We start from the raw sequence: 57,671 nt of genomic DNA, 5'->3' as shown, positions 1-57,671 counted from the left end.
GGTACGCAAAGCGTCTTTCAAGCTCAGCATTGTACTGACCGATAATGGCAAAGAGTTTACCGATAAATACTGCGCTACGGGTCAGCGAGAGCCAACAGGCCACCATCCATTTGACGTGGTATGCAACAAGCAGCAAATTGAACATCGGCTGATTAAGCGGGGCAAGCCGCAAACCAACGGGATGGTCGAGCGATTCAATGGGCGAATTGCCACGCTGCTGAAGGAAACTCGGTTCGAGTGCTCAGGAGATCTAGCGGCCACACTTGAGCGTTATCAGCGGCTGTATAATCAATTCATTGCACAGAAGGCATTGAATCATCTTACACCGCTGGATAAACTCAAAGAGTATTACCAAGCTTCACCGGAATTATTTCGGATAAGACCTACCAATCGCCCGGGACCTGACACCTAATCACATGTTGTACTTTATCGCCATAGTTGAACACTCTACCGGGTTCGCCATCGACTTTACCCGACTCCAGCATTTTGCTGGCTCGAATTGCGGGTACGAGTTCATAACTAAATTGATAACCCAGTTGCTCTAACGCATGGCTATAAATGAGTTCGGCCCATTTAAAGTAAAAGCTATGTTCAGGATCCTCATAAAACGCCATAGTAAATATGGGCTTATCCGTTACAGTTGTCCCTGTTGGTGACGGTGTGGTTTCACTCGCTTGGGCGCTTAAGCAAAAGACGATTCCAATTAATATATTGGATATACCCGCAAGGTTCCTAAACGGCATGCTCACTCCCTTTAATATTGACTATATAACCTGAACTCGGGGTAACGAGTGTCGAAAAATCTAAACTCAACAAACTAAATAAATGCTATAAATGATTATTTTGAAAAGAAAAATTTTTTCTGACTGAATGCGCAGATTTTTGCGCATATCAAGGCACTCTGTCGTACGCATAGTGAGCTCTGGTTATATAGAGTATAGCCATCCTAATTCACTGGCTTAGCTTTATTCTCCCTTGTTCTTCGAACGGTGAAAAACCTCAATATCGGCAACAAAATGTGATCTGATGGCGGACAAATTGTCCTTTTGTTGATAAAAATGTGCGACTCAGCACATAAATTTGACAGATAAATGTCGTTGGCGATTTTTCTCTCACTGGAGTTTGAGCTAGATCCGCTTTTGTGCTGTGAAGACAGTGTTAAATCCGCGTCATCAACTCGTTGACTCGGGAAACACTCAATGAAACTAAAACAACACGTTTTAAAAACACGGCCAGCTAAAGTCTATTTAACTGGCCTATGTTTATTGCCACTTAGCGGCTTATCGGCCACAGCTCTTGCTGATGATCTGGATAAAATCGAGCGTTTAGAAGTGCGTGGCAGGCAAATTAATACCTTAGGCCATAGTACTTCGGCGTCGGAAGGGATAGTGGGTGCGGCGGAGATCGAGAGTCGCCCGCTGCTGCGCACGGGGGAGATCCTTGAGTTTGTCCCCGGGATGATCGTCACTCAGCACAGTGGTTCGGGTAAGGCGAATCAGTATTTTCTGCGTGGCTTTAACTTAGACCATGGCACAGATTTTAATACTCGCGTCGAAGGTATGCCGGTCAATATGCGGACTCACGGGCATGGGCAAGGGTATACGGATCTTAACTTTTTAATCCCCGAGCTGTTAGGGGAAATACGTTATGCCAAAGGAGCTTATTATCCTGAAGTGGCAGACTTTTCTGGCGCGGGTGCGGCGCAAATTCTGCTCGCCGATGAACTCGCTTATCGCCAAGTTGGGGTGACCTTAGGGGAATACGGTTATCAACGGCTGGTGGCGACTCAGGATATGAAGACCGAGGTTGGCCGATTTATTTTAGGAACAGAATTACAGGCTTACGATGGTCCTTGGAGTGATATTAAGGAGGATGTCAGCAAGATCAATGTGGTAGGTCGCTATCTTACCAAGCTTAATGGCGGGGACTTTAGCCTCACTATGATGGCCTACGACAACAGCTGGAATTCGGCGGATCAAATTCCGGCGCGGGCGGTGGAGTCTGGGCTGATTGATTTTTACGGTTCACTCGATACCGATGTGGGCGGAGAGGCCAGTCGTTACAGTATTTCGGCGAATTATGACGCTGGCAACTGGCAGGCCAATGCCTATGCCATTCGCTCGACCATGGATCTGTTTTCAAACTTTACCTACTTCTTAAACGATCCCATCAATGGCGATGAATTTGAGCAGGTCGATGAGCGCACCATTTGGGGCGGCGATATTAAACGCGACTGGCAAATGAGTCTGGCGGGGACACAAATCAATTACAGTCTAGGTGCCGATGTGCGCTACGACGATATTGGTGCCGTGGGTTTATATAACACCAAAGCACGGGAACGCCTCAGCACTGTGAGACTCGATGAAGTGCAGGAACTCTCTACGGGATTGTTTGGCAAGCTGGAGTGGTTGCCTGCTGACCAATGGCGTTTGAATTTAGGCTTGAGATACGACTATTTCGATGTGCAGGTCGATAGTGATAATCCCCTCAACAGCGGCGATGCTTCCGATGGTATGTTGAGCTTAAAGGCGGGCGCTTCCTACCTAGTGAACGATAATCTGGAACTCTATATGAATGCGGGGCAGGGATTGCATTCTAACGATGCCCGCGGCGCAACCATTAAGGTCGACCCAGTCACGGGCGATCCGGTTGAAAAGGTCGATTTGTTAGTGCGATCCAATGGTGGCGAGTTTGGGGTCAAATACTATGATCGCGACTTTATTAACTTCTCTGCCGTGCTTTGGTATTTGGAACTCGACTCTGAACTACTCTTCGTTGGCGATGCGGGCAATACCGAACCAAGCCGCGCCTCTGAGCGTTACGGCGCTGAAATCACGGCCTATTATTGGCTTAACGATGATGTGAGCTTAGATATGGAACTGGCCTGGACTCGTGCCCGTTTTACCGAAAATGAACTCGATGAAGGCAAATATGTCGATGGTGCCGTGCCCTTTGTTGGCAGTGCGGGCATTACCTACCGTCCCGATGGCGATGGTTGGTATACCAGTGTCAGGCTGAGATATTTAGGTGAGCGGATCCTCGATAGTTTTGATGAGCATAAAGCCGATGACACGACTTTAGTTAACCTTGCCCTGGGTTATCAGTTATCGGGCTTCGATACTAAGCTGGAGCTATTGAATATATTTGATAGCAAAGACCACGATATCGATTATTTCTACGAGTCTCGTCTAGCGGGTGAGCCAGCTGAAGGTGTGGAAGACTTGCATTATCATCCCGTTGAGCCGCGTATGGTACGGGTGAGTGTCAGTTATCGTTTCTAACTTGAGTGACCATTGCTAGCGCCAGCCTTACGCTAAGTTTATTCTGCACCTAGGATAAACTTAGCGTTTCTATTCTGTTTAACATCATCATTTCGACATCTAGCTCAAATAAAATATTTTTAAAATCAAGATAGTTAGTCATGTTAGACATTGGGGTTGTAGGCGCTCTTTAAGGGAATACCCTCAAACACTCAATACTAAAATTGGTGATGAATATTAAACGGATCGCTGCCGTTATCTCCTGAAGTTTAATCATGGCATTAGCCACTTCCGTTACCGCTTCTTCTACCAACGAGGTGAATGGCAACGTTTAAGGCAAGCCACTTAACAGCCCAATACCAAGTGAACAATGCTAATAAGGGGCAACGCTGGCAGATGACACTACTAAGAGACGGACAAGATTCTATTATTTAAAGGGATAACACCACCTTTGAACAATAGGCTCCCAATGGCGAGTATTTGCATTATTTCTCCGTTGAAAGTGCTCTGTCACTTAGCGCAAGGGTGACTTTCGGGCGTTAAACATCAAGCACGATCGTGAGCTGTTATACCATGTGATCTCACTGGTATTGCCCGCTGATATAACTAACATTGACCTAAAACACTACTTTATTGAACTAACACAATTACTTTGCTTTGTGGTTTAAAGCGTTATCGAACACGGTCGCAGTGGCTTCTATAAATAGCGAAGGCCATGCCATTGAGGCACAAGACGGCCACGGCAGTCATTCGCACTCATCCGCCATTTGGCATTTTTTGGGAGGGCGCTGCAATAATTTACTATTCCGACCAAGAGCTCGGCGGCTAGAATGAGTAGTATCTAAAGTTGTGTTTGCCCTGTGAGATGAAGCTTGTCCTATGAGCCGTGTGACTCCCGTTGAAAATATCAATTACTGGCGCCATCCCAGTCTCTCGGGCATTGAACTGAGTCAGGCGGAATTTACCCATTTCAGTTTTGATAAACACGTGCATCTGGATTATCACTTAGGCGTGGTGACTCAAGGGGCACAGCAATTTATCAATAAGGGCTGCCATTATCAGCTAGGACGACATGGGCTATCGACCCTCAATCCCGATGAAACCCACGATGGACAAAGCCGCGACGCCGAAGGTTATCGGGTTAAGGTGATGTCGATCCCCGTGGAATATATGAATGGTATCAGCCTAGAGTTAGGGCTGAAGGCCCATTTCTTTAATGCACCTATGGTGGATGACCCCGCGTTATATCAGTACTTTATCCAGTTGCATGATTTGCTTATCCAAGGCCAATGTTCTGAGCTTGCGGCCGAGTCCCATCTGCTGAATTTTATGCAGCTGTTATTAACGCGCCATCCGGCAGGAGTGCTTAAACTTGAGCAGGATAGGGGGCTATCATGGCAGCAGTTAAATCGAATCAAACAGAAAATCCACGATGAACCTTGGCAAAACACTCAGCTTGAAGGTCTAGCCAATGAGGTCAACCTGAGTAAGTTTCAATTTTTAAGGCAGTTTAAACAGGCAACGGGGATGACGCCCCATGCCTACGTTAAGCGGGTGCGATTAGAGTTAGCGAAAAAGTCCTTAACCGATGGCGCACTGGTGGTAGATGTGGCACAGCAGTTAGGCTTTTTCGATCAGAGTCATCTAAATAAGGCGTTTAAGCAGGCTTTTTTACTCTCTCCCGCCCAATTCCAGCGGCGCATGCTTTAATTTGTCTCGGTAAATTAGCGGCGTGCAATTTATTACAATGCAAGCTCTGGCGATTTAGTCATACTGGACTTTCTGTTTTTCTTGTTTTGCGGAGCCGTATTGATGGATGTATCCCTGTTAGTCACTTTAGCTGTTATTCATTGTGTTGCCTTAGTGAGCCCCGGGCCGGATTTTGCCATTATGGTGAAGATTGCCACCTCACAGCCGCGAAACACCGCAATCGCCACGGCGGTCGGGATATCGGCGGCGATTTTAGCCCATACCATTTTGAGTTTAACCGGCGTTAGTTTAGTGATTAAAAGCTCCCATACCTTGTATCTCTTAGTGCAATTGCTGGGCGCTTCGTATTTGGCGTGGATGGGATTTGGCGCACTAAAGGCCGCGGTGGCTTTTTTCAGTAAACCCAAAACCGTATTGAACGGTGAGGGCGCCGATCCTTCTGGATTCACAACGACATCGGAAAACAGCGCTGATATGTCAATGGCGGGCGCGGTCGACGCTTTGTCAGCTAAACAGGGTTTTATGAGAGGGCTTTATACCAATTTATTGAATCCTAAAGCCTTAGTGTTTTTCATAACCTTATTCTCCGCACTGATCACTCCCAGCGTGACGCCCGTGACTAAAGTCGCCGCCGCGCTGTTGTTATTTGTGTTGTCACTGCTGTGGTTTGGCTTTTTGGCGCTGATGCTCTCTAAGGCCAAGGTGCAGCAAAAGCTGCAACGACTGACGCCTATCATCGATGGGGTGATTGGGGTGATCTTTATGTCGGTCGCAGTGGCGATAGTGTCTAGTTTGCTGTTGGCTTAATGAGAACTGAGCGAGGCTGTGATTCGGCTTTTAACACATAGTCTTGGATGGGATTGTTTATGTTTATCCCATCTTAGCTATGCTATCCTTGCCAAGTCTTAATTTGGATGTTTTTGACTTTAAAGGAATAAGCCATGCCTCATGCTCTGTCTTCTCGAACATATTCAGCTATTCTTCGACTTTCGCGCTTAGGGCTTTTTGCAGGCTTGCTGCTGGGGAGTCTAAGCCTTGCGCCACAGGCTTTGGCTGCACTAGAAGCGGAATATGTGCCGCAGGTGCAAGCCTTGATTGATGCGGCCAAGGCGGGTGATCGTCAGGCGATTGCCAAGCAGATTGCTTATCCTCTCAAGCGGGAATATCCGCTCCCCGATATACAAAATCCACAGCAAATGCTGACGAGATTCCAGCAAGTCTTTGATAGCAAGTTGCTGAGTCAAATTGCCAATTCGACCACAGAGAACAACTGGGAGACTATGGGCTGGCGCGGCATTATGCTCGATCACGGCAGTGTTTGGTTGGACTTTGATGGCAAAATCTCGAGCATTAATTATCAAAGCCCAGAGGAAGCCAAATTAAGAGACGAGCTAATCGCGCAGCAAAAATTGATGCTACACGAGAGTGTGCACGAATTTGCTAGCCCAGTACTCGCGTGGGAAACCGCGCGATTTACCATACGTGTCGATGCCATCGATAATAACCAATATCGTTATGCCGCTTGGGCAAAGGGTAAATCCCTGAGCGAGAAACCTGATTTAGTCCTCAAAAAGGGTCAATTGGTGCGCGAGGGTACTGGCGGTAATCATTCCTTCCAGTTTAAAAGTGGTCCCTATCGCTATGTTTGCGATGTGATAGTGCTCAGCGCCGAAGAGAGTCCAGTGGGTAGACTTTATGTTTACAAAAACGATCAATTGCTAGTGCAGGAGCCTGTGATTAAGGCGTTATAGCTTAATTGGTCATTCGCTTAAGGCAATTCCCTGATGCGAATGCCATCGAGGTTGCCTGTAGCTGTCTTTTATCAACACAGGATTTAGGTTTGTTGTGATGATTAATCCCGCCAAAATCGCCGTTTTCGGCACTGCCATAGTGCTGTTGTTTTTACTAACTGAATGTCGCCAAAAAGAGCAAATTCCACTGTGCGGCCATGTCGAAGGTACGCCAATCGATACTAGCTTTGATGGCGGCCTAGACAATAACGACCGCACTCTGGCATCAACCAACTGCTTAAAAATCAAAGCACTTTACGATAAAAGTGATCGCCAAACTAAATGGTTTAGCAGTTCGCCTTCTATCGCTGTGATGAACGCCTTGGGTTACTTAAAACAAGATGATGCCGACAACAGTGGCGATTCCTATGCGATGACATTTAATGTACAGGAGGAATTTGTGTTTGGCCCAAGCCGAGGAGAATATGTGCAGTTTCGTCAGGACGGTAAGGGCGTTATCTTACCCGGCACCGAAGCGGCCAAGGGCAATGAGGCCAAGGTTGGTGTTAACGGTCAGTTTGACCGCTGGTGCCAAAAATTGGCCTCAATCGAGTTTGCTGGTAAAGACAATTGGCGCAGGCCAACGGAGCAGGAGTTAAATACCCTCTATGGGGATGGCGAGAGTCGCGCAGCCTATCAACGTGCGCAGTGGAGCTCGACAATCCCTTCTTGGTCTCGCACAGTGTATGAGACCGAATTCGAGGTCGGCATTATCTCGGTCGCCCCCAGCGGTTATAGTTTTCGCAGTTATGCCAATAGTGCCAAATTTGCTGTTTGTGTCGCCGCGTTTTGACCCGCTAAAGAGAGCTTGAACAAGCTCTCTTCTCGTCTTATTTAATCAACCTTATTTAATCAACTTTATCAGCGCCTTAAATCTATCGCCTTGGGCTTCGTGTTGCAGTTCAAATAATAGTGACTCCACATTGGTCAGCGTGGCTCCCTTGGCGGTCATCATTTGAATGCCCAGTTGTTTATTGTCAACGCTGCGGGAAGAAACTGCATCGGCGACGACATGCACTGAGTAGTGCTGATCGAGCAGATCACGGCAAGTCTGGTATACGCAAACATGGGTTTCTATCCCTGCGAGCAACACCTGTTTCCGCCGAGTTTGGGTTAACGCATTAGCAAATTCATCACAATACCAACCACTAAAGTGTTGCTTGGCAATGGGTGAGCCGGTTTTTTCGAGTAAGGTTTTTAACTCTTCAGTGGTCGAGCCTAGTTTGGCGGGTAATTGTTCGAGCCAAAGGATAGGAATTTCAAACAGCTGCGCGCCTTGGATGAGTGTACTCAACTGCTGATGAAGCTTGGCTGAGTTATCCATGATCTGAGCGAGCTTTCCCTGCACATCGACGATAACGAGTACACATTCTTCGGGTTTTAACATCGGGTATTCCTTCTGCGCGGGTGGAATAAAGGCATCGTTTAGCGTTTGCTCTGCTTATTTTGTGAATTGTGTGTTTTTTACACTGTTAGTAAACCCTAATTGAGCAGCCTCACCAATAGGGCAAAAGTCGAATATGCCGTGCACTTAAATTGCTCACTAAAAGAGTGCGCTGCCTCGACGCTTGCACAAGTCTGGTGCATTTTTAATCGGTTAATTCAAGTGTATTCTTTATTATTTCTTTTAAATCAATTAATTAAAATTATGGCCTAATGATTGAATTATCTTGGCTACAAGTTAATAACAATCGCGTTTTTTTGGAGGTCAGGATGAAACTAGTCAGCGCTATCATCAAGCCATTTAAATTGGATGATGTCCGTGAAGCTATCGCCGGAATTGGTATTGAGGGGATGACGGTGACCGAGGTTAAAGGTTTTGGCCGTCAAAAGGGGCACACAGAGTTGTACCGTGGCGCTGAGTATCAGGTGGATTTTTTGCCAAAAGTCAAACTAGAAATTGCCACTAAAGCAGAAAATCTCGACATGCTGATTGAGGCGATTACCACTGCGGCTCATACGGGAAAAATTGGTGACGGCAAGATTTTCGTTATCGACTTAGAACATGCCATCCGTATTCGTACGGGTGAACTCGACACTGAAGCGCTATAGGGGGCGGAAGATGGAAGAACTAACAAAATTAGGCGTGACAGTCTCTGAACTGCGCTTTGCACTCGACACCTTTTATTTTTTGATTTCTGGCGCCTTAGTTATGTGGATGGCAGCGGGTTTTGCCATGCTCGAAGCTGGCTTGGTACGCTCTAAAAATACCACCGAAATTTTAACTAAAAACGTGGTGTTATATGCGATTGCCTGTGTGATGTATCTATTGGTTGGCTACAACATTATGTATGTCGACAATGCTGAAGGTGGCTGGTTGCCTTCACTCGGTACGCTGATTGGCTCACAAGCTAGCGATGCAAACCATGCCTTAGAATCAGACTTCTTCTTCCAAGTGGTGTTTGTGGCAACGGCGATGTCGATTGTCTCTGGCGCCGTCGCTGAACGGATGAAGTTATGGGCTTTCCTGTTCTTCTCCGTGGTGATGACAGGCATTATCTACCCTGTAGAAGGCTACTGGACTTGGGGTAAAGGCTTTATCTCTAGCTTAGGCTTTGTGGACTTTGCGGGTAGCGGGATTGTGCACATGACAGGTGCTGCGGCGGCTATCGCTGGGGTGTTACTGCTCGGTGCTCGTAAGGGCAAATATGGCCCTAACGGCCAAGTCAACCCAATCCCAGGCTCTAACCTGCCAATGGCGACCTTAGGGATGTTTATTCTATGGATGGGCTGGTTTGGTTTCAACGGTGGCTCACAGTTGATGGTTTCAGATGCGGCTAACGCTAGCTCTGTCGCTAAAGTCTTTGTGAACACCAACACTGCGGCCGCTTTTGGTGCTATTTCTGCCCTCGTTGTGTGCAAAATGATTTGGGGTAAAGCTGATTTGACCATGATCCTCAACGGTATTCTGGCGGGCTTAGTGGCAATTACCGCCGATCCGCTGTCGCCTTCACTGCTGATGGCGGGTGTGATTGGCCTTGTTGCCGGTGGCTTAGTGGTGTTCTCTATCGTGGGTTTGGACAGAATTAAGATTGATGACCCAGTCGGCGCAATCTCTGTACACGGCGTAGCGGGTTTCCTCGGTTTAATGTGTGTGCCGTTATCAAATGCCGACGCTACTATCACGGCGCAATTAACGGGTGCAGCGATTATCTTCGCATGGGTATTTAGCGCGTCGTTTGCGGTGTGGTTTGTACTGAAGATGACCATGGGTATCCGTGTTTCTGAGGAAGAAGAATATAACGGTATGGATGCATCTGACTGTGGTATCGATGCTTACCCAGAGTTTGTAACTGTAAAAAGTGCGGGCTAACTCGCGCTGATACACTTGATGCCTCTAAGGGATAAGAGGATAGTAAAGCAGAGCCAAGTGCTCTGCTTTTTTTATGGGTCTTCGACTGTCATGCTGATACCACAAGGAGCGAATGATGCGCTTAATCTTTGATTCCACTGGACAACTCAGACGCACCTGTTTGTTTGGGGGTATTCTGAGTGCTCTCTTAGCCTTGCCCACTTTTGCGGGGCAAGTTGTGGTGACTCGCTCGGATAAGCCTTTCGATGCTTTTGCTGTTCGCGACCAAGTGCTGAAAGATAATGAATGGCAGGAGTCTTTGAGAAGACAGGAGCAAATTCAAATTCTGCAAGCCTTGCCCCTTGGGTGTATCGTGCAGATGCAGCCATACCGTTACTTTCGCTGTGGCCAAGATAACTATCGTCCTTACCGTTATCAGCAGCAGGATGTGTATATCAAGGTTGACCCTCCGGCGCAGCGTTAACTCTCAAACTGCCGCAATCCTATGCGACAGGTCGTTATTTTTTGTAACCATTTAATGACGTCTTTTTGGCCAAGTGTAATAAGCTCAAATAGGAGCCTTATGGTCTGGGGGACGTATCATGATACAACTGCGCACCATCTCTAGCGGTATATTCTACTCATTATTACTTTTACTATTATTGGGTTGCAGCTCGACAGCTCCCAAACCTAGTGATAATGAGATAGATGCCCTGTTTGCCGATTCGTTGTTTACACCGGTTAATAATATTCCTCGCGTCGAGGATATTTTTAGTCTTCCGCCCTCTGTGATAGCCGATGTCCGGCGTGCCTACGATCGCTATAGCTTCTCGACGAAAAATCCCGTCGCGGTGCACGAATGGTTAGCCAGTTATATCAATGCTAACCAAGATGGTGGCCACAGCGACTTTCACTATCAAGATAATCTGACTCAAACAGCCAGCGAAACCTTCGCCCAGCGTGCGGGAAATTGTATGTCGTTGGTGGTCATGACATCGGCGCTAGCGGATATTTTTAAGATTGGCACTGAGTTTCAGGATATTGCGATTGAACCCGTTTGGGATAAACAGGGAGAGTTTTATCTGATCAATGGCCATGTCAATCTACGCTTGCTACCCGCTTCAAGCGTGCATGCAGTTTATGTGTCGACCCATGCCATTTTGGTCGACTTTATGCCCGAGCGCGCCCTGCGAGGCTACAACAAAGTGCAAATCAATCGCCAGACCTTAACGACTATGTTTTACAACAATATGGCCGCCGAATCTTTAGTCGAAGGCGATTTAGACCGCGCCTATGCGCTGATTAAAGCGGGTTTAAAATCTGGACACTTTATCCCTGCACTCAACACTTTAGCCGTGATTTATCGCCACAAGGGCGATGAGCAACGTGCAGAGCAAGTTTATCGCTACGCCCTTAAGTTTGATGCTAGCGATATGACGACCCTCTATAACTTAGCGGTGATCTTAGGTGAACAGGGGCGTTTAGATGAGTGGGCACAGATCCATAAAGTGCTTGAATTAGCGCGCATTCGTAACCCTTATTACTACTATGATATGGGCGAGCAGGCCTACGATGAGCATCAATACCGTGAGGCGCTCGCTTGGTATCAAAGGGCGGTCGATAAGGCCGATTATCGCCATGAGTTTTTCTTTGGTCTGTCACGCACCTATTGGGCGCTGGGTGATGAAAAACGCGCTAAACAGAATATGGAAAAGGCGGTGGCATTGAGCCGCGAAGCCACAGATAAGCATCGTTATCAGGCCAAGTTACAGGCCATGCAGCAACACTAAATTCTTAACTCAACCTCCTTTGTTTGTGCTTAATACCTGATAAAGGAGGTTTTTTATTTCCGCTTTCATCACCGCTTGCTTCCAACCCCAACACTTGCTTGGCTTTAGTTTGCATATCACATTGAAATATTTGGATTTGTACTTTTTAAAAATATGTTAAAACAAGATGTTATAGCTGATTTTTTGAAATGGAGACAACTTGGTTGCATTAGCGGCTCAGACTGGATAAATTGAATTCAGTATTGCAGTCGAGATCCCTATTGCAGCGATAAAAATAGCCTAAACACGAGAGTTGGAGCAGTAAATTATGTATTACCAAAATGATGACGTTCGCATTAATGAAGTCAAAGAGTTACTTCCACCGATTGCGATTCTTGAACGATTTCCTGCTTCCGAAAACGCTGCTGCAACTGTGTTTAACGCCCGCCAAAGCATCCATAACATTCTTGCTCGTCAAGATGATCGTTTGTTAGTCGTTATTGGCCCTTGCTCTATTCATGATCCTAAAGCCGCATTGGAATATGGCCAGCGACTGGTTGCGCTAAGAGAACGTTATCAAGATCAGCTCGAAGTGGTGATGCGTGTGTATTTTGAAAAACCGCGTACCACAGTGGGTTGGAAGGGCCTCATTAACGATCCTTATATGGATAACAGCTTCAAACTGAACGATGGTTTGCGTACTGCGCGTAAACTTTTAGTCGATTTGAATGACTCTGGCATGCCGACCGCGGGTGAGTTTCTCGATATGATTACCCCGCAGTATGTGGCGGATATGATGTGTTGGGGCGCCATTGGTGCACGCACTACGGAATCACAAGTACATCGCGAGTTGGCCTCGGGGTTATCTTGTCCAGTAGGCTTTAAAAATGGTACCGACGGCACGATTAAGGTGGCGATTGATGCCATTGGCGCCGCGAATGCGCCGCACCACTTTTTATCAGTAACTAAATTTGGCCATTCGGCGATTGTGTCGACCAAAGGTAATCCTGATTGTCATATCATTTTGCGTGGCGGCCGTGAGCCAAATTATAGCGCAGGCCATGTGGCGCAAATCAGCGAGCAGTTGAAAAAGGCTAAGCTAGTCGACAACATCATGATCGACTTTAGCCACGCCAACAGCAGTAAACAATATCAACGTCAAATGCAGGTTGCGAACGAGGTTGCTGAGCAAATAGCGGCGGGTAATAAGGCAATTTTCGGTGTGATGGTTGAAAGTCACTTAGTCGAGGGACGCCAAGATCTGATCGAAGGTCAAGCCTTATGTTATGGTCAGAGTGTCACCGATGCTTGTATTGGCTGGGAAGATACGGAACGTTTGTTAGCGGTGTTAAATCAGAGTGTAATTGAGCGTCGTCAGCGCGATTAATACGCATAAAGATCAAAAACAAAGGCGCTATCCCAGCGCCTTTATTTTTATTATTTTTTGCTCATTTCGGCTAAATATTCGTTCGCTTTGGCTAAGCTACCAAAAGCGGCAATCAGGTTATTTCGGCCTTTGTCCTGAATTTCTGGATTCCCTGACTCGATCATCATCCACACCCAAGTTTGGATCAGTGGTAACGGCGGGTATTGAACTTTGGCTGAATCCAACATAAAGCATCCTTCGATCTTGATTTATTTGAGTTATCTTAGTGTTATCGCAAAACGAGTACAGAGCATATTGCTTCGCTCGCTGCTGCGGCCAGAGGTTTGCAAATCCTGCTGCTAGTGAACTTAAGTCCATGGGGCATTTTGGGTAAAACCGACAAAATAATCAACACTCCAATCCATGTTATCGCAGCCTATTTTAGCGTTCATTATTCGGATAAAACCTTGCAACTATGGCATTTCTTATCGTTAATAAGCCCTTAGTGATTTCTCCTAGGGTAAGTCGTTAGTGTGACATTTTTATATCGAGGCACTTCTATGCGGATATCTAATTAAAGACGTCTCATTACTTCAGTACTGGCAGCTGGTATAAGTGGTAATTGTGCCAAGTGATAAGTGGTTTGTCTGTCAGAAAAATCTGATTGATTTTATTAAAACTTTATCCTTTGATTCACTTTATTATTCGCCATGCTGTTACAATTGACCGACTTAGGCAAAGGTTTAGATATATGCGTCCAACACTGTACTTTGAAGGTCCCATCGATAAGCTCAATTGGCATGTGATTAAATTGCTCTGGCCCTATTTGCTTGAATATAAGGGGCGTGTGGCATTGGCGATGTCTTGCCTTATTGTTGCTAAGCTTGCTAGTGTCGGTTTGCCGTTTATTCTCAAAGATATAGTCGATACTTTAGATGTTAATAAAACAGCGCAGGCCTTGAGTGTGCCTATCGGCTTAGTATTGGCCTATGGCGCAGTACGACTGTTAACTGCCATTACGGGGGAAATCCGCGATACCTTATTTGGTCGAGTAACAGAGCGGGCTATTCGGCGTTTAGGCCTTGCGGTGTTTGATCACCTACATCGACTCGATTTGGATTTTCACCTAGAGCGACGCACGGGCGGTTTATCGCGAGACATTGAACGTGGCACCAGTGGTGTGAGCTTTTTGATGCGTTTTATGGTGTTTAACATAGTGCCGACGCTGTTAGAAATTGCCATGGTCATTGGCATTTTCTTTTTTAATTATGGACTTGCCTTTGCAGCTATCACTTTTACCTCCGTGATGGCCTACATTTGGTTTTCGGTCATTGCTACCGAGTGGCGTACCGAATATGTGCGCGATGCCGCCAAGGCCGACTCCCTCTCGAATACCCGCGCTATCGACAGTCTGCTGAATTATGAAACCGTGAAGTATTTTAATAACGAGAAATATGAATCGGATAGATACGATCAGGCCCTAGAACAATGGGAAGTCGCTAAGCGTAAGAATCGTTTATCGCTTTTTGCCCTCAACGGCGGGCAGGCGCTGATTATTGCCTTAGCGATGACGGCGATGATGGCGTTAGCGGCTTATAAAGTGACCAACAATGAAATGACCATAGGTGACTTTGTGCTGATCAATGCTTTTATGATGCAGCTCTTTATGCCGCTAAACTTCTTGGGATTTGTCTACCGTGAAATCCGTGGCGCTTTAGCCAATATCGAGCGGATGTTCAGTTTGCTGGATAAACACCCTAGTATTATAGATAAACCTGATGCATTAGATTTTCACCCTTCCCGTGGCGAGCTCAGTTTTGAGCAGGTCAGTTTTAACTATGATGACAGACCCATACTGCGTAATGTTAGTTTTAAAGTTGCAGCGGGTAAAAAGGTCGCTGTGGTTGGGGATAGCGGTGCGGGAAAATCCACATTAATCAAACTATTGTTCCGCTTTTACGATGTAGAGCAAGGACGTATTTTGATTGATGGACACGACATTCGCCAGTTAACACAAGATGCGCTTCGCAGAGCGATTGCGATAGTGCCACAAGATACAGTGTTATTTAATGATTCTTTAGTTGAGAACATTCGTTATGGTCGCCCTGATGCGAGTGATGACGAAGTGCGCGATGCTATTAAACTCGCTCATTTAGAAGATTTTATTGCTTCACTTTCACAGGGTTGGGATACCAAAGTGGGTGAGCGGGGATTAAAACTTTCAGGTGGCGAGAAACAACGAGTTGCGATTGCTCGCGCGATCTTAAAAGGATCGCCAGTGTTAGTATTTGATGAGGCGACTTCATCCCTCGATAGTCGCTCCGAGCAGGCTATTTTAACGGCCCTTCGCGAGGTGGCCAAAGGACACACCAGCTTAGTGGTTGCACATCGATTATCGACTATTGTTGATGCTGATCAGATTGTTGTTTTAAGCAAAGGCGAAATTGTTGAGCAGGGACATCATACAGCATTATTAGCCCAGGACGGCCTTTACGCTAAGTTGTGGCGGATACAAAATGAACAACAACAGCTCTTGGTGTAATTATCAAAAGCGTTTGCTGTAAGTCTAATAGCGTTGCGACAATTCAGTTTTTATTCAGCTAAGGCTCTCTATACTCGAATCCAAGCAAATAATCATAAGAGGTGCTTGGCATGGAAAATATGGCATTAAGAGTCAATATTGAAGGCAGAGAAGAGAAAGTCAGCACAGACTGGTTTGCGATTATGGCAACGCTTCAAAAGCGCGGTGTAGATTATGATTCGCTACAACGAATTCATGCTGAGCTCAATGCAGGTCTGAAAGTGACAACAAGACGGTTAACGCTGGCCAAACTGAATCTAGATATGGGACTGGCTGGGATTATTCGTGGAACGAATGAATATAACGCTGATATTCATGGTGTTTGTTAAGCAGAATAATAGGATATATAAAATTATATCCCCTTGGGTTTTCCAGCCTTCCAACCTTCACACAGCAGATTGAATTTATTGGTCGAGTCGTCAATTCGTTTCAGACGAATGACTTGACCTTCACGAAAACACAACAGCTCGCCTTCGATCTCTGTTAAGCGATTACAGCTCTTACAGCTTGTGCTGGCAGTTTTGCTGTCAGACATTTGGCTTACAAAGCTAGATTTCACAGTGTTTCCTTAACAATAAATATGAAATGGTTTAATTCAATGCGTGTATCACGGATTTTACTCCTTTTGTGATACACATTCAAATTAGTTATTGCTGAATTAACTTTAGATGAAAGTCGTATGTTATGCGCTGGAAATTTATTAATTATTGATTGATATGGGAATAATATTTATCCAGTGAAACCGACAAGCCACTTTCAAGTACAATCCGCACATGGGAAGGTTTGAGCTGCCTTGGTTCTGTTACCCCACATGCATGGGCTATTAGCGCCAAGTCGTGGTGTAGATTATGGTTATAATTGGCAACTCGGTTAGATTTATCTTTTGGATCAAGTCCTTGCTGAAGTTTTTTATTGTGTGTGGTAATTCCAGTGGGACAAGTGTCCTTGTTGCATTGCAATGCTTGAATACAGCCTAAGGCGAACATATTCCCACGGGCTGAGGCGATAAAGTCGGCGCCTAAGGCGAGTGCCCAAGCAACCCGTGAAGGGACGATGAGTTTACCAGAGGCGATCACTTTGATACGTTTACGCAGTCCACGTTGAATCAATATATTGACCAAAATAGGTAGACTTTCTTTTAGCGGTAGGCCAACACAATCCATTAAAGGTTGCGGCGCGGCACCTGTTCCACCATCGGCGCTATCTAAGGTGAAAAAGTCTGGAGCAGATGCTTCTCCACGACGTTCAATTTCATCGCAAAAATCTTCAAGCCATGTTATGTCGCCGAGTACGGCTTTTATTCCTGTGGGTTTACCCGTTACTTCGCGCACTCTGGCAATCATATCCAGAATATCGCCAACATTTTTAAACTCGATATGACCGTTGGGACTGATGGAATCTTGTCCCTGTGGAATACCGCGAATATGGGCGATTTCCTCTGTCACTTTTACGCCAGGTAGGATGCCACCTTTACCGGGTTTTGCACCTTGACTCATTTTGATTTCAAACATTTTGACTTGAGGGTGCGCTGCAATTGTTTTGAGTTTGTTATCGTCTAAATGGCCGTGCTCGTTACGAACGCCATATTTGGCGGTGCCGATTTGAAAGACTAAATCACAGCCGCCCTTTAAATGATAAGGGCTTAAACCGCCTTCACCTGTATTTAACCAACAACCTGCCTGCGCCGCACCATGGGATAAGGCGGTGATAGCGGGGCGGGACAGAGCGCCAAAGCTCATGGCAGAGATGTGGCAAATGGTATTTGTGGTGTAAGGTTCGCGGCAATCGGCGCCAATAGTTAGCGGATGAATGGGTGTAATGTCCTCATCTTGGGTCGGAAAGGCGGTATTCATAAACATAATCGTACCTGTCGTGTCCAAGGGCCGGGTCGAGCCAAATGCTATCGTTCTATCGACATTTTTAGCCGCTCTATATACCCAGCTTCGTTCTGCGCGGTTAAAGGGGAGTTCTTCCCTGTCCTGGGCAAAAAAGTATTGTCTGAAAAATTCACCTTGTTTCTCAAATAAATATCTAAAACGACCAATCACAGGATAGTTATGGCGTACTGCCTGTTTGGTTTGCAATTTGTCAGCAAAGTACATGTAGACAATGGCTAGAGCGCCAAAACCGATAATGATTAAAAACAGCCCAGATAAGAGATCTAGTCCCCACATAAACCAATTCAATTCGTGCATCTTGTTATCCTCTATTCATTGCCGTAGCGGGTGGAGATCAAGCTGGCAGCTTGTCCATCATTAATAGAAAGTAAAAACAACTGGCTGTAATCATCTTCACTGATGTTGGGAATGTCTGGTCCACCGAGAGCCTTGATGATAAGTGGCACGGTGTTGGAGTGCCCTGCAATTAAGCTGTTACCTTTAACCGCATGTACTTGTTCAACAATATGTTGGATATGGGTTTCGAGAGGTTTTTTTGCCTCGAGCACAGTAATCGGTAAATGCCGTTCCGTTGAAATCGGTAATAAGGTTTGCTGAGTTCTTTGATATTGAGTCGCAATCAGCTGTGAAATGGGGGTACGTTTTAAGGCGCTGATAAGCGCCTGAGCACGTATATTGCCACTGGCTGAAAGGGGAGGATCGCCTGCGGGCTCATCAGCTTTTTCTGCATGTCTTACGATAATGATTAATCGATTATCGGCAATAGCTTGATTGATCGGACTAAGTCCAATGCTGGCGAAGAATAGCAGACTTATCAGTAATGATTGTATTAGCGTTCCTGAATTGAAACCGATTCTTCGATTATGCCGCAAAAAACCATGTACATACTGGGCGATTGCCATGCCTTATATCCTTATTTTATGGGCGTGTGCAAGAGTGGGGTTAGGATGGTATTGAATAAACAAACCTATTCTCTATTTGTATCATCGCATTAAGTATGAATGGTACTGCAATTTATAAAATTGCTAAAGTTGCTCAAATTTTGGTCGATAATTAAGTCTCCCCCAAGTTGAGTGGACTAGCATCATGGAAATCAATAACCCTGCACAGGTACAGAGCACTTCTTCGACCCACAGTAAATATGCTGAAAACGCGGCAAATAGTGATAAGACGAAAAATGTGGATGCCACCTCTAAACAGACGGCGCAGCAAACTAGTAAGCAGTTAATGAATCAAGCAATTCTATCGGCGCAGGAAGATGTAAGCCTAAAGTCGGGTGATCAATCTATGACCTTGCTTTATCGCGCAGCAATCGAAGCGATAAACAAAGAGTTAGCTCCTTCTATGGGCGAGAACGCGATTCAAACCGCCTATGATAACGGTGTCGATACGTCCCCCGAGGCCACTGCCGATCGTATTGTGAGTTTCGCGACGCAATTTTTTAGTGTTCATCAGCAGCAAAATTCGAATATGAGTTTTGACGAACAGCTCGACAGCTTTATGACCATCATTGGTGGCGCTATCGATAATGGCTTTAAAGAGGCGAGGGATATTTTATCTGGTCTTAAAGTGTTGCAGGGCGATATTGCCGATGGTGTGGATAAAACCTATGGGCTCGTTCAAGAAGGATTACAGGCCTTTAGGGACAGTTTTAATAAAAAATCAAATGAGACTCAAGCGACTAACACTTAATTTAATCCTGCATATCTTAACTCTTAAGCCCCTTACAATAAGGGGTTTTTGTTGTGTGAATAACCGTCTATGCTAGGAGCCTATTTAACGTTTTGCTTGAGGGCGAGTTATGTGGACTAGGGGACGCGTTATTGAACGTATTGATTGGAACGACAAGTTATTTTCACTGCGGATAGCGGTCGAGTTAGCTCCCTTTATTCCCGGTCAATTTATTAAACTCAGTCAACTGCAAGATGATAAGCGTATCGCTAGAGCTTATTCCCTTGTTAATTCTCCCGATAAACCCTATGCCGAGATTTTGGCTGTTGCTGTAGAGGATGGCCAGTTATCCCCACAATTACAGAATCTTACCATCGGTGATGAAATAGAAATCACTCCAACGGCAACGGGTTTTATGACCTTAGATGAGATCCCAAAGGGAGAATTACAAGGTCGGCATTTATGGTTTTTAGCCACAGGTACGGCCATCGGGCCATTCTTATCCATGCTGGATACCGCCGAACCTTGGCAGCGTTTTGAGAAAATTGTGCTTGTCTATGGTGTGCGCGAAGCTAAAGATTTAGCCTACCTCGATAAACTAAAGGCTTATTCGATGCAATATCCAGATCAGTTTATCCTGTGTTTAACTGTGACCCGTGAAAAGCTTGATGACGCATTGCAATGTCGTATCCCCGATGGCTTAGTCTCGGGTGAAATCGAGCGGAAAGTCGGATTAACCTTAAGTGCTGCGGATTCCCAGGTGATGATTTGCGGTAATCCTGGGATGATTAGCGGCGCCCAAGCGGCATTGCTTGATAAGGGGCTCTCGAAAAATTTACGCCGTGCTCCTGGGCAAATTACCGTAGAAAAATATTGGTAATAATGAGAGTGTTTAGCATCCGTTACCAACGTATTCGTTGCTTTATAGTTGTCGTTTAGAAGGATTTTTTGATGAAGTTGCTCTGCTCCCTTGCGTCACCCTATGCTCGCTGTGTTCGTAGCTTAATCCGTTATTTAGGGATTAAAGATATTGAAGAAGTTCTCGTTAATCCAATGGAAAATACGGCACAGTTGCTTGATGTTAATCCGTTAGGTCAGATTCCTTGCCTGATCACGAATGATGGCGTGCCTATTTTCGATAGCGAAGTGATTATGCGTTATCTGGACGCAGAATTAGGTTCACAGGAAATGTTTGGCGGTCAACCTTATAACTGGGTATTGCAGTGCCAGTACTCGATGATCAAGGGATTAATTGATAGCGCGGTGAAGTTGCGCCAAGAGCAAATGCGTGAAGATGAGGGGGTGAGATCAGCTTTTTGGACATCACGTTTTGAGCAGGCTCTGCTGCGTGGGTTGATGCAGATGGAGCATCAGAGCGTGATTACTCAAGCAACCATACAAGCACCACAGTTAGCGTTAATCTGTTTGTTGGATTATATGGATTTCAGACACCCTGAACTCGATTGGCGTAAAGTTGCTCCAGCGACTGCGATCTGGTTTAGCGAAATGCGTGATTTACCTGCGTTTGTAGATACTCGCCCACAATAAATATTGTCAATGGTCGGTTAAGCGCCGGCCTTTAGGCTTATCTCGGCGATTATGTTCACCAAATGCGCCGAAGAGCTCTTTAGTCATGCCGTAGTCAACTCGGCGATCGTTACCAGCTTGGCGCCTATCGTCATAGTGTTTATAGTGGCACTGACATTGGCTTTGGGTGCAGCCTTTGATTGGAATTTCAGGCGCTTCTTTTGACAGGAAGCGTTTTCCTTTAATTGCATCGACCTGTTTGCAGCAATTTGCTTCATTTTCAATACTCACGCAGTGGAAGGCATTCAATATCGTCGTTCCGTGCTTTGCTCGTTTTGCCAAACTCGTGGTTTTGGCAAACGACTTGTGCTGCTTTTGACTATTTTGGTAGGTCATAAATATCACTAGTCCAAGAATAGTAATGAAGAGTAGTAGCATGCTAAACATAATACCTCCCAACTATTTTTAAAAATTAAGATTCAGTTTAGTTTGGTTTGAGATAATTTGCCTTTTTATATCTTAAATTCATTAAAAACAAAAAGTTATACTAACTATTGCTCTCCTCAAGTCGATCAATTACTCTTGCGAAACTGATAACTATTATCATTTTTAATCTAAGAACGACTCACGTTTGACGTCATCATTTTGAGGAGAAATCGCGAATGAAATGGGTAACTTGTGCCGCTTTAATTGGGTTAATATCGGTTGCACAGTCTGCACATGCGGATGAAAAATTAACGGTTTATTCCTATCGTCAAGCATTTTTGGTTGAGCCCATCTTGAAGCGCTTTACTGAAGAAACAGGCATTGGCGTGAATGTGGTGTTTGCCAAAGACGGGATTGCCGAACGTATCGCCCGTGAAGGTCGCTTATCGCCCGCCGATCTAGTGTTAACTTCAGATTTTTCTCGTTTGGTCGAATTAGTCGAAAAAGATCTGACTTCTCCCGTGAAAAGTGAGCAGCTCAATAGCAATATTCCTGCGCAATACCGCGATCCGGATGGGCAATGGTATGCCTTGACGATGCGTGTTCGTAACCTCTATACGGCAAAAGATCGCTTAGGCCCACAAGCGATTAGTTATGAAGAACTCGCCGATCCTAAATACAAAGGTAAGATTTGTACTCGCAGCGGTAAGCATCCTTACAACATCGCCTTGGTGGCTTCGATGATTGCTCATCACGGTGAGGCGGACACGAAAACGTGGCTACAGGGCGTGAAAACTAACTTAGCCCGCAAGCCTCAAGGTAACGATCGCGGACAGGTTCAAGCGGTAAAAGAAGGCCTATGTGATATCGCGATTGGTAACAGCTACTACTATGGCAATATGCTGCAAGATCCGGAGCAAAAGAGCTGGGCTGAAGCCGTGGTGATTAATTTCCCGAATCAGGCTGACCGCGGTGCCCATGTCAATGTTTCAGGTATGGTGCTTACTCGCCACGCGCCGAATAAAGACAATGCTATCAAGTTGATGGAATTCCTCTCTGGCGATGTGGCGCAAAAAGCCTATGCCGAAGTGAATATGGAATATCCAGTAAAAGCCGATGTTGCACCTTCAACCTTAGTGGCCTCTTGGGGCGAGTTTAAATCTGATAAGTTGCCGATTTTCAAGCTGGCCGAATATCACCAAGCAGCAGTGAAATTGTTAGATGAAGTGCAGTTTGACCTCTAGTTAGGCAGTTAAATCGATAAGTGCGCCATTAATTGGCGCACTTGTTTAAAGGAGCCACATGATTTTAGGATTAGCCAGAAGCTGGTCGCTTACTGGTTATGCCATAGCTGTGCTACTGGTGTTACCCCTCGTTGCGTTACTTCTTCAAGCGGCTCAGCCCGATGAGGCCGTTTTTGGTCATCTACTTTCTACTGTATTACCGACATACATCACTAATAGCTTATGGTTGATCCTGTGGGTGAGTACTGGCTCACTCTTGCTAGCGTTGCCCTGCGCTTGGTTAATGGCGCGCTGTGAATTTGTCGGTAGACGGTATTTGCAATGGGCTTTGTTATTGCCCTTGGCCATGCCAGCCTACATTGTTGCCTACGTGTATACGGATTTATTTGATTACGCCGGCCCAGTACAAAGGAGTTTGCGCGCGCTCTTTGGTTGGAGCTCACCGCAGGATTACTTTTTCCCTGATATTCGCACCTTAGGTGGTGCAGCGTGTGTGTTATCGCTGGTGTTATTTCCCTATATTTATCTGTTAGCGCGTACCGCGTTTATGGAGCAATCCTTAAGTTTGGCGCATGCATCAAGGATCATGGGCTGCTCGCCTTGGCAGAGTTTTTGGCGTTTATCTTTGCCAATGGCAAGGCCCGCCTTGGCCGTGGGTGTGGCATTAGTGGCGATGGAAACCGCAGCGGATTTTGCCACAGTTAACTACTTTGCCGTGCCAACCTTAACGACAGCCGTATATGACACTTGGTTGGGCTATGGCAATTTAACCGCCGCGGCAAAGCTCTCGGCCATTATCCTGCTGGTGGTGTTTAGCTTGATTGGCGTTGAGCGTTTTGCCCGCCGTAAGCAGCAGTTATTCCAAAAACAGTCCCGCATTCAAGCGAGCGATTTATATCGGCTCTCACCAATGCAAACCCTGTTTGCCCTCGGTTATTGCATCACCTTGTTACTGCTGGCCTTTGTGCTGCCAAGCGGAATTTTACTCTCCTACGCTATCGGTTATTTTGAGCAGAGCTGGGATTCGATTTTCTGGCAATTGAGCGTGAATAGCTTGAGCCTCGCGCTCATTACTAGCCTAGTGTGCTGCGCGATTGCATTGATATTGATGTTTATTCGCCGTGTGAGCCCAAGGACGAGTGATGCATTGCCATCGCGCTTGGCTTCAACTGGCTATGCTTTACCCGGAACGGTACTTGCCATTGGTGTATTGGTGCCATTAACCCTGCTCGATTTTGCGATTAACGACGTCGCCGATTGGTTGGGGATGGCAGGCCCTGGGCTCTTGCTCACTGGCAGTACGGCTGCGCTGGTTTTTGCTTTTTGTGTGCGCTTTGTGGCCATTGCGATTGGCAGTGTTGAGACTAGCTATAAACGCATCTCGCCCTCATTAGACATGGTGAGTCTAACACTTGGGCAAAGCCCTCGACGTTTGCTCCAAAGAGTGCATCTGCCGCTGCTCACTAAGGGATTATTTGCCGGGGCGCTGCTGGTGTTTATCGAAAGTATGAAAGAATTACCGGCGGCATTGTTGCTGCGTCCCATAGGTTTTGAGAATCTTGCGACCTATGTCTTCCAGTTTGTCTCAGACGAAAAGCTTGAATATGGCGCCTTGCCCGCCATTGTGATTGTGCTCGTGGGTTTAGTCCCGCTGATTTATTTAAACCGTTCTTTGGAGCAAGATAGCCGATGACCAGTACGCTCAATCTTCATCAAGTTCATAGCGATTATCAGGGCCAACAGGTACTCAAAGGCTTAGATTTAACCCTGGCACAAGGGGAAATCCTTGCGCTGCTCGGCCCAAGTGGCTGCGGCAAAACCACCTTGCTGAGGGCGGTGGCAGGATTGCAGGCGATTAGCCAAGGTGAGATCCAAATCAATGGCAAGACGGTCAGCGGCGCAGGGCAATTTGTGCCGAGTGAGCAACGGGGCATAGGGATGATTTTCCAAGACTATGCTTTGTTCCCCCATTTGACCGTCGCCGAGAATATTCTCTTTGGTGTGGCAAAATTAACGCCAGCGCAGCGCAAGGCGCGGTTAGATGACATGCTCGCCCTAGTAAAACTTGAAGGCTTAGCCAAGCGTTATCCCCATGAGTTGTCAGGTGGTCAGCAGCAGCGGGTGTCGATTGCCCGCGCATTAGCCTATGAGCCGCAATTACTGTTACTCGACGAGCCTTTTTCGAATATCGATGCACAGGTGCGCCACAGTATGATGGCGGAGATCCGCAGCATTCTAAAGCAGCGTAATGTTAGTGCGGTTTTTGTTACCCATAGCAAAGATGAGGCCTTTGTGTTTGCCGATACCTTGGCCATTTTTAATCAAGGTGTGATAGTACAACATGGCCGAGCGGAAGACTTATATGCCGCACCAAATAGCCGCTATGTGGCTGATTTTCTGGGAAGTGGCAACTATTTACCCGCCGAGGTCGTTGATGGCCACCGTGTTGTCACTCCTATTGGTGAGCTGCGAAGCCTCACGCCCTTGTCAAAGTCTAATGCATTTAATGGCCAAGTGTTTTTGCGGCCACAGCAATTGGCGCTCAGTGCCGATGATGCGGGCGTAGGGACAATTACCGAGCGGCGCTTCCTCGGCGCATTTTGCCATTATTGGGTAAAAGTCGAGGCGGCATCCCACGCCCATTATGTTGAAGTGCGTAGCCAAATTATGCAGTTCAATGTTGGTCAGCGAGTGGGCTTAAATACTGAGCCACATTCCCTAGTGCTATTTGAGTCTTAATGCCTAGGCCGAACTCGATATGCCAGTGTCTCAGCAGAAAGCATGACATTTTTGCTTACGTTTAACTTGGGTAAAAAACACCTAGATTGCTGATATTTTCAGCCTTCCTTGTTACCTTAATTCCTCCAGAGTGGGAGGAATTATGATAAAAACAATAAAATCAATTTGTACCTTAGTCACAGTGGCGACAGCAATGTCGTCATCGGGAGTGTTAGCCATGGATAGGATCACGGGTAAAGCCTTTGCGACGCGCTCAGAAGTGTATGCCACCCACGGAATGGCGGCGACCAGTCAACCGCTGGCGACACAGGTCGCGATTGATGTATTAAAACAGGGCGGCAGCGCTGTGGATGCAGCCATTGCAGCGAATGCCATGCTGGGCTTAGTCGAGCCGACTGGCTCGGGTGTTGGTGGTGATTTATTTGCCATCGTCTGGAGTGCTAAAGATAAAAAGCTCTATGGCCTTAATGCCTCTGGTCGCAGCCCCAAATCCTTAACGCTAGAGAAGCTAAAATCCCTCGGATTAGATTACTTGCCTCCTTTGGGGCCGCTACCCGTATCCGTTCCTGGTGCGGTGGATGGATGGTTCGAACTGCACGATAAGTTCGGCAAGTTACCAATGGCCGATAATTTAGCCCCAGCGATTCGTTATGCCCGCGAAGGTTTCCCTGTCTCCGAGTTGATTGCCTATTACCTTGAGGGCAGCGGTAAAAAGCTCGCTCAATTCCCCGGTTTTAAAGAAACCTATATGCCCAATGGCAAGATGCCTGCGGTGGGCGAAATCTTCAAAAATCCTGCACTGGCAAACACCTATGAGAAAATTGCTAAAGGCGGCCGCGATGCCTTTTACAAGGGGGACATTGCCAAAAGTATTGATAAGTACATCAAGGCTCAAGGGGGCTATTTAAGTTATGAAGACTTAGCCAGCCATACCAGTGACTGGATTGAACCCGTATCGGTCAATTACCGTGGTTACGATGTGTGGGAGCTACCGCCAAATGGTCAGGGGATTGCCGCGCTACAGATCTTAAAAACTATGGAACCCTTCGATGTCGCCGCCATGGGCTTTAATAGTCCCGAATATGTGCACTTATTTGTAGAGGCCAAAAAACTCGCCTTTGCCGATCGCGCGAAATTCTATGCCGATATGGCCTTTAACAAAGTGCCTGTAAAAGAGTTGATCTCGCAGCAATATAATTACGATCGCGCCAAGTTAATTGATTTAAACAAGGCGGCTAAGAGTGTCGATGCGGGCAATCCTGCGCTGCAACATGGGGATACTGTGTACCTCACTACCGCGGATAAAGACGGCAACATGGTGTCGCTGATCCAGAGTAACTACCGCGGCATGGGCTCAGGTATGACGCCGCCGGATCTCGGCTTTGTGCTGCAAGATCGCGGGCAGATGTTCGATCTCACCGAAGGTCGATTTAACACCTATGCGCCGGGTAAGCGGCCCTTCCATACCATTATTCCCGCCTTTGTGACCAAAGACGGTAAACCTTGGCTCAGTTTTGGGGTGATGGGCGGAGCGACGCAGCCGCAAATGCATGCGCAGATTATTATCAATCTGATTGATTTTAAAATGAACTTGCAAGAAGCGGGTGATGCCCCCAGAATTTTACACTCAGGTTCGACTGAGCCTACGGGGGAGATAATGAATGACGGTGGCTATGTGAGCCTTGAATCAGGCTTCCCCGTCGAAACTCGCCGTGAGCTGATGAAGAAAGGCCATGTGCTTCGCGATGTTCTCGGTGATTTCGGTGGCTATCAAGCCATTGGCTTTAATGCTGAAACTGGCGTTTACCGCGGTGCATCCGAAAGTCGAAAGGATGGTTATGCCGCAGGATATTAACGCATCACTCGTTTTGCTCTACTGAAGCGAATGCAGGATAGTCAACATTGACGAGGCGTAATGGCCTCGTCAATTTTTATATTTCAGCCTCAAAAGGCCTTTACATCACAAAGACGGACAAACTGTGCGTTACTTAATGTCATTTTCAGGTAAAGTTGCGGATAATATTGCCGAAAATGAATCGACAACAGGGTGATAACCAGATGGATATTCAAAATATGCCGCGTGAACAGTTAGGTGTGTGTGCAGAGGGAAACTTACATAGCGTCTATTTGATGTTTAATGCGAGCGACAACGATAACGTTGAATCGCAATTGCGTCCCTGTATTGCCAACGTTGCGCAGTATATTTATGAGTTGACGGATCAGTATTCCGACAGTGCATTCAATGGTTTTGTGGCCATAGGCGCCAACTATTGGGACAGTCTCTATCCCGATGCTCGCCCCGAAATGCTTAAGCCTTTCCCGGCGATGCAGGCGGGTAACCGCGAGGCGCCTGCGATCGAATACGATCTGTTTGTGCATCTTCGTTGCGATCGTTACGACATTTTGCATTTAGTCGCCAACGAAATCAGCCAAATGTTCGAAGACTTAGTCGAGCTAGTGGAAGAAGAGCGCGGCTTTAGATTTATGGATAGTCGCGACTTAACGGGCTTTGTCGATGGCACCGAAAACCCGAAAGGGCGTCATCGCCAAGAGGTTGCCTTGGTTGGGGATGAAGACCCTGAATTTAAGGGCGGCAGCTATATTCACGTACAAAAGTACGCCCACAACTTGAGTAAGTGGCATAGATTACCGCTTAAAAAGCAAGAAGATATTATCGGTCGTACCAAGCAAGACAACATCGAATACGAGTCGGAAGATAAGCCATTAACCAGCCATATCAAGCGGGTAAACCTCAAGGATGAAAACGGCAAGTCCATCGAGATTTTGCGCCAGAGCATGCCTTACGGCTCGCTCAAAGAACAAGGCTTGATGTTTATTTCAACCTGCCGCACGCCGGATCACTTCGAGAAGATGCTCCATAGCATGGTGTTTGGTGATGGTGCGGGTAATCATGATCACTTGATGCACTTCACCAGTGCGTTAACTGGCTCGTCGTTTTTCGCCCCAAGCTTAGATTTTTTGATGCAATTCGATAATTAACCCTTCGCAAATCGCGACTAAACGCACTGAGCCTTAAAGCCTCAGTGCGTTTTTGTTTGTGGGCTTAACTCGCCGCTGTCCACTTATTGATATCGAGTTGCCATTGCTGAGCGGTAAAATCGATAAAGGCGCGTACTAGCGCTTGTTGGTAACTGCGAGATAAGTACACGGCCCACAGGGTTTGCCCAGGCGCCGTGTATTCTGGGAGCACTTCTTGCAGTTGACCGCTGGCCAGATATTGATTAGCTAAGTCACAGGGCAAGTAGGCAATGCCATGCCCACGCAATGCGGCGCTGACCAGCACTCCCATTTCATTGGCCATCAGATTCCCCATAGGTTTTATCAGCTCACTCTGTTGCTCCTTGAGTAGCTGCCAATGTTGCTGCGAACTATGGATAAGGCAATTATGGCTGAGCAGATCGTTAGGGACGGTTAACGGCTCGGCTTGAGACAAGTAACTGGGCGCGGCGCACAGCACAGCATCTATGCTCATCAATTTACGGGCAATCAAATTCTCATCGGGCTGCTCGGTATAGCGCAGTGCCACGTCCACCCGCTCATCCACTAATTGAGCAAAACTATCCGACATTAACAGCTGAATATTGACCTTAGGGTGCAATTTTATAAAGCGATCGACCACATCAAACAGACTGTGCTGCCCAAGTCCGACGGGTGTGGCAATACGAATACTGCCGACTAATTCAGTGTTATGACTATGGGCGCGGCTTTCCATTGCGGCGACTTCACTCAGCACCCGTTGACAATATTGCAGGGCTTCTTCACCCTGCAAGGTCAGGCTAACGCTGCGGGTGGTGCGGTGTAGCAGGCGTAAACTGAGCCACTGCTCAATTTCTTGAATATGGCGAGAAACCTGTAAACGACTGAGATCGAGGTGTTCTGCGGCCTTAGTAAAGCTGCCACAGTTGGCCACTTCGATAAAGCTACGCATGGCGGCGATTTTATCCATATATAATTACACCCATTAGTATCTCAATCTGAAACAATCCTGCTCATTTATCGATATTTATCACGCTAAGTATCGCAAGTAAACTGGTCTCAATTTAAATCAGCAGTGAGACTTATCAAATGAAAATTGCAGTATTAGGTGCATCGGGTTGGATTGGCGGAACCATTTTAAATGAAGCCTTAAGCCGTGGTCATGACGTCGTCGCCTTAGTGCGTGACCCAAGCAAGCTTGGTGAAACGGCGGCAGAAGTGCGTAGTGTTGACCTGACTCAGCCATTAACCGCTGAAACCTTTGCAGGCGTGGATGTGTTAATTGCTTCAGTGGGCGGCCGCGCCGAGCAGAATCACGGCTTAGTGGCGAAAACAGTTAATAATCTATTAGCCGTATTGCCACAGGCTAAAGTGCCACGTTTATTGTGGGTTGGTGGGGCAGGTAGTCTAGAAGTGGCACCGGGAGTAACTTTGGTTTCAAGCCCAGATTTCCCGCCTGCCTATAAGGATGAAGCTCTGGCTCAAGGTGAAGCATTAAAGGCATTTCGCGCCGCCAACACCACTGTTAACTGGACTTTTGTCAGCCCAGCGGCAGAGATCTACCCTGGTGCAAGCGAAGGCTCTTACCGTTTAGGTGGCGATAGCTTCTTTACCGATGCAAATGGCCGTAGCCGGATTTCGGTGAGTGATTACGCCAAAGCCATGCTCGATGAAGCAGAAAAAGCGGCGCATCCCAATCAAAGGATCAGTGTGGCTTACTAAAGCTGAGGAGATTCGGCTAAATACTGTAACGTAAGCGGGACACAAGCCCTGAAATTAGGGTAATGCTGGACTGAAAAGCGTACAGTGGAAATAGAACAGGTCAGCAAGCTGACCTGTTTTTTTATTCTGCGTAGTTGAATAAAGATTTGATGGTTTCCAAGGTATCGGCGATATCTTGAATGCTAGATGGACAAATAAAGATCGTATCGTCACCCGCAATGGTTCCCAAAATCCCTTCAGGTTTACCGATGGAGTCTAACAAACGAGCAATTAATTGTGCGGCGCCTGGGCTAGTGCGGACAACAATCATCGCTTGGTTATGGTCAACATCGAGTACTAAATTCTTTAACGGGCTGCCCGCAGTGGGCACGCCTAATTCGGCAGGTAAGCAATAAACCATCTCCTGCTTAGCGTTGCGAGTGCGCACGGCACCGAACTTGCTGAGCATACGAGACACTTTAGATTGGTTTATATTAGTAAAGCCTTCTGCTTGTAAGGCGGTGACGATTTCACTCTGGGAGCCAAAGCGCTCCTCTTTTAAAATCGCCTTAAAAATTCTAACAAGGTCATCCTGATTCTTGGTCGTTTGCATAGTCTTATTCTTTATTCAAAAAAACAGGCTTATTCTGAATAGTTTTGGTTAAACTGTCAACAAATAACCATAATGACTGAATAAAAATGCAATTAACTCACTTCGTGCTAATTCATTTATAAATGTATTTGTTGAACTAGAGTAAATATTCAACATTGCAACGCGCTGTTTTAGTAAATCTTTGAATCAACGACTAAGGGATAATTGAAATTAGCGTGACATTCCAGTAATGTGACGCCAACGCAAAATAGATCCATGTCACAATATCCGAGAAATAACGGAGATAACTATGAAAGTTGCTGTACTTGGTGCTGCTGGTGGTATCGGCCAGGCTCTTGCCCTACTGTTAAAAACTCAATTACCTGCGGGTTCTCAACTGTCTCTATACGATATCGCACCGGTAACTCCGGGTGTTGCGGTTGACTTGAGCCATATCCCAACTGCGGTTGAAATCAAAGGTTTTGCTGGTGAAGATCCAACGCCTGCCCTCGTGGGTGCTGACGTTGTGCTTATCTCTGCTGGTGTTGCACGTAAGCCTGGTATGGATCGTTCAGATCTGTTCAATATCAACGCGGGTATCGTTCGCAACCTGATCGAGAAAGTGGCTGTTACTTGCCCTAAAGCGCTCGTGGGTATTATCACTAACCCAGTAAACACTACAGTTGCTATTGCTGCTGAAGTGCTGAAAAAAGCAGGTGTTTACGATAAGAACCGTTTATTCGGCGTGACCACTCTGGACGTTATCCGTTCTGAGACTTTCATCGCTGAATTAAAAGGCTTAAACGTTGCTGACGTTAAAATCAACGTGATCGGCGGCCACAGTGGCGTGACTATTCTGCCATTACTGTCTCAAGTTGAAGGCGTGACTTTCTCTGATGAAGAAGTGGCTTCTTTAACTAAACGTATCCAAAACGCGGGTACTGAAGTGGTTGAAGCTAAAGCCGGTGGCGGCAGCGCGACCCTGTCTATGGGTCAAGCGGCATGCCGTTTCGGTATGTCTCTGGTTCGTGGTCTGCAAGGCGAAGCTAACATCGTTGAATGTGCTTACGTTGACGGCGGCAGCGAACACGCTGAATTCTTCGCTCAACCAGTATTGTTAGGCAAAAACGGTATCGAAAAAGTACTGCCTTACGGTGAAGTGAGCGCATTCGAAGCTAACGCCCGTGATTCTATGTTAGATACGCTGAAAGGCGATATCAAACTAGGCGTTGATTTCGTTAAGTAATTCTTCTGAATTATGAGAAGACGGAGCCGAATGGCTCCGTTTTTTTATGCTTTAAACTTTGTTCTCTAAACAGGGGTTCTTAATCTTGAGTCTCGCTATTTGGGGAGTTGGCATTGGCTGTCACAGCGGGCTTTACCCGTCAGTAGATAGGAAATACGGTATCTGTGCTTGGCGAATCTCAGGTAGCACCAATCCGCGATAGGTTTGATAAGCGGTAAGCGTAGCGCTTGTACCCAAGGGCGAGTGCCTGTTAGCGCCCATGCTTTGCAGGTGACATCCAGCCCGAGCAGCACTTGGCCGGAGGCGGTTTCGCCATGGAGAATGGTATTGGCGTAGTCTTTATCGATATAGCTGAATCTTGAGCTGAAATTGTCAGCATTAAGATCCACCAGTTCAATTCTATCGTCGGGATCGCGCGCTTTGAGTTGGCGCATTTCGGCGCTACATAATGGGCAATTGCCATCGAAAAAAATCCGCAGTTCCATTAGGTCTACCTCTTACAGTGTGTCCCTGAGTATACGCAGTTGCCAGGCATTTAGATCGACATGTTTACGGTTTTAATTATTATACACTCTTGGCTAGAGGCATTAAGCAATTGCGATGAGTGACGTGATTGTGTGATTACGTGATTGTGCGATTAACAATCTGCCAAATGCGTTTGCTTTTAATCAGTGCTTGGCAAATAACAGGATGGATATGACAGCTCCCATTATTATCACTGGCGTGGGTAAACGTATTGGTTACGCCCTCGCGAAACACTTGCTCGCCCAAGGGCACAAGGTGATTGGCACCTATCGCAGCCATTATCCCAGCATCGATGAGTTGCAGTCTTTGGGCGCGACCTTAATGCAATGCGACTTTTACGATAATGCGCAGCTCCAAACCCTGATTGAGCAATTGAGCCAATACCCCAAAATCCGCGCTATTATCCATAATGCCTCTGACTGGTTGCCAGACAACAGCCCAAGCCTTGCCCCCCATGAGGTGATGCAGCGCATGATGCAGGTGCATGTGAGCGTACCCTATCAAATAAACCTAGCCTTAGCCTCGCAATTACGTGCGGGAGCCGAGGGTGAGATTGGCGCCAGCGATATTATCCATTTCACCGACTATGTGGCCGAAAAGGGCAGTGCCAAGCACATGGCTTATGCGGCCAGTAAAGCGGCGCTAGATAATTTAACCTTATCCTTTGCGGCTAAATTAGCGCCCGAGGTCAAAGTGAATGCGATTGCGCCGGCGATGATCCTTTTTAATCCAAGTGATGATGAAGCCTATCGACAAAAGACCTTAGCCAAGGCCATCTTGCCAAAAGAAGCTGGAAATCAGGAGATTATTGCCTTAGTGGATTATCTATTGGCGAGCCGCTATGTCACTGGGCGCAGCCACAATGTCGATGGTGGGCGGCATTTAAAATAAAGAAAATCTAGAACGGCCTATGACCTCTAGAACGCCATTGCATGGCTCTAGAATCTAGATTCAATCAAGAAGAAGTCGTTATGGAGCGATGCTCTGCTTTTTCTAGCAGCGAAGCGCTCTAGCTTCTAGCTCCTACTTTTCAAAACTCCCATACTCGACTTGGGGTGATGATAGCGGGTAAGGGCACATCCCAATGTTCGCATGGCAGGCTCGGTACTTGTTGGCAATCATGGGCATACCCCATAGGAAGTGGTCTGCCTTTGCTGTGCCAATTAGCTAGCGTTCTGTCGTAATAGCCGCCGCCCATGCCCATACGATTACCTTGGATATCAAAGGCAACCAACGGGGTGATCACCACATCGAGTCGCTCAATCGGCATAACGTTACGCACATCTAGCCGTGGCTCTAAAATACCGAATTGATTCGGCTGCATTGGCGAGTCGGCGTGGTAATGCAAAAACAATAATTGCCCAGCATTAAAGGGGTGCAGCCGTGGCAGATAGGTTTGAATCCCCTGTTGCCAAAGCGCTGCGATAAGCGGAGCAGTTGCCAGTTCGCCATCGTGGGTGAGGTAAAGTGCGACATGCATGGCCTTCAGCGCGCTGAGCTTTTCGAGCATTCGCTGACCTGCGGCAAGGCTTGCCTCGGTTTGCACCTCTGTCGAAAGCGAGCGGCGCGCTAAACGTATTTGTTTGCGTAACTCGGCGCGGCTTAGCGTTGGGCTTAGATTTGGGCTTAGCGACTTGGCGTCAATTTCAGGCTGAGTGCCGTGTGGCCCATTGACTGCTTGGGCCGAAGTGTTTGAGACAGGTGAAGTGATAGACATAAATAAGATGCTCCCCAGAATGCCGCTACCGGTGTAGCCCTTGAACCGTAGGTTCAAGGCGGGTAAATGATTACCTCCTAAGGCTTCTCGGTACGAGCCGAGCATGCTCAATGTCAGTAAAGCATTCACCCTGAGATCAAAATTATCGGCACAGGGACATTACCAGTTGGCCTGCATCCCAGGGAGCAAAAACGGTATTGAATCGCTAATCGTTTGGCTTAAAAAAGTATAGGCCAGTTAGCCATTCACTGTGCAACTCTTCTCAGATAGATGGTGCTTGGCACCGAGTGCACAGTCTAAAACTATTTGGTTGAACGCTCAACTAAGGCGTTTTCCAAGGTTGACTGCAACAGGCTGATGCGGTCATCCATTTGTTTCATATAATGCTTATTCTTTTGCTTTTCTTGGTACAACTCGTGGCCAATATTCAGCGCCGCCATAATGGCAATTTCTTCGCGGCTTAAGCTATTAGTGCGATTTTTTAGGGTGGTGAGTTGCTGCTCAACCCCTTGAGCCACAATACGTAGGGCATCTTCCTGACCTTTCGGACAGGCGATAGAGTAGGTGCGCCCCAGCAGGGTGATTTCAACTGCACTGTTACTCATTCGAAGATGATCCTTTCGTTGGCATCGATAGGGCGGACTATATAGGGCTGATATTAAAAGTGCAAGGTAAGCCGCTGATGGATTGCACATTCGCCGTTTTGTTTGCTGCTTGTGTGAGCAGTTGCCGGAATTTTTATCTTCAACCCTAAGAATGCCGGATCAGAGTTGGTTCAAGTCTTTAACTCTGCTAGCATTGCTGCTGGAAAATTCTGATTGGAATCTGATATGGCGACCCCTCCTTCGTTACGTATCGAAAGCTTAAAAATAGCCCTCGATGCGGCTGAAATTGGTCAGCATCCCGTGGAAGTTCACGGTGCTCTTGTGGGTTTAATCTGCGGTGGTGTAGATCAAACCGGTGATTTGTGGATTAAACCGTTATTTGACCTGATGAACGATGGTCAGCCTTTGCCCGCACCTTTACATCAATTGGTGTGTGAGTTGTTCCAAGACTCGGTTGCTCGTTTGAGTGACTTTGATTTTGGTTTTATGCCATTGCTTCCCGAAGAGGAAGAATCCCTCAGTCACCGAGTTGAGGCGCTATCGCTTTGGACGCAAAGCTTTTTAACGGGCATTGCGATTATCCAGCCTAAGCTCAATAAAGCCTCCGCCGAAGTGCGTGAAGTGATTAAAGATCTGGCCGATATCGCCCAAGTGGAATTCGATGTGACCGACGATGAAGAGTCGGAAACCGCCTATATTGAATTGCTGGAATTTGTGCGCATTGCTGCGATTTTGTGTTACTCCGAGTTTGGCCCAGAGCCGAGCCACGAAGAGAGTGACGATGCCGCGGTGATCCATTAATCCCTAAAAGAGAAAGGCGGAGCGATTCCGCCTTTTATTGTTTTTCAAATCTAACATCCTGATGGCGAAACGCTTTTAGCCATGCCATAGCTTGAATGAGAACCCCATGACGGTAGCAGAGCACATGGATAATTCAGTTCAAAATGTCGATATTGCCATTGTCGGTGGCGCCATGGCGGGTGCGACCCTCGCGTTAGCTTTGGCTCGTTTGTCTGGTACTGAAAAACCGTTATCAATTGCCTTAATCGAGGCGCATCTTCCCGATAACAATCACCCCGGTTTTGACGCCCGTTCTATCGCCATTGCCCATGGTTCTATCTTCGAGTTATCCCGTTTAGGTTTATGGCCAAAATTGGCGCATTTAGGCACAGCAATCAAAGATATCCATGTGTCCGATCGTGGTCATTTTGGCATGACGGAACTCAATGCTAGTCAGTTCCATTTAGATGCGCTGGGGCAAGTGGTCGAGCTGGAAAGGGTCGGCCAAGTGCTGTTTAGCGAGCTTAACAAAACTCAGGTTAAGCGCTATTGCCCTGCCAAACTGTCAGCGTTAATTCCCGATATCGACAGCCACACGCTGGTGCTGGATTCCGGCGAGCGGATTTGCGCCAAGCTGGTGGTCGCCGCCGATGGCTTGCAGTCTAAAGTGCGCAGCAGTTTTAATCTGCCCATTACCCAAGTGGCGTTTGAACAAACCGCGATTGTCGCCAATCTACAAACCGATAAGCCGCATCAACATTGGGCCTATGAACGATTTACCGAGACTGGCCCACTGGCGTTATTGCCGATGGCAGATAGCCAAGGTCAACCGCGTTTGTCCCTCGTCTGGGCGCTCGATAATCACCGCGCCCAAACGATGCTCAATGCCCCAAAAGCCGAGTTTTTAGCTGAGTTGCAGCAGGCCTTTGGTTATCGCGCCGGCCAGTTTATCGATGTCAGCGAGCGCCATGCTTATCCGCTAAATCTGTCCTACATGCCAAGGCCAATCCACCATAGATGCGTGTTTATCGGCAATGCGGCGCAGACGCTACACCCGATTGCGGGGCAGGGATTTAACTTAGGCCTTCGGGATGTGGTGAGCTTGCTTGAAGTGCTGCAACGCGCGCTGGCGCAGGGTGAGGATATCGGCGGTGTCGCCGTCACCCATGGCTATTTGCAGGCCCGTGAGGCGGATAGAAACAGCACTATTCGCAATATTGAATTTTTAGTCCGTGGCTTCTCTAACCAATATTGGCCCTTGGCCCTTGGGCGTAATCTAGGATTGCGGCTGTTGTCTTGGTTCCCGCCACTGAAAACCCCCGTCGCTCAAAAAGCGATGGGCTGGAAATAATTACTGGTATCGCAACGCGAAAAGGATGTATCCATGTTAAGTTCACAAGCCTATGACATTGCCATTGTGGGTGGCGGCATGGTGGGACTCGCCACCGCGATAGGATTGGCACAGGCCAACTTGAATGTCGTCGTGATCGATGCCCAAAGTACCCAAGCCGTGAGCGGCGAGCCAAGGCTTAGGGTCAGCGCCATCAACAAGGCGAGCCAACGTTTGCTGGAGCACCTCGGCGCTTGGCACTATGTCGATGCCAGCCGCGCGACGCCCTATCAAAAAATGGCGGTATGGGATAAAGACGGCTTTGGCAAAATCGCCTTCGATGCCAGTAGCATCAGTGAAACGAGCCTTGGTGCGATTATCGAAAACGACGCCATCAGCTATGCCCTCGCCAAGCGTGCCAGTGAATTTGACAATATCACCCATATCGAAAACCAACGCATAGAGCGTATCGCCTTTGGCGAGCGTGAAGCTTGGTTGACTCTCGCCAATGGTGCTGAAATAGAAAGTGTGAGCGCCGCACTTGTGATTGCCGCCGATGGCGCCAATTCTTGGGTGCGTGAACAATGTAAGATCCCGTTAACCTTCTGGGATTATGGTCACCATGCGATCGTGGCGACCATTCGTAGCGAGATGCCGCACCTTGCCACCGCTCGCCAAGTGTTTTTGCAGGACGGCCCGCTGGCCTTCTTGCCGTTATATGAAGAAAACCTCTGCTCCATCGTCTGGTCAGTGCCGCCCGAGCGCGCCACTGAATTACTGGCAATGGATAAAGTGCAATTTGAGCGTAATCTTACCGCCGCCTTCGACGGTCGCCTTGGCATTTGCAAGCTGGAGAGTGAACGCCAAGCCTTCCCGCTGCGGATGCGCTACGCCCGCCATTTTGCCCGCCACCGTTTAGTGCTCGCGGGGGACGCGGCCCATACCATTCATCCATTAGCGGGCCAAGGGGTTAACCTTGGCTTCCTCGATGCCGCCAGCATTATCGAAGTCATCGGCGAGTTACACGATGCGGGTAAGGATATCGGTGATTATGCCGAGCTGCGTGCGTTAGAGCGTTGGCGCAAGGCCGATGCGATGGAGATGATCGCGGCGATGGAAGGCTTTAAGCGCCTGTTCGAGGGTTCAAACCCAGTTAAAAAGGCCATTCGCGATCTGGGACTCAACCTCGTTGATAATATCGCTGGGCTGAAAACAGTGTTCATGCAACAGGCCATGGGTAATAAGTCGTCGCTGCCCAAGTTATGTCGCTAGCCTCGGTTGCGCTAATGTGATCAGAATTGCCGCAATTATCAGCGATTTGATTGCAAGCTGCGCAAATCTCGCTTTCGCATGTAAAAAAATTACATGTTGAAGATGAGAAAATCTAATGACACTGGCTTCGGATTAGAAAAATCTCCTGTATACAAATTTGTGACGCAAGGTATAATTTCGCCGCATTTTAGACCCTAGTACTTATACCAATCACGATAAATATCTGATTAATTCAGAGCGAATCAGGCGTTGCAGTGACAGACGCATTGAGACCGAAAGAACCCCTTTCAAATTGATGCATCGTGGAAGTGAAATGCCGATTAGCCAGATATTTAGCCGGATTTGTATCACCCTACGCTAGGCAGAGACCTGAAGAAGGCCGCAAAAAAGGGATAACAATGGCTAATAAAACTGTTCTGTTTAACAAGCACTTAGAATCAAACGCTAAGATGGTCGACTTCCACGGTTGGGATATGCCCCTCAACTATGGTTCACAAATCGAAGAACACCACGCCGTGCGTCAAGACGCAGGTATGTTCGACGTGTCCCACATGACTGTGGTTGATGTGACCGGAACCGACGCTTGTGCATTCCTCCGTAAGTTGCTCGCCAACGATGTGGCCAAACTTAAAGTTCCTGGTAAAGCCTTATACGGCGGCATGTTAGATGACAATGCCGGCATCATCGACGACCTAATCACTTACTACCTCACCGACACTTTCTACCGTGTTGTTGTTAACAGCGCGACCCGCGAAAAAGACTTAGCCTGGATCGCCAAACAATCCCAAGGTTTTGATGTCACAGTGACCGAGCGTCCTGAGCTGGCGATGATCGCCGTTCAAGGGCCTAACGCTAAGGCCAAAGCCGCCGCCGTATTCAGTAGCGAGCAAAATGCCGCCATCGAAGGCATGAAACCTTTCTTCGGTAAGCAAGCGGGTTCTCTGTTTATTGCGACCACAGGTTACACAGGTGAAGCGGGCTACGAGATCATCGTGCCAGAAGCGGAAGCCGAAGCCCTGTGGCAAGCTCTGTTAGATCAAGGCGTTAAGCCCTGTGGTTTAGGCGCCCGCGATACATTACGTCTCGAAGCCGGTATGAACCTCTACGGCTTAGATATGGACGAAACCATCAACCCGCTGGCCGCCAACATGGGCTGGACCATTGCATGGGAGCCAACCGACCGTGACTTTATCGGTCGTAAGGCGCTTGAAGCCCTGCGCGATGCGGGAACCGACAAATTAGTCGGTCTAGTGATGGAAGAAAAAGGCGTGTTACGCCATGATATGCCAGTATTTTTCACCGATGCAGCGGGTGTTGAGCAGCAAGGCGTGATCACTAGCGGTACTTTCTCACCTACATTGGGCTATTCTATTGCGATGGCGCGTGTTCCTAGTTCAATTGGGGATACGGCGGAAGTCGAGATGCGTAAAAAGCGCGTGGCTGTTAGAGTAGTAGCGCCAAACTTTGTGCGCAACGGTAAACAAGCATTTTAAAAAAACGGAACAAGGAACAAGAACAATGAGCAATATTCCGACAGAACTGAAATACGCCTCTTCACACGAATGGATCCGCAAGGAAGAAGACGGTAGCTACACTGTGGGTATCACTGAGCACGCTCAAGAGCTGTTAGGTGACATGGTTTTCGTTGAGCTGCCAGAAGTGGGTGACACTGTCACGGCGGGCGACGACTGTGCAGTGGCGGAATCAGTGAAAGCGGCTTCTGACATCTACGCGCCAATCTCTGGTGAAGTGATTGCCGTCAACGAAGCACTGGAAGATTCTCCAGAGCTGGTAAACAGCGACGCTTACGGCGAAGGCTGGTTCTTCCGCGTTATGCCTTCTGATGAATCAGAAGTTGACGCTCTGCTCGATGCAGAAGGTTACCAAGCTGTAATCGACGAAGAATAATCGTCGACGCTAACGAAGCCCTCAGGGGCTTCGTTTGTTTTAGCGCAAGTTTGACATAACAATAGCCCGTTTATCAGTACCCTACAGTCCTGAGCGACGGCAAATCTGGAACAAGGTTTATCATGACCAAGCAAACCCTCACTCAGTTAGAACAGCACGATTTATTCTTACGTCGCCATATCGGCCCAGATAGCAGCCAACAACAAGAAATGTTGAACTACGTTGGTGCTGAGTCTTTGGACGATCTGACCGCGCAAATCGTGCCTGAGTCGATCCGTTTAAGCCAAGAGTTGAGCATTGGTGATTCCTGCGGCGAAGCCGAAGGTTTGGCCTACATTCGTGGTTTAGCCAAGCAAAACCAAGTCTTCAAAAGCTACATTGGTATGGGCTACTACGGTACCCAAGTGCCTAATGTGATTTTGCGTAACGTCTTAGAAAATCCAGGTTGGTACACGGCGTACACGCCATATCAGCCAGAGATCGCCCAAGGCCGTTTAGAAGCCATTCTAAACTTCCAACAAGTGTCTATGGATTTAACCGGTTTAGATTTAGCCTCTGCTTCGCTGCTGGACGAAGCGACTGCCGCTGCCGAAGCGATGGCGCTGGCTAAGCGTGTGTCTAAAGCTAAAAAAGCGAACATCTTCTTCGTAGCCGATGACGTATTCCCACAAACCTTAGACGTAGTGAAGACTCGCGCTGAGTGTTTTGGTTTTGAAGTGGTGGTAGGTCCTGCCCATGAAGCAGTAAACCACGAACTGTTTGGTGCCCTGTTCCAGTATTCAAACCGTTTCGGTCAAATCACTGACTTCACTGACTTATTCGCCGAATTACGTGCGAAAAACGTGATTGTGACTGTGGCTGCCGACATCATGGCATTAGTGTTACTCAAGTCACCGGGTGCCATGGGCGCCGACGTGGTCTTCGGTAGCGCGCAGCGTTTCGGTGTGCCGATGGGCTTTGGTGGTCCACACGCGGCCTTCTTCGTGGCCCGTGACGAGCACAAACGCTCTATGCCTGGCCGTATCATCGGTGTGTCAAAGGACACCCGTGGTAACCGCGCACTGCGTATGGCGATGCAAACTCGTGAGCAACATATCCGCCGCGAAAAAGCCAACTCAAACATTTGTACCGCGCAAATTCTGTTAGCGAACATGGCGTCTTTCTACGCCGTATTCCACGGCCCACAAGGCCTGAAAACCATCGCATCACGCATCAACCGCTTCACCGATATCTTAGCCGCTGGCTTACAAGCTAAAGGCGTGAACTTAGTGAACAACACTTGGTTCGATACCATCAGCATCAAAGGCTTAGACGTTGCAGCAGTCAATGCTCGCGCGCTGGCCGCTGAAATGAACCTGCGTTTCGATGCTGACGGCATCGTCGGCGTGAGCTTAGATGAAACCACTATCCGCACCGATATCGACGCCCTGTTCGATGTGATTTTAGGTGCTGGCCATGGCTTAGACGTTGCCGCATTAGATGCGCAAATCGTGGCGCAAGGTAGCCAATCGATTCCTGCTTCTTTAGTGCGTGAAGATGCCATCCTGAGCCACCCAACCTTCAATCGCTACCAAAGCGAAACCGAGATGATGCGTTATATCAAGCGTCTCGAAAGCAAAGACTTAGCACTGAACTACTCAATGATTTCATTGGGTTCATGTACCATGAAGTTAAACGCTGCGGTTGAAATGATCCCAGTCAGCTGGCCAGAATTTGCTAACATGCACCCATTCTGCCCACTGGATCAAGCCAAGGGTTACACTCAACTGATTGAAGAACTGTCTTCATGGTTAGTGAATGTCACAGGTTACGATGCCGTGTGTATCCAACCTAACTCTGGCGCACAGGGTGAATACGCGGGTCTGCTGGCGATTCGTAAATACCACGAGTCTCGTGGGCAGGCCCACAGAAACATCTGCTTAATCCCACAATCTGCCCACGGTACTAACCCCGCATCGGCGCAATTAGCCGGTATGCAAGTGGTTGTGACTGCCTGTGACAAGCAAGGTAACGTAGATTTAGAAGATCTGAAGGCCAAAGCGGCTGAAGTGGCAGAAAACCTGTCATGTATCATGATCACTTACCCATCGACCCACGGTGTGTACGAAGAATCTATCCGCGAAATCTGCAACATAGTGCATCAGCACGGTGGTCAAGTGTACTTGGACGGCGCCAACATGAACGCCCAAGTTGGCTTAACCTCACCAGGCTTTATCGGTGCCGACGTATCGCACCTTAACCTGCACAAAACCTTCGCCATTCCACACGGCGGCGGTGGTCCAGGTATGGGCCCAATCGGTGTGAAAGCGCACTTAGCGCCGTTCGTTGCGGGTCACGTAGTAGTGAAACCAGGCCGCGAAAGCGATAACAACGGTGCGGTATCAGCAGCGCCATACGGCAGTGCTGGCATTCTGCCAATCAGCTGGATGTACATTAAGCTGCTCGGTTCAAACGGCCTGAAAAAGTCGACTCAAACCGCACTGTTAAACGCTAACTACGTGATGAAGAAGCTGTCTGAACACTACCCAGTACTGTTCCGCGGCCGTAACGATCGCGTCGCGCACGAATGTATTATCGACCTGCGTCCAATTAAAGAAGCCTCTGGCGTGACCGAAATGGATATCGCTAAGCGTCTGAACGACTACGGTTTCCACGCACCAACCATGAGCTTCCCTGTTGCGGGCACGCTGATGATTGAGCCAACCGAATCTGAGTCTAAGGTTGAACTGGACCGCTTTATCGACGCTATGGTGTCAATCCGCGCCGAAATCGCGAAAGTTGAAGCGGGCGAGTGGCCAGCGGACAACAACCCGCTGCACAACGCACCACACACTATGGCCGATATTATGGACCCAGCGTTCGATTCACGCCCATACAGCCGTGAAGTGGCCGTGTTCCCAAGTGCCGCAGTGCGTACTAACAAGTTCTGGCCAACCGTGAATCGTATTGATGACGTGTACGGCGACCGTAATTTGTTCTGTGCTTGTGTGCCGATGGAAGACTACGAGTAATTGCTGAAATAGAGGCTGAATAGTACGTTATTCAGTTCTAACGTTTGATGAAAGCGAACCCTTAGCGGTTCGCTTTTTTATTGGTTAGTTATTCATTCTGCCGAGATTGAGCTGCTAATTAGCTTTATAAGTCGCTGATAATGCGGTGTTGCTAATTGCCTGCCGCAGGCTCTCGCACTGTTACACCAGTGACTCGCTGTAAATCCGTCATTCCGCAGCTAATTCCAGAATTTAAATAGTGTGATCTGGCGATCAGCTTTTCATAAAAACTACGACACCATCTTGACCGCGATCGACAGTTTTGATCTATTACTGCTATTTGACGGTCTCAAAATATGTCTACCCATCCTGTTATTAAACGCTTAGATCACCTTGGTCTCATTGCCGCCTTTTGTCACGAAATTGGCCTGCCACGGATGATAGATGCCGTTATCCCAAAATATTCTGACCACAATGTTTCTCATGGTGACGCGGTATTGGCCATGCTCCTAAATGGACTTGGCTTTCATAGCAGAACACTGCACATGTTCTCGGACTTTTTTAAGACCAAGCCTGTATCTAAGCTACTCGCCAAAGACATTGAAGCACACCACCTGACTGATGATGTACTAGGCCGCACATTAGATGCTCTATACGAAGCCGATGTCTCAGCGCTCTATCAGGTTATTGCTGAGCGTGTTGTTGATAAACTGGGCTTGACGACCGATTCTGTTCATCTTGATATCACTAGCTTCCACGTTGATGGTGAGTATGCACAAGATGAAAACACCAACGTGATTAAGCTTGTAAGAGGTTATAGTCGGGATCATAGGCCAGAGCTTAACCAAGTCGTGCTTGAACTCATCTGTGAAAACCAAGCAGGTATTCCTGTTTACATGCAAGCACTGAGTGGTAACACCAATGATGCCAAGGCATTCGCTGAAGTCACTAAAAGACACATACATTGCCTAAAAGCCGCGCAAAATAGTCGTTACTTTATCGCTGATGCCGCTTTGTACACCGAAGAAAGCATCTCCTCGCTAGATGAGCAAAATCAAAAATTCATTACCCGTGTCCCCATGACCATCAAGCTCGCAAAACAAGCACTACTTGCGCTAGAGCCAGAGCAATTAAGCACTATCGGTCATGGCTACTCAGGATGTTGGATAGACTCGGATTACGGAAAGGTCAATCAACGTTGGTTGCTCGTTCACAGTGAACAGGCCACCAAGCGGGAAGAAATCACTTTCTTCAAGAACTTAGAGAAAAACATAGCAAAAGAAATCAAAGCGTTGGAAAAGCTAAGTAAAAAACCATTCGCTTGTGAAGTTGACGCAGAATTAGCGTTTAACGATTTCAAGAAACAATGTGACTTACTTGGGTTTGAACAAGGCACTCTCATCAAACAGCCGACTTACTCTCATTCGGGCCGCCCAAAGACAGATGAAGCACCGACAGGATACCAATACTTTATCGAAGCCGCCCCCTTCACCGACCTAGAAAAAGTAAAACTGGCTAAGCTCAAAGTAGGCATGTTTATCCTCGCGACGAATGACACCGACAATGAAGCACTCACCATGGCGGCTCTTCTAGCACATTACAAATCGCAACAAAAAGTCGAGCGCGGCTTCCGTTTTCTAAAAAGCCCTGAGTTTTTAACCTCTTCCATCTTCTTGAAAAAGCCTGAGCGCATTGAAGCGTTGCTAATGATAATGACGTTGAGCTTGCTTGTTTACGCTAGTTTAGAACACAAAATCAGAGAACAACTCGCACAAACCGAAGCGTTCTTCCCAAGTATGGTAAAGAACAAGACGACCTCCAGACCGACGGCACGTTGGGTCTTCTTGCAATTCGAAGGCATAGATACGCTAGAGATTAACGGCCAAAGGTTCATCACTGGACTTCAAGATCACCAAACACAACTACTCAAATTACTCGGTAGATTCTATGAGGTAGTTTATTCCTAAATTAGCTGCGGAATGTCGGGTAAATACATCCCTGTAAGCTCTGCTAAAACATCCATGTTTTAGAAGGTCACTGGTGCAACAATGCCAGTTTTGGTGTAACCATTGAGAGTGGTGTAGTGTTTTGGGGAAGACAAACATTCTCTAAATCGTGTCACCTACTTAAATCATTCTTGTTATATGGAGCTTATAAAGTTTCTGATATCATGAATTGAGATGTTTTTAGCGCAAGTACCTTTTGAGTTATTTTTTATCCAGTCTTGCTTTCTCTTAACCCATGCATTAATAAAACTTTTACGCATTTTTTTGCTTTTAAAACGAATTGCAATAATGCAATCACTAATAATTACTTCACTATCAATTAGATAAACTGTTTTTCCTATATTTCTTCCAACACGGTGAATCAATATGTCCCCTGGTATGGCATATTTAAAATTTTCAACTTTATCATTTTCTAAAAAAGGGTAAGCTATTTCAGAAAAGTCTTCCAAATAGGAGTAGTTATGATGAAACGGTCTATTTGTAGCTCTGCACTCTTTACTTGAATTTGAGCCCCTGAAAATTATATAGTTTTTTAAGTTTTTGTTTTCTAGTATTTTAAATGTAGAACTTACTAAAAAATTATGCTGCTGAATACCAGTTTGTGATATTTTAATGTAAGGTATAAATTCATTTGAATTTTTAGGCTTTTCTTTTTTAATGAATAATATATATGTTTTAGCTTCAGTTTTTTTAAAGATTTTGTGCTCACATTCTATTATCTTTATTAGGCTGTTTTCGGAGAAAAGAACTCTTCTGAAGTTAGAGAAAGTATAAGAGCTAAAAATTAGATCAGGCACAATGATGGCTAATGTTCCACCTTTTTTTATATACAAAAGATTCTTTAGTATGAATAATATTTCGGTTCTTACTTTTTTAGAGTTCTTAAATAAGTCTAAGTAACAACTGTCAATATACTGATTGTTTATTTCATTAAAAAAAACATATGCAAAAGGAGGGTTACATATCGCTAAATCATAAGAATTAATCTCTATACCCAAATTTAAGTCTAAAGCATCTTTGCAGATATGGATATCTTTCGGGTATTTTTTTCTTAGTTTTGCTGTATTTTTAGGATCTAAATCTACTGTAGTAAATTCTATCGAAGGGTTGAGTTTTTTTATCGGTTCTATAAGTGCGCCTTCACCTGCACTTAGCTCTAGACAGGTCTTTACGTGCTTTATTTCAAGCTGTGCTGCAAGGAAAAAGCTTGTAACCTCAGGGGTATAGTATTGATTTAACTCGACCACTTTCTATGGTAACCTTATAAAATTAGGGATATAATACAGTCATTTATAATATATGTAAAGGGAATCCTCTTATGGCCGAGCAGTTAGGGATAGATCTATCATTTTTTGATAGTAGCGAATACGAAGAGCGGGCTGACTATTTAAGCGTTGAGCAATTGCTGAGCTGGACGGCAAACAGTGAACACTTTAAGTATATTCAGAAAAAGTTAATACAAGTAGGTGCTAAATTAATAACTGGCCCGAGAGGTACAGGGAAAACGCATCAAATGAGATGCGCATACAATACCTGTATTAATGACGAAAAACTACCTTTGCCAATTTATATAACATTCAATCACTATTTGAGATTAGAGACTTATCTGCATGATAGATCTAATGCATTAGACATCTTTCACGCTTGGGTTTTGTGTAAAATATCTTATGCGGTAATTGATAATTTTGATGTTGAATATAAATATGATTTTTTAAATAAAGATAATTTACTTCGATTTATAAAACCGACATTCCCAGGGTGAGATCGCGAACACTTTTTAACCAAATTCATGATCGATTTGACGATCACATTTAGCTGTGATCATATACTCCCTTTTTAGGGAGAGCACCATGCACATTGACCACTTCAAAGAACATTTTCAAACGATTATCGACCAACGCCAAGGTGCAAAGGTCACATATTGCCTGTTTGAAGTCCTTTTTGGCTCGCTATGTGCGGTGATTGCAGGCGCGAAAGGCTGGTTTGATATTCGTGAATACATTCTCGGTCATCATGATTGGTTTAAGCGTAATGGCCTCTTTGTGAACGGCATTCCTGTTGATGACACTATTGCTCGCATAATATCGACGATTGAACCAGAGTCGTTTCATGAGTGCTTCATCAACTGGATGTCGTCAGTACATACTCTTACCCAAGGTCAAGTCGTTGCGATCGACGGAAAAACACTTCGAGGCTCATACAATCGCGAAGATAGGTCGAGCACTATCCATATGATCAGTGCTTATGCATCATCAAACAAACTTGTGTTGGGACAGTTAAAAACTGAGCAAAAGAGTAATGAAATAACGGCCATTCCTGAGCTGATAAAGATGCTTGATATCAGGGGAGCCCTAGTCACCATTGATGCAATGGCTTGTCAGACTAGTATAGCCAAAGCCATTGTAGAGCAAGGTGGTGATTACTTGCTTGCAGTAAAGAGCAATCAAGGAAAACTCCGACAAGCGATGGAAAAAGCATTCTCATCTCAGCGAGCCAATGTGGCAGACACTGTCAACCTTGAACAGGGGCATGGACGTATAGAGTCTCGCCAATGCTATGTTTTGGCCAGTACCAACCTTGATGGTGACTTCTCTCGCTGGAAAGGGTTGAAGAACATTATCATGGTTGAAAACTTCCGCTTTGAGAAAGGCAAATCTGTCGAGCTAGAGTACCGTTATTACATCAGTTCCAAAGCGCTTAGTGCAGAGCAAGCTGCGGTAGCAGTCAGAGACCACTGGGGCATAGAGTCAATGCACTGGGTGCTTGATGTCACCATGAATGAAGATGCGTGCCAGATATATAAAGGTCATGGTGCAGAAAATCTGTCTTGCTTACGCCATATGAGTTTGAATATGCTTCGAGCAGAGCCAACCAAGCTAAGCATTGTTGGTAAACAAAAGCGATGCATGATGAGCACAACCATGCTAGAGGAGGTATTAAGCGCTGGTTTTAGTCATGTGGTTAAAATGTAGACACTCATGCGGTCGCCCTGCCGACATTCCGCAGCTAATTTAGGAATAAACTACCTCATAGAATCTACCGAGTAATTTGAGTAGTTGTGTTTGGTGATCTTGAAGTCCAGTGATGAACCTTTGGCCGTTAATCTCTAGCGTATCTATGCCTTCGAATTGCAAGAAGACCCAACGTGCCGTCGGTCTGGAGGTCGTCTTGTTCTTTACCATACTTGGGAAGAACGCTTCGGTTTGTGCGAGTTGTTCTCTGATTTTGTGTTCTAAACTAGCGTAAACAAGCAAGCTCAACGTCATTATCATTAGCAACGCTTCAATGCGCTCAGGCTTTTTCAAGAAGATGGAAGAGGTTAAAAACTCAGGGCTTTTTAGAAAACGGAAGCCGCGCTCGACTTTTTGTTGCGATTTGTAATGTGCTAGAAGAGCCGCCATGGTGAGTGCTTCATTGTCGGTGTCATTCGTCGCGAGGATAAACATGCCTACTTTGAGCTTAGCCAGTTTTACTTTTTCTAGGTCGGTGAAGGGGGCGGCTTCGATAAAGTATTGGTATCCTGTCGGTGCTTCATCTGTCTTTGGGCGGCCCGAATGAGAGTAAGTCGGCTGTTTGATGAGAGTGCCTTGTTCAAACCCAAGTAAGTCACATTGTTTCTTGAAATCGTTAAACGCTAATTCTGCGTCAACTTCACAAGCGAATGGTTTTTTACTTAGCTTTTCCAACGCTTTGATTTCTTTTGCTATGTTTTTCTCTAAGTTCTTGAAGAAAGTGATTTCTTCCCGCTTGGTGGCCTGTTCACTGTGAACGAGCAACCAACGTTGATTGACCTTTCCGTAATCCGAGTCTATCCAACATCCTGAGTAGCCATGACCGATAGTGCTTAATTGCTCTGGCTCTAGCGCAAGTAGTGCTTGTTTTGCGAGCTTGATGGTCATGGGGACACGGGTAATGAATTTTTGATTTTGCTCATCTAGCGAGGAGATGCTTTCTTCGGTGTACAAAGCGGCATCAGCGATAAAGTAACGACTATTTTGCGCGGCTTTTAGGCAATGTATGTGTCTTTTAGTGACTTCAGCGAATGCCTTGGCATCATTGGTGTTACCACTCAGTGCTTGCATGTAAACAGGAATACCTGCTTGGTTTTCACAGATGAGTTCAAGCACGACTTGGTTAAGCTCTGGCCTATGATCCCGACTATAACCTCTTACAAGCTTAATCACGTTGGTGTTTTCATCTTGTGCATACTCACCATCAACGTGGAAGCTAGTGATATCAAGATGAACAGAATCGGTCGTCAAGCCCAGTTTATCAACAACACGCTCAGCAATAACCTGATAGAGCGCTGAGACATCGGCTTCGTATAGAGCATCTAATGTGCGGCCTAGTACATCATCAGTCAGGTGGTGTGCTTCAATGTCTTTGGCGAGTAGCTTAGATACAGGCTTGGTCTTAAAAAAGTCCGAGAACATGTGCAGTGTTCTGCTATGAAAGCCAAGTCCATTTAGGAGCATGGCCAATACCGCGTCACCATGAGAAACATTGTGGTCAGAATATTTTGGGATAACGGCATCTATCATCCGTGGCAGGCCAATTTCGTGACAAAAGGCGGCAATGAGACCAAGGTGATCTAAGCGTTTAATAACAGGATGGGTAGACATATTTTGAGACCGTCAAATAGCAGTAATAGATCAAAACTGTCGATCGCGGTCAAGATGGTGTCGTAGTTTTTATGAAAAGCTGATCGCCAGATCACACTATTTAAATTCTGGAATTAGCTGCGGAATGACGGATAATACCAATACTTTGACATAGTGCCTTTTTCATCGGAGGCACTATGAACCAAGAGCAAAAGCGCGCCCATTGGGCAACAGTTGTTGAGCAACAAAAACAAAGCACGCTTTCCATCAAGCAATTCTGTGCAGACAGCGGCATCAGTTATCAAACCTTCTACTATTGGTCTAAGCGATTGCGTTCTCCTGACGCAACGCAAACACTTCAGCCTATTATTTTCAATGAATATGAAGAGACGAAGGCTGAGTCGGTGATCATTACTTTTGCCAATGGTATTCGCGCTGAATTACCAACAACACTGAGTACCGCTCAGATCAAACACTGGGTGGATGCCTTGCAATGACTCCCTCCGGCAAGGTCTTTCTGGTCTCCGGTGTCACCGACATGCGAAAGTCTATCGATGGTCTGTCGCTCATTGTCGCCGAACAACTCGACATGGACCCGTTCAGCGAGGCCTGGTTTATATTCTGTAATCGCGGACGCGATAAACTCAAAATCTTGTTTTGGGATACCAACGGGTTTTGGCTTTACTATCGCCGTTTGGAGAACGGTACCTTCAAATGGCCTCGCCCGAATTCCCAGGGCGTGATTGTCATCAGCAAACCGCAACTTCACTGGTTGCTCTCTGGGCTGTCACTCGAGAACAACAAAGCCCATCGGCCTTTAAATGGGCTAGAAGTGTGATGCTAGACACTGATCGTAATTTTGCACTTGAACGATCCTTTTTAACCGTCACACTGGGCACCATACAATGCTGTAGATGATGCCCAGTGACCGACTACCCCGATGATATAGAACAACTCAAGGCCATGCTTCTTGCCAAGGATGCATTGTTGCAGGCCAAAGAGGAGGAAGTCGCCGCCCTCAAAACGCAGGTGCAATTGCTCGTTGAGCAGCTCAACCTCAGCAAATCCAAACGCTTCGCTGCCCAAAGCGAAAAAGTCGCCAAAGGAACGTTCAACGAAGCTGAACAGCAAAACGCGTTGCCTTCCTCACCTAAAGAGCGCAGAAAAACGGGTCGTAAACCGCTGCCTGCTGACCTTGAACGCGAGGTGCAAACCCATACCTTAAATGCGCCGTATTGCGACTGCTGTGATGCGCCTTTACATGAATGCGGTAAGGAAATCAGCGAAACCCTGAAAATCCTACCTCAGCGAGTGAGTGTCATTCGCCATGAGCGCACCAAATATGCTTGTCGCCACTGCGAGCAAACAGCCGAAACCAGCAAAGTGGTCACAGCTCCAAAACCGGCGAGTATGCTCCCTAAAAGCCTTGGCAGTGCCGAGGCCTTCGCCGCCGTGGTCACCGCCAAATACGTCGATGCACTGCCGCTCTACCGTCAGGTAGATATCCTGAACCGCTCGGGTATAGATATTAGTCGCGCCACCTTGGCCAACTGGTGTGTGCAGCTTGGCAGTAAAGTGCAGGTCATTATCGATGCAATGAAAGCGCAGCTCCTAAAAGAATCCCTCATCTGCGCCGATGAAACCACGGTGCAAGTGCTCAGAGAAGAAGACAGACAGGCCCAGTCCAAATCCTATATGTGGGTTTATCGCAGCGGCGAGTTCACCCCCAATCCCGTCGTCATCTACGACTATCACCCCAGCCGAGCAGGCGCTTGTGTGCGCGAATTCCTTGGTGATTACCATGGTTATCTGTTGTCAGATGGTTACAGTGCGTATGACACGGTAGACGGTGTCACTCAAGCCGCGTGCATGGCGCATGTGCGCCGCAAGTTCACCGATGCTCAAAAGGCATCCCCTTCGAAAAAGGCAGGGAAACCCGAAAAGGCCCTGGCCTTTATCGCCAAACTGTATGGGATAGAAAAGCGAGCCAAAACGCTGTCGGCCGAAGCCCGCCAACAGCTGAGGATGCAAGAAAGCCTCCCCATATTGAATGACTTCAAAGCGTGGCTCGATAGCCTGAATGTGCTGCCCAAAGGAGCATTAGGCCAGGCCATCACCTACACCAAGAATCAGTGGCCTAAGCTGCTGACCTACCTGGAAGATGGACATATCAGCATCGACAACAATGTGACAGAGCGGGATATCCGGCCGTTCACGACGGGGCGAAAAAACTGGATGTTCTCAACGTCAGTCGGTGGTGCGAAAGCCAGTGCCAATCTGTATAGCTTGGTCATGACGTGTCGGGCGAATGACATCAACCCCTATTATTACTTCCGGCACCTGTTCACGGAGTTGCCAAAGCGTTCAATCGCCGATGATATGTCGGATCTGATGCCATGGAATGTTGATCTCAGTGGAATTGAGTAGGGCTTCACTGGTTCATTAACCGCTTACAGCCAAATTTTATAAATGGCGGCGTAAACCATGACGGATGCTAGGCTGATCACCCTCTTAAAAATCTGTATTAGCATAGGGCTGTGCCTGATTGCGCTCGGCATTTATCTGCATAACTTTAATGAAAGTGTCGAAGCCATGGGTGTTAAGGGGATTATTATCAGCGCCGTATGCGTTGCCGTTGGCATGGCGTTATCCCTGCCGACCAAGATGTATTTAACCTTTCTACTGGTTAAGCGCGAGGCGGATAAGCAAGGCGACGCTGAGCATTAATCCTTAGCCAAACCACAGTCAATGCCGCAATAAATCCCACTGTTCTACTTGCTGCTCACTGCATAAAACTCCCGCTGGTGTTTTTTTAACATAATTAACCCAAGACTAATGGTCGAAAAACACCGATAATTCCCCCCAGATGATAGCGCCCAAGGGCAATGCTGTGCGGTAACGGATGCGATTACCGCGTTTGAGCATATTGAGTGGAAAAATTCTAATGGAAATCAAAGTTAATTTTCTCGACAACCTGAGACTCGAAGCCAAGTTCGACGATTTTACGGTAACGGCCGATCAGCCCATTCGTTATAAGGGCGACGGCTCGGCGCCGAGTCCCTTCGACTACTTCTTAGCTTCTTCGGCGCTGTGTGCGGCCTACTTTGTGAAGGTATATTGTAAATCCCGCGATATTCCGACGGACAATATCCGCCTGTCGCAAAACAATATTGTCGACCCAGAAGATCGCTATAACCAGATTTTCCAGATCAATGTCGAATTGCCCGATGATATTTCGGATAAAGACCGCGAAGGTATTCTGCGCTCTATCGACCGCTGCACAGTGAAAAAAGTAGTGCAGACTGGCCCAGAATTTAGAATCGAAACCGTTGAAAACCTCGATGCCGATGCCAATGCCATGTTGATGGGTCATCCCGCGGGAGAGAGCAGCACCTATATTTTGGGCAAAGATTTACCGCTGGAGCAGACCATTGCCAATATGACGGCGATGCTCGCCGATTTGGGGATGAAGATTGAGATCTCCTCATGGCGCAATATTGTGCCCAATGTGTGGTCACTGCATATCCGTGATGCCGCATCGCCCATGTGTTTTACCAATGGTAAAGGCGCAACCAAAGAGAGCGCGCTGTGCTCGGCCCTCGGCGAGTTTATCGAGCGTTTAAACAATAACTTCTTCTATAACGATCAATTCTTTGGGGTTGAGATCGCGAGTAGCGAGTTTGTGCATTACCCGAATGAAAAATGGTTTGCTTTAGAAGAGGACGATTCGCTGCCAGCGGGATTGTTAGATGATTATTGCCTCGAGATTTACAATCCCGATGAGGAGCTGTGTGGCTCGCATCTTATCGACACTAACTCGGGCAATCGTGAACGTGGTATTTGTGCGATTCCTTATACCCGTAAATCCGATGGCGAGACTGTGTACTTTCCATCAAACCTGATTGAAAACCTGTTCTTAAGCAACGGCATGAGCGCGGGTAATAACCTGAAAGAAGCCGAAGTGCAGTGTCTCTCTGAGATATTCGAGCGCGCGGTGAAACGCCAAATCATCGAGCAGGAAATCGTCCTGCCAGACGTGCCTATGTCGGTGTTAGAAAAATACCCAAGCATTCTTGCGGGCATTAAGGGTTTAGAAGAACAAGGCTTCCAAGTGGTGGTGAAAGACGCCTCCTTAGGCGGCCAGTTCCCTGTGATGTGCGTGACGCTGATGAACCCGAAAACCGGCGGCGTATTTGCCTCCTTCGGCGCCCACCCAAGCTTTGAAGTGGCATTGGAGCGCAGCCTAACCGAATTACTTCAAGGTCGCAGCTTCGAAGGCTTAAACGATGTGCCAAAACCGACCTTTAACAGCATGGCGGTGAGCGAGCCAGAAAACTTTGTCGAGCACTTTATCGACTCAACAGGGGTGATCTCTTGGCGCTTCTTTAGCAGCAAGCATGACTATGAGTTCTGCGAATGGGATTTCTCCGGCACCAACGAAGAGGAAGCGGACCGCTTATTCGGCATTTTAGAAGAGCTGGGTAAAGAGGTGTATGTTGCCGAATTTACCCAGTTAGGCGCATCGGCTTGCCGTATTTTAGTCCCTGATTACTCTGAGGTTTATCCAGTTGAAGACCTGATTTGGGATAACACCAACAAAGCGCTGGATTACCGTGAAGATATTCTGAATCTGCATTCTCTAAGCACTAAGCAATTGGTTAACCTAGTCAATCGTTTAGAGGAAAGTCAGCTCGATAACTACACCGATATTCGTACCCTGATTGGTATCGTCTTCGATGAAAATACCGTCTGGGGCAAGTTAACGATTATCGAACTTAAGATCCTGATTTATCTAGCACTCGGCGCGCATGAAGAGGCGCTCGAATTAGTCGGTGAGTTCCTGCAATTTAACGACAATACTGTGAAGCGCAATCTGTTCTTCCAAGCAATGAGCGCGGTACTGGAAGTGACACTGGATGAAGACCTTGAACTCGAAGACTTTAGCCATAACTTTACCCGCATGTTTGGCGCGGAAGTGATGGAACAAGTGGTCGGCAGCGTTACTGGTAAAGTCCGTTTCAGCGGCTTGACTAAGACCAGCATGCAGCTCGAAGGGATTGAGCCACATTTACGCTTAATTGAAAGCTATAAGAAACTGCACGCCGCCCGCAAGGCCAAAGCAGCGAACTAATAGTAAATATTAAGTATTTGATATGATTAAAAAAGCGAACCTAGGTTCGCTTTTTTAATGGCCGTTGCCACGGATATACAGCCTTAAGCACTATTGGCGATAACGCGATTCTTACCATTCCGCTTGGCTTGATAGAGCGCGGCATCGGCGCGTTTTAAGGTGTCTTCATAGGATTTATCGCTCGCCTCTATGGTGGCGACACCAATACTGACGGTGGCGAAGAGCCCTTTTACGGCGTGTTTTTGTAGTGCTTTGAAGCAGCAATCGCAGAGAAATTCTGCAAACACTATGGCTTGATCGTATTCAACGCCGGGCAGGGCGACGACAAACTCATCCCCACCAAAACGGTAGGCACTGTCGGTTTTGCGAAATTGCTGCTTGCAAGTGTCGGCCACAGCCATGATGACGTTATCACCCGCATGGTGCCCAAGTTGATCGTTGATCAATTTTAGATTGTCCAGATCGAGCACTAAGATCGAGGCGGGAATGCGGTGCCTACTATAGGTATCGAACAGCAGGTTTAAGTCGCGCTCTAATCGGCGACGGTTAAATAGTCCTGTGAGTTGGTCTGTATCGCTTAATTGCCGAAGCTGGACTTCAAGCTGATGGCGTTTGGAGATATTGCTGGCGACCCATAGCACCACGGGTTCATTATCGACGAGAAAATCTAATGCCTGAATGCGCCCTTCAAACCAAATAGGTTCGGTGGGGCCTTGTTCAGGTAAGCCTTTGATATCTTTGTTACTGAGCTCATATTCTTCGATGAGCAATTTACGGCTTATTAAAGCTTGTTCAATAATGCTGAGGTAATAATTGGCTTTTTCTTCGTTTAATACGTCACTGATATATAGGCCGACTAATCCACTACCATCATGGTAATAACGATCATCTTTACCGCCAAACACCGCAATATAACGGCCACTTTGGGAAAGGATAAACGCTGGATCGGGTAGGGCGTCCAGCACTAAAGCGATTTGCTCAACATTGATCATCAAATCTACTCCCTGACACATTTTATGTGTTCATTATCCTTGCTACTGCAAATGTCATTATTGGCAGTCATTTGGTTTTGAATTTAGCTTTTTTTTGTGGATATTCAAACCTTAAACTTGGGTTCAGCATTGTTAACAATATGATGAATAGTCGACTAGCTTTATCAGTTTAGGTGGTTTTTGTGGTCAAATCCTCGATCTGCAAATAATTAGGGTTAATCCCATTTAGGTGAGAGTGTAAACTTTGGCGCATTAACATTTAAAACGAGGAAATGCCATGCACACGGCAGATGATTTTATTCAGTATTTAGCGCTTGAGCAGCATGTAGAAGGCGGATATTACCGTTCGTCTTATCGCTCCGATTCGGCCTTCGATTCGAGTCGTCAGCTGTGGAGCAGTATTTATTTCTTACTGCGAACGGGTGAAGTGTCGCATTTTCATCGACTTACGGCCGATGAGATGTGGTATTTCCATGCGGGGCAATCATTGACGATTTATATGATTTCCCCCGAAGGCGAGCTGACCACGGCGCAGTTAGGACTTGATTTAGCTGCGGGCGAAAGACCACAGTTTTTAGTGCCTAAGGGCTGCATTTTTGGCTCGGCGATGAATCAAGATGGATTCTCGCTGGTGGGCTGTATGGTATCACCCGGTTTTACCTTCGATGACTTTGAGTTGTTTAGCCAAGAAGCTTTGCTGGCGATGTATCCGCAGCATAAAGAAGTGATCTACAAGCTGAGTCGACCAGAGGCGAAATAGCGCCGTTAGATCATTGCGTTATCATGCAATAGGTTATTCGTTGAATGGATTCAATCGCCGCATGGCTTTTATCTAGACATGCGGCTTAGTGAGGATTAAGTGCGAATAATGTGGGTTACTTGCACCATGGCATCACGTGCCGATTGGCTGACGCCAGCGAGTTGGAAGAAGCCGTGGATCACCCCTAAATAGCGGCGGCAATGGGCATCGACGCCTGCATCTAATAGGTTACGGAATAGCTGTTCGCCCTCATCTAACAGGGGATCGAACTCGGCGGTAATAATGTGAGTTTCGGGTAAACCTGCTAAATCCTGGCTACGCAGTGGGCTGGCTTCAACGTCGGTTCTGGGATGCCAGTCGAGGTACATATCAAAGCCTGTGAGCAGTGTGTCGCGGGTGATAATGTACTTGTCGCCATTGTCGATATAACTCTGGCTTTTGGCGGTCGCATCCAACATCGGATAGATAAGCACTTGTTTTTTAGGCAACCATTGCCCTTTGGCTTTTAACCGCAGGCAAGTGACTAAGGCTAAATGGCCGCCGGCACTGTCGCCCATCAGAGTGATATTGGTGTTATCGCCGCCCCATTGCTGGCAATGTTGCTGTACGAGATTGGCAGCATTGAAGGCATCGTCATGGGCTGCTGGGTACACATGCTCAGGGGCGAGACGATAGCTAACCGCCACCACTAATGCGCCGGAATCATTGGCGATTTTACGCAGTTGCTGATTATGAGTAGCGATGCCGCCGCTAACAAAACAGCCGCCGTGATAGTAAATGACCACGGGTAAGTTGTTATCCGCCGAGGGCTTAAAAAGGGTTAATTCTATACCCTCAAGGGATAAGGTTTTGACCTCAAATACGGCTTCCGGCTCGCCAGCCAATACTGTGCTGGCGATATAGCCTTGGCGACGCTCCTCAAGGCTTTGCTCGCGCACCGAAGGGCAACCTGCGGCGATAAACTCGCTCACCAATTGTTTAATTCCGTCTTCTAAATAGCGTTGGCTCATGTGCAGTTTCCCTGAATATATTCGGTGAGCGTTTATCGCCCCTTGTGGTCGGCAAAGTGTATCGACTCAATCACGAAAAGGGTAGTGTGTCATGGGGGATTTGCAATTAACGCCATCTATTTCAGTTGATTAGCAGTTATTGATTAACGCTTATTGATTTGTCATTGCTGATGTATTGCGACTCCTATGTATTGAGCTTCGCCCAATGAATACGGTTGCAGGGGCAGGTTTTAGG

Annotated in this window: 55 protein-coding genes and 1 other RNA gene (1 of these 56 cut by a window edge); 39 read left to right on the top strand and 17 right to left on the bottom strand. The window is 46.9% G+C overall.

All coding sequences use genetic code 11. The annotated features are described in order from the left end of the window. Positions 1-412: the 3' portion of an IS481 family transposase gene (locus tag CEQ32_RS12740; protein ID WP_088586142.1), read on the top strand. 563 nt of this gene lie to the left of the window's left edge; only the last 412 of its 975 coding nucleotides appear in the window; its start codon lies beyond the left edge, outside the window; it ends in the stop codon at positions 410-412. On the opposite strand, the gene CEQ32_RS12735 is transcribed toward CEQ32_RS12740, so the two are convergent. After that, complete coding sequence (locus CEQ32_RS12735) at positions 384-743, bottom strand: hypothetical protein (RefSeq protein ID WP_226871825.1); 360 nt, start codon at positions 741-743, stop codon at positions 384-386. The two genes, CEQ32_RS12740 and CEQ32_RS12735, sit on opposite strands and share 29 nt — an antisense overlap. A 456-nt stretch (positions 744-1,199) precedes the next feature. On the opposite strand from CEQ32_RS12735, the gene CEQ32_RS12730 reads away from it, so the two are divergent. The 5 genes from CEQ32_RS12730 to CEQ32_RS12705 all read left to right on the top strand — a co-directional run bounded on the left by CEQ32_RS12730 (position 1,200) and on the right by CEQ32_RS12705 (position 7,553). After that, positions 1,200-3,281 carry a TonB-dependent receptor gene (locus CEQ32_RS12730; protein ID WP_088586141.1) on the top strand — a complete coding sequence of 694 codons (2,082 nt, stop codon included), beginning with the start codon at positions 1,200-1,202 and terminating at the stop codon, positions 3,279-3,281. 858 nt (positions 3,282-4,139) lie between these two features. Beyond that, positions 4,140-4,970: a helix-turn-helix transcriptional regulator gene (locus tag CEQ32_RS12720; protein WP_037428512.1), complete on the top strand. Its 831-nt coding sequence runs from the start codon at positions 4,140-4,142 to the stop codon at positions 4,968-4,970. Positions 4,971-5,072: 102 nt separating this feature from the next. Next, on the top strand, positions 5,073-5,777 hold the full coding sequence (locus CEQ32_RS12715) for a LysE family translocator (protein ID WP_037428509.1): 705 nt from the start codon (positions 5,073-5,075) through the stop codon (positions 5,775-5,777). 134 nt (positions 5,778-5,911) lie between these two features. After that, on the top strand, positions 5,912-6,721 hold the full coding sequence (locus CEQ32_RS12710) for a hypothetical protein (RefSeq protein WP_037428507.1): 810 nt from the start codon (positions 5,912-5,914) through the stop codon (positions 6,719-6,721). Between the two features lie 97 nt (positions 6,722-6,818). Then, positions 6,819-7,553 (top strand): DUF1566 domain-containing protein, encoded by a 735-nt coding sequence (locus CEQ32_RS12705; RefSeq protein ID WP_037428504.1) that lies wholly within the window; start codon positions 6,819-6,821, stop codon positions 7,551-7,553. A gap of 51 nt (positions 7,554-7,604) precedes the next feature. On the opposite strand, the gene CEQ32_RS12700 is transcribed toward CEQ32_RS12705, so the two are convergent. After that, a complete protein-coding gene (locus CEQ32_RS12700) occupies positions 7,605-8,147 on the bottom strand; it encodes a hydrolase (RefSeq protein ID WP_037414286.1) in 543 nt (180 codons plus the stop codon). Between the two features lie 326 nt (positions 8,148-8,473). On the opposite strand from CEQ32_RS12700, the gene CEQ32_RS12695 reads away from it, so the two are divergent. The 5 genes from CEQ32_RS12695 to aroG all read left to right on the top strand — a co-directional run bounded on the left by CEQ32_RS12695 (position 8,474) and on the right by aroG (position 13,208). After that, on the top strand, positions 8,474-8,812 hold the full coding sequence (locus tag CEQ32_RS12695; RefSeq protein ID WP_011071066.1) for a P-II family nitrogen regulator: 339 nt from the start codon (positions 8,474-8,476) through the stop codon (positions 8,810-8,812). 10 nt (positions 8,813-8,822) lie between these two features. After that, on the top strand, positions 8,823-10,073 hold the full coding sequence (locus tag CEQ32_RS12690) for an ammonium transporter (RefSeq protein WP_037414289.1): 1,251 nt from the start codon (positions 8,823-8,825) through the stop codon (positions 10,071-10,073). A gap of 115 nt (positions 10,074-10,188) precedes the next feature. Continuing rightward, positions 10,189-10,536, top strand: coding sequence for a hypothetical protein (locus CEQ32_RS12685; protein WP_037428501.1), 348 nt, complete (start codon positions 10,189-10,191; stop codon positions 10,534-10,536). A 118-nt stretch (positions 10,537-10,654) separates the two neighbouring features. After that, the gene (locus CEQ32_RS12680) at positions 10,655-11,842 is read left to right on the top strand and encodes a tetratricopeptide repeat protein (protein ID WP_037428499.1); all 1,188 of its coding nucleotides are present in this window, start codon (positions 10,655-10,657) and stop codon (positions 11,840-11,842) included. Between the two features lie 307 nt (positions 11,843-12,149). Further along, a complete protein-coding gene (gene aroG / locus CEQ32_RS12675) occupies positions 12,150-13,208 on the top strand; it encodes a 3-deoxy-7-phosphoheptulonate synthase AroG (protein WP_037414295.1) in 1,059 nt (352 codons plus the stop codon). A 50-nt stretch (positions 13,209-13,258) separates the two neighbouring features. Here the strand turns inward: aroG and CEQ32_RS12670 are convergent, their stop codons facing one another. Continuing rightward, complete coding sequence (locus tag CEQ32_RS12670; protein ID WP_011624090.1) at positions 13,259-13,435, bottom strand: hypothetical protein; 177 nt, start codon at positions 13,433-13,435, stop codon at positions 13,259-13,261. Positions 13,436-13,938: 503 nt separating this feature from the next. On the opposite strand from CEQ32_RS12670, the gene CEQ32_RS12665 reads away from it, so the two are divergent. Together CEQ32_RS12665 and CEQ32_RS12660 are read left to right on the top strand one after the other, a co-directional pair. After that, positions 13,939-15,729, top strand: coding sequence for an ABCB family ABC transporter ATP-binding protein/permease (locus CEQ32_RS12665; RefSeq protein ID WP_037414298.1), 1,791 nt, complete (start codon positions 13,939-13,941; stop codon positions 15,727-15,729). Positions 15,730-15,839: 110 nt separating this feature from the next. After that, a complete protein-coding gene (locus tag CEQ32_RS12660) occupies positions 15,840-16,097 on the top strand; it encodes a hypothetical protein (RefSeq protein ID WP_037414299.1) in 258 nt (85 codons plus the stop codon). Between the two features lie 23 nt (positions 16,098-16,120). Here the strand turns inward: CEQ32_RS12660 and CEQ32_RS12655 are convergent, their stop codons facing one another. The 3 genes from CEQ32_RS12655 to CEQ32_RS12645 form a co-directional block, all read right to left on the bottom strand. After that, positions 16,121-16,327: a hypothetical protein gene (locus CEQ32_RS12655; RefSeq protein ID WP_037414301.1), complete on the bottom strand. Its 207-nt coding sequence runs from the start codon at positions 16,325-16,327 to the stop codon at positions 16,121-16,123. A 145-nt stretch (positions 16,328-16,472) separates the two neighbouring features. Beyond that, complete coding sequence (locus tag CEQ32_RS12650; protein WP_037428495.1) at positions 16,473-17,963, bottom strand: FMN-binding glutamate synthase family protein; 1,491 nt, start codon at positions 17,961-17,963, stop codon at positions 16,473-16,475. 11 nt (positions 17,964-17,974) lie between these two features. Continuing rightward, on the bottom strand, positions 17,975-18,568 hold the full coding sequence (locus CEQ32_RS12645; protein ID WP_088586140.1) for a phosphoglycerate mutase family protein: 594 nt from the start codon (positions 18,566-18,568) through the stop codon (positions 17,975-17,977). 184 nt (positions 18,569-18,752) lie between these two features. On the opposite strand from CEQ32_RS12645, the gene CEQ32_RS12640 reads away from it, so the two are divergent. From CEQ32_RS12640 to CEQ32_RS12630, 3 genes are all read left to right on the top strand, one after another. Next, a complete protein-coding gene (locus CEQ32_RS12640) occupies positions 18,753-19,358 on the top strand; it encodes a DUF5610 domain-containing protein (protein WP_037414307.1) in 606 nt (201 codons plus the stop codon). A gap of 109 nt (positions 19,359-19,467) precedes the next feature. Beyond that, positions 19,468-20,217 carry a ferredoxin--NADP reductase gene (locus CEQ32_RS12635; RefSeq protein WP_037428492.1) on the top strand — a complete coding sequence of 250 codons (750 nt, stop codon included), beginning with the start codon at positions 19,468-19,470 and terminating at the stop codon, positions 20,215-20,217. A 71-nt stretch (positions 20,218-20,288) separates the two neighbouring features. Further along, on the top strand, positions 20,289-20,885 hold the full coding sequence (locus CEQ32_RS12630) for a glutathione S-transferase N-terminal domain-containing protein (RefSeq protein ID WP_037428490.1): 597 nt from the start codon (positions 20,289-20,291) through the stop codon (positions 20,883-20,885). 6 nt (positions 20,886-20,891) lie between these two features. On the opposite strand, the gene CEQ32_RS12625 is transcribed toward CEQ32_RS12630, so the two are convergent. Next, positions 20,892-21,311, bottom strand: a complete 420-nt coding sequence (locus tag CEQ32_RS12625; RefSeq protein ID WP_037428488.1) for a hypothetical protein — start codon at positions 21,309-21,311, stop codon at positions 20,892-20,894. Positions 21,312-21,526: 215 nt separating this feature from the next. Here CEQ32_RS12625 and CEQ32_RS12620 point away from each other — a divergent pair, with 215 nt between their 5' ends. From CEQ32_RS12620 to CEQ32_RS12600, 5 genes are all read left to right on the top strand, one after another. Continuing rightward, positions 21,527-22,534: a Fe(3+) ABC transporter substrate-binding protein gene (locus tag CEQ32_RS12620; protein ID WP_088586139.1), complete on the top strand. Its 1,008-nt coding sequence runs from the start codon at positions 21,527-21,529 to the stop codon at positions 22,532-22,534. A 58-nt stretch (positions 22,535-22,592) separates the two neighbouring features. Further along, positions 22,593-24,227, top strand: coding sequence for an ABC transporter permease (locus CEQ32_RS12615; protein WP_037428484.1), 1,635 nt, complete (start codon positions 22,593-22,595; stop codon positions 24,225-24,227). Further along, positions 24,224-25,273 carry an ABC transporter ATP-binding protein gene (locus CEQ32_RS12610; protein WP_037428482.1) on the top strand — a complete coding sequence of 350 codons (1,050 nt, stop codon included), beginning with the start codon at positions 24,224-24,226 and terminating at the stop codon, positions 25,271-25,273. Before CEQ32_RS12615 ends, CEQ32_RS12610 begins: the two co-directional genes overlap by 4 nt. Positions 25,274-25,415: 142 nt before the next feature. After that, the gene (gene ggt, locus CEQ32_RS12605; RefSeq protein ID WP_037428480.1) at positions 25,416-27,128 is read left to right on the top strand and encodes a gamma-glutamyltransferase; all 1,713 of its coding nucleotides are present in this window, start codon (positions 25,416-25,418) and stop codon (positions 27,126-27,128) included. 203 nt (positions 27,129-27,331) lie between these two features. Further along, complete coding sequence (locus CEQ32_RS12600) at positions 27,332-28,273, top strand: Dyp-type peroxidase (protein WP_037414323.1); 942 nt, start codon at positions 27,332-27,334, stop codon at positions 28,271-28,273. Positions 28,274-28,337: 64 nt separating this feature from the next. Here the strand turns inward: CEQ32_RS12600 and CEQ32_RS12595 are convergent, their stop codons facing one another. Continuing rightward, complete coding sequence (locus CEQ32_RS12595; protein ID WP_088586138.1) at positions 28,338-29,240, bottom strand: LysR family transcriptional regulator; 903 nt, start codon at positions 29,238-29,240, stop codon at positions 28,338-28,340. Between the two features lie 119 nt (positions 29,241-29,359). Between CEQ32_RS12595 and CEQ32_RS12590 the strand changes: the two genes are divergently transcribed. Continuing rightward, a complete protein-coding gene (locus CEQ32_RS12590) occupies positions 29,360-29,992 on the top strand; it encodes an NAD(P)-dependent oxidoreductase (protein WP_037428474.1) in 633 nt (210 codons plus the stop codon). A gap of 121 nt (positions 29,993-30,113) precedes the next feature. On the opposite strand, the gene argR is transcribed toward CEQ32_RS12590, so the two are convergent. Next, positions 30,114-30,584 (bottom strand): transcriptional regulator ArgR, encoded by a 471-nt coding sequence (argR, locus tag CEQ32_RS12585; protein ID WP_011071072.1) that lies wholly within the window; start codon positions 30,582-30,584, stop codon positions 30,114-30,116. Between the two features lie 289 nt (positions 30,585-30,873). On the opposite strand from argR, the gene mdh reads away from it, so the two are divergent. After that, entirely contained in the window at positions 30,874-31,809 is a 936-nt protein-coding gene (gene mdh, locus CEQ32_RS12580; protein ID WP_037414331.1) for a malate dehydrogenase, read from the top strand. Between the two features lie 95 nt (positions 31,810-31,904). Here the strand turns inward: mdh and CEQ32_RS12575 are convergent, their stop codons facing one another. After that, positions 31,905-32,294 carry a thiol-disulfide oxidoreductase DCC family protein gene (locus CEQ32_RS12575; RefSeq protein WP_037428472.1) on the bottom strand — a complete coding sequence of 130 codons (390 nt, stop codon included), beginning with the start codon at positions 32,292-32,294 and terminating at the stop codon, positions 31,905-31,907. A gap of 211 nt (positions 32,295-32,505) precedes the next feature. Here CEQ32_RS12575 and folM point away from each other — a divergent pair, with 211 nt between their 5' ends. After that, positions 32,506-33,225 carry a dihydromonapterin reductase gene (folM, locus tag CEQ32_RS12570; RefSeq protein WP_088586991.1) on the top strand — a complete coding sequence of 240 codons (720 nt, stop codon included), beginning with the start codon at positions 32,506-32,508 and terminating at the stop codon, positions 33,223-33,225. 139 nt (positions 33,226-33,364) lie between these two features. On the opposite strand, the gene CEQ32_RS12565 is transcribed toward folM, so the two are convergent. The 3 genes from CEQ32_RS12565 to CEQ32_RS12555 all read right to left on the bottom strand — a co-directional run bounded on the left by CEQ32_RS12565 (position 33,365) and on the right by CEQ32_RS12555 (position 34,656). Further along, positions 33,365-34,051, bottom strand: coding sequence for a 5-formyltetrahydrofolate cyclo-ligase (locus CEQ32_RS12565; RefSeq protein ID WP_088586137.1), 687 nt, complete (start codon positions 34,049-34,051; stop codon positions 33,365-33,367). A gap of 7 nt (positions 34,052-34,058) precedes the next feature. Then, a non-coding RNA gene (gene ssrS / locus CEQ32_RS12560) (6S RNA) lies at positions 34,059-34,239 on the bottom strand. A gap of 114 nt (positions 34,240-34,353) precedes the next feature. After that, positions 34,354-34,656, bottom strand: a complete 303-nt coding sequence (locus CEQ32_RS12555; protein WP_037414335.1) for a cell division protein ZapA — start codon at positions 34,654-34,656, stop codon at positions 34,354-34,356. 225 nt (positions 34,657-34,881) lie between these two features. Between CEQ32_RS12555 and CEQ32_RS12550 the strand changes: the two genes are divergently transcribed. The 7 genes from CEQ32_RS12550 to CEQ32_RS12520 all read left to right on the top strand — a co-directional run bounded on the left by CEQ32_RS12550 (position 34,882) and on the right by CEQ32_RS12520 (position 44,903). Continuing rightward, on the top strand, positions 34,882-35,457 hold the full coding sequence (locus tag CEQ32_RS12550; RefSeq protein WP_037414338.1) for a UPF0149 family protein: 576 nt from the start codon (positions 34,882-34,884) through the stop codon (positions 35,455-35,457). Between the two features lie 106 nt (positions 35,458-35,563). Further along, on the top strand, positions 35,564-36,787 hold the full coding sequence (gene ubiH, locus CEQ32_RS12545) for a 2-octaprenyl-6-methoxyphenyl hydroxylase (RefSeq protein WP_088586136.1): 1,224 nt from the start codon (positions 35,564-35,566) through the stop codon (positions 36,785-36,787). Positions 36,788-36,820: 33 nt separating this feature from the next. Then, positions 36,821-38,038 carry an FAD-dependent oxidoreductase gene (locus CEQ32_RS12540; protein ID WP_088586135.1) on the top strand — a complete coding sequence of 406 codons (1,218 nt, stop codon included), beginning with the start codon at positions 36,821-36,823 and terminating at the stop codon, positions 38,036-38,038. Positions 38,039-38,436: 398 nt separating this feature from the next. After that, positions 38,437-39,531, top strand: a complete 1,095-nt coding sequence (gene gcvT, locus CEQ32_RS12535) for a glycine cleavage system aminomethyltransferase GcvT (protein ID WP_037428462.1) — start codon at positions 38,437-38,439, stop codon at positions 39,529-39,531. Positions 39,532-39,556: 25 nt separating this feature from the next. Then, a complete protein-coding gene (gene gcvH, locus CEQ32_RS12530) occupies positions 39,557-39,946 on the top strand; it encodes a glycine cleavage system protein GcvH (RefSeq protein WP_011071083.1) in 390 nt (129 codons plus the stop codon). Positions 39,947-40,068: 122 nt separating this feature from the next. Then, positions 40,069-42,957: an aminomethyl-transferring glycine dehydrogenase gene (gene gcvP, locus CEQ32_RS12525; RefSeq protein WP_088586134.1), complete on the top strand. Its 2,889-nt coding sequence runs from the start codon at positions 40,069-40,071 to the stop codon at positions 42,955-42,957. 335 nt (positions 42,958-43,292) lie between these two features. Continuing rightward, positions 43,293-44,903, top strand: a complete 1,611-nt coding sequence (locus tag CEQ32_RS12520) for an IS1634-like element ISSpu7 family transposase (protein WP_011787758.1) — start codon at positions 43,293-43,295, stop codon at positions 44,901-44,903. A 173-nt stretch (positions 44,904-45,076) separates the two neighbouring features. On the opposite strand, the gene CEQ32_RS12515 is transcribed toward CEQ32_RS12520, so the two are convergent. Beyond that, on the bottom strand, positions 45,077-46,189 hold the full coding sequence (locus tag CEQ32_RS12515) for an N-6 DNA methylase (protein WP_088586133.1): 1,113 nt from the start codon (positions 46,187-46,189) through the stop codon (positions 45,077-45,079). 71 nt (positions 46,190-46,260) lie between these two features. Between CEQ32_RS12515 and CEQ32_RS12510 the strand changes: the two genes are divergently transcribed. Next, on the top strand, positions 46,261-46,704 hold the full coding sequence (locus CEQ32_RS12510; protein WP_088586132.1) for a hypothetical protein: 444 nt from the start codon (positions 46,261-46,263) through the stop codon (positions 46,702-46,704). Between the two features lie 88 nt (positions 46,705-46,792). Beyond that, entirely contained in the window at positions 46,793-47,914 is a 1,122-nt protein-coding gene (locus CEQ32_RS12505) for an ISAs1 family transposase (RefSeq protein ID WP_088585462.1), read from the top strand. A gap of 39 nt (positions 47,915-47,953) precedes the next feature. Here CEQ32_RS12505 and CEQ32_RS12500 read toward each other — a convergent pair whose 3' ends face one another. After that, entirely contained in the window at positions 47,954-49,564 is a 1,611-nt protein-coding gene (locus CEQ32_RS12500) for an IS1634-like element ISSpu7 family transposase (protein WP_011787758.1), read from the bottom strand. 176 nt (positions 49,565-49,740) lie between these two features. Here CEQ32_RS12500 and tnpA point away from each other — a divergent pair, with 176 nt between their 5' ends. The 5 genes from tnpA (at position 49,741) to CEQ32_RS12475 (ending at position 54,674) form a co-directional block, all read left to right on the top strand. After that, positions 49,741-50,040: an IS66 family insertion sequence element accessory protein TnpA gene (tnpA, locus tag CEQ32_RS12495; RefSeq protein ID WP_088585869.1), complete on the top strand. Its 300-nt coding sequence runs from the start codon at positions 49,741-49,743 to the stop codon at positions 50,038-50,040. Between the two features lie 41 nt (positions 50,041-50,081). Next, a complete protein-coding gene (tnpB, locus tag CEQ32_RS12490; protein WP_164717892.1) occupies positions 50,082-50,381 on the top strand; it encodes an IS66 family insertion sequence element accessory protein TnpB in 300 nt (99 codons plus the stop codon). Between the two features lie 86 nt (positions 50,382-50,467). After that, positions 50,468-51,970, top strand: coding sequence for an IS66 family transposase (gene tnpC, locus CEQ32_RS12485; protein WP_088585867.1), 1,503 nt, complete (start codon positions 50,468-50,470; stop codon positions 51,968-51,970). A gap of 57 nt (positions 51,971-52,027) precedes the next feature. Next, on the top strand, positions 52,028-52,270 hold the full coding sequence (locus tag CEQ32_RS12480) for a hypothetical protein (RefSeq protein WP_088586131.1): 243 nt from the start codon (positions 52,028-52,030) through the stop codon (positions 52,268-52,270). 217 nt (positions 52,271-52,487) lie between these two features. After that, positions 52,488-54,674, top strand: coding sequence for an OsmC domain/YcaO domain-containing protein (locus CEQ32_RS12475; RefSeq protein ID WP_088586130.1), 2,187 nt, complete (start codon positions 52,488-52,490; stop codon positions 54,672-54,674). A gap of 83 nt (positions 54,675-54,757) precedes the next feature. Here the strand turns inward: CEQ32_RS12475 and CEQ32_RS12470 are convergent, their stop codons facing one another. Then, complete coding sequence (locus CEQ32_RS12470; protein WP_069453549.1) at positions 54,758-55,666, bottom strand: GGDEF domain-containing protein; 909 nt, start codon at positions 55,664-55,666, stop codon at positions 54,758-54,760. 277 nt (positions 55,667-55,943) lie between these two features. Here CEQ32_RS12470 and CEQ32_RS12465 point away from each other — a divergent pair, with 277 nt between their 5' ends. Next, positions 55,944-56,426 (top strand): cupin domain-containing protein, encoded by a 483-nt coding sequence (locus tag CEQ32_RS12465; RefSeq protein WP_088586129.1) that lies wholly within the window; start codon positions 55,944-55,946, stop codon positions 56,424-56,426. Between the two features lie 95 nt (positions 56,427-56,521). Here CEQ32_RS12465 and CEQ32_RS12460 read toward each other — a convergent pair whose 3' ends face one another. Then, the gene (locus CEQ32_RS12460) at positions 56,522-57,436 is read right to left on the bottom strand and encodes an alpha/beta hydrolase (protein WP_088586128.1); all 915 of its coding nucleotides are present in this window, start codon (positions 57,434-57,436) and stop codon (positions 56,522-56,524) included. Between the last annotated feature and the right edge of the window lie 235 nt (positions 57,437-57,671).

The sequence above is a fragment of the Shewanella sp. FDAARGOS_354 genome (assembly GCF_002209245.2).
Classification (GTDB): Bacteria; Pseudomonadota; Gammaproteobacteria; order Enterobacterales; family Shewanellaceae; genus Shewanella; species Shewanella xiamenensis.
Note: the sequence above shows the minus strand (reverse complement) of the source record. Positions and strands in the feature narration are given on the sequence as shown.

Bases quoted from the DNA above. Each gene is read 5' to 3' on its own strand.
- CEQ32_RS12735 (WP_226871825.1), bottom strand. From the start codon at position 743: ATGCCGTTTAGGAACCTTGCGGGTATATCCAATATATTAATTGGAATC.
- CEQ32_RS12730 (WP_088586141.1), top strand. From the start codon at position 1,200: ATGAAACTAAAACAACACGTTTTAAAAACACGGCCAGCTAAAGTCTAT.
- CEQ32_RS12720 (WP_037428512.1), top strand. From the start codon at position 4,140: ATGAGCCGTGTGACTCCCGTTGAAAATATCAATTACTGGCGCCATCCC.
- CEQ32_RS12715 (WP_037428509.1), top strand. From the start codon at position 5,073: ATGGATGTATCCCTGTTAGTCACTTTAGCTGTTATTCATTGTGTTGCC.
- CEQ32_RS12710 (WP_037428507.1), top strand. From the start codon at position 5,912: ATGCCTCATGCTCTGTCTTCTCGAACATATTCAGCTATTCTTCGACTT.
- CEQ32_RS12705 (WP_037428504.1), top strand. From the start codon at position 6,819: ATGATTAATCCCGCCAAAATCGCCGTTTTCGGCACTGCCATAGTGCTG.
- CEQ32_RS12700 (WP_037414286.1), bottom strand. From the start codon at position 8,147: ATGTTAAAACCCGAAGAATGTGTACTCGTTATCGTCGATGTGCAGGGA.
- CEQ32_RS12695 (WP_011071066.1), top strand. From the start codon at position 8,474: ATGAAACTAGTCAGCGCTATCATCAAGCCATTTAAATTGGATGATGTC.
- CEQ32_RS12690 (WP_037414289.1), top strand. From the start codon at position 8,823: ATGGAAGAACTAACAAAATTAGGCGTGACAGTCTCTGAACTGCGCTTT.
- CEQ32_RS12685 (WP_037428501.1), top strand. From the start codon at position 10,189: ATGCGCTTAATCTTTGATTCCACTGGACAACTCAGACGCACCTGTTTG.
- CEQ32_RS12680 (WP_037428499.1), top strand. From the start codon at position 10,655: ATGATACAACTGCGCACCATCTCTAGCGGTATATTCTACTCATTATTA.
- aroG (WP_037414295.1), top strand. From the start codon at position 12,150: ATGTATTACCAAAATGATGACGTTCGCATTAATGAAGTCAAAGAGTTA.
- CEQ32_RS12670 (WP_011624090.1), bottom strand. From the start codon at position 13,435: ATGTTGGATTCAGCCAAAGTTCAATACCCGCCGTTACCACTGATCCAA.
- CEQ32_RS12665 (WP_037414298.1), top strand. From the start codon at position 13,939: ATGCGTCCAACACTGTACTTTGAAGGTCCCATCGATAAGCTCAATTGG.
- CEQ32_RS12660 (WP_037414299.1), top strand. From the start codon at position 15,840: ATGGAAAATATGGCATTAAGAGTCAATATTGAAGGCAGAGAAGAGAAA.
- CEQ32_RS12650 (WP_037428495.1), bottom strand. From the start codon at position 17,963: ATGCACGAATTGAATTGGTTTATGTGGGGACTAGATCTCTTATCTGGG.
- CEQ32_RS12645 (WP_088586140.1), bottom strand. From the start codon at position 18,568: ATGGCAATCGCCCAGTATGTACATGGTTTTTTGCGGCATAATCGAAGA.
- CEQ32_RS12640 (WP_037414307.1), top strand. From the start codon at position 18,753: ATGGAAATCAATAACCCTGCACAGGTACAGAGCACTTCTTCGACCCAC.
- CEQ32_RS12635 (WP_037428492.1), top strand. From the start codon at position 19,468: ATGTGGACTAGGGGACGCGTTATTGAACGTATTGATTGGAACGACAAG.
- CEQ32_RS12630 (WP_037428490.1), top strand. From the start codon at position 20,289: ATGAAGTTGCTCTGCTCCCTTGCGTCACCCTATGCTCGCTGTGTTCGT.
- CEQ32_RS12625 (WP_037428488.1), bottom strand. From the start codon at position 21,311: ATGTTTAGCATGCTACTACTCTTCATTACTATTCTTGGACTAGTGATA.
- CEQ32_RS12620 (WP_088586139.1), top strand. From the start codon at position 21,527: ATGAAATGGGTAACTTGTGCCGCTTTAATTGGGTTAATATCGGTTGCA.
- CEQ32_RS12615 (WP_037428484.1), top strand. From the start codon at position 22,593: ATGATTTTAGGATTAGCCAGAAGCTGGTCGCTTACTGGTTATGCCATA.
- CEQ32_RS12610 (WP_037428482.1), top strand. From the start codon at position 24,224: ATGACCAGTACGCTCAATCTTCATCAAGTTCATAGCGATTATCAGGGC.
- ggt (WP_037428480.1), top strand. From the start codon at position 25,416: ATGATAAAAACAATAAAATCAATTTGTACCTTAGTCACAGTGGCGACA.
- CEQ32_RS12600 (WP_037414323.1), top strand. From the start codon at position 27,332: ATGGATATTCAAAATATGCCGCGTGAACAGTTAGGTGTGTGTGCAGAG.
- CEQ32_RS12595 (WP_088586138.1), bottom strand. From the start codon at position 29,240: ATGGATAAAATCGCCGCCATGCGTAGCTTTATCGAAGTGGCCAACTGT.
- CEQ32_RS12590 (WP_037428474.1), top strand. From the start codon at position 29,360: ATGAAAATTGCAGTATTAGGTGCATCGGGTTGGATTGGCGGAACCATT.
- argR (WP_011071072.1), bottom strand. From the start codon at position 30,584: ATGCAAACGACCAAGAATCAGGATGACCTTGTTAGAATTTTTAAGGCG.
- mdh (WP_037414331.1), top strand. From the start codon at position 30,874: ATGAAAGTTGCTGTACTTGGTGCTGCTGGTGGTATCGGCCAGGCTCTT.
- CEQ32_RS12575 (WP_037428472.1), bottom strand. From the start codon at position 32,294: ATGGAACTGCGGATTTTTTTCGATGGCAATTGCCCATTATGTAGCGCC.
- folM (WP_088586991.1), top strand. From the start codon at position 32,506: ATGACAGCTCCCATTATTATCACTGGCGTGGGTAAACGTATTGGTTAC.
- CEQ32_RS12565 (WP_088586137.1), bottom strand. From the start codon at position 34,051: ATGTCTATCACTTCACCTGTCTCAAACACTTCGGCCCAAGCAGTCAAT.
- CEQ32_RS12555 (WP_037414335.1), bottom strand. From the start codon at position 34,656: ATGAGTAACAGTGCAGTTGAAATCACCCTGCTGGGGCGCACCTACTCT.
- CEQ32_RS12550 (WP_037414338.1), top strand. From the start codon at position 34,882: ATGGCGACCCCTCCTTCGTTACGTATCGAAAGCTTAAAAATAGCCCTC.
- ubiH (WP_088586136.1), top strand. From the start codon at position 35,564: ATGACGGTAGCAGAGCACATGGATAATTCAGTTCAAAATGTCGATATT.
- CEQ32_RS12540 (WP_088586135.1), top strand. From the start codon at position 36,821: ATGTTAAGTTCACAAGCCTATGACATTGCCATTGTGGGTGGCGGCATG.
- gcvT (WP_037428462.1), top strand. From the start codon at position 38,437: ATGGCTAATAAAACTGTTCTGTTTAACAAGCACTTAGAATCAAACGCT.
- gcvH (WP_011071083.1), top strand. From the start codon at position 39,557: ATGAGCAATATTCCGACAGAACTGAAATACGCCTCTTCACACGAATGG.
- gcvP (WP_088586134.1), top strand. From the start codon at position 40,069: ATGACCAAGCAAACCCTCACTCAGTTAGAACAGCACGATTTATTCTTA.
- CEQ32_RS12520 (WP_011787758.1), top strand. From the start codon at position 43,293: ATGTCTACCCATCCTGTTATTAAACGCTTAGATCACCTTGGTCTCATT.
- CEQ32_RS12510 (WP_088586132.1), top strand. From the start codon at position 46,261: ATGGCCGAGCAGTTAGGGATAGATCTATCATTTTTTGATAGTAGCGAA.
- CEQ32_RS12505 (WP_088585462.1), top strand. From the start codon at position 46,793: ATGCACATTGACCACTTCAAAGAACATTTTCAAACGATTATCGACCAA.
- CEQ32_RS12500 (WP_011787758.1), bottom strand. From the start codon at position 49,564: ATGTCTACCCATCCTGTTATTAAACGCTTAGATCACCTTGGTCTCATT.
- tnpA (WP_088585869.1), top strand. From the start codon at position 49,741: ATGAACCAAGAGCAAAAGCGCGCCCATTGGGCAACAGTTGTTGAGCAA.
- tnpB (WP_164717892.1), top strand. From the start codon at position 50,082: ATGCGAAAGTCTATCGATGGTCTGTCGCTCATTGTCGCCGAACAACTC.
- CEQ32_RS12480 (WP_088586131.1), top strand. From the start codon at position 52,028: ATGACGGATGCTAGGCTGATCACCCTCTTAAAAATCTGTATTAGCATA.
- CEQ32_RS12475 (WP_088586130.1), top strand. From the start codon at position 52,488: ATGGAAATCAAAGTTAATTTTCTCGACAACCTGAGACTCGAAGCCAAG.
- CEQ32_RS12470 (WP_069453549.1), bottom strand. From the start codon at position 55,666: ATGATCAATGTTGAGCAAATCGCTTTAGTGCTGGACGCCCTACCCGAT.
- CEQ32_RS12465 (WP_088586129.1), top strand. From the start codon at position 55,944: ATGCACACGGCAGATGATTTTATTCAGTATTTAGCGCTTGAGCAGCAT.
- CEQ32_RS12460 (WP_088586128.1), bottom strand. From the start codon at position 57,436: ATGAGCCAACGCTATTTAGAAGACGGAATTAAACAATTGGTGAGCGAG.